The organism is Mesorhizobium sp. AD1-1 (assembly GCF_020164655.1).
GTDB lineage: Bacteria > Pseudomonadota > Alphaproteobacteria > Rhizobiales > Rhizobiaceae > Mesorhizobium > Mesorhizobium ciceri.
The window spans coordinates 170885-227637 of record NZ_JAIUGP010000004.1; the positions used below are offsets into that span (position 1 = coordinate 170885).

The following is a 56753-nucleotide window of genomic DNA, read 5'->3' on the forward strand; positions in this document are numbered from 1 at the left end:
GTCTGGCCATAGACGGTGACATGCCTGCCGCCGGTCAGTGCCTCGAGGTCGATGCGGTGCAGGCGTCCGTCGAAGGCGAGCGAGATGCCGGAATGCGGCAGTCCTTCCGCGTGCAGCCTTGCCGCCGCGCCGGCCTGTTCCAGCAATTCGACGGTGCCCTGTTCGAGCACCCCTGCCCGCACTCGGCCAAGCACGTGCTCGCGGCTCGCGCGTTCCAGAATGACCGTCTCGACGCCGATGCCGGCCAGAAGTTGCCCAAGCAGCAGGCCGGACGGTCCGGACCCGACGATGACGATTTGCGTGCGCATCAGTGGCCGAGACTTTCGACCTGTGCGGCCAGCTCAGCGGCAAGGCGGAGCGACGCGGCCGTCGCGATGACCATTTGCGGCAGCAATAGCCATTCCAGCGTCCAGGCAGCGCCCGAGCGCTCCTGCTCATGCACGAGCGCGTGATGCATGCCCGCAAGCTGCGTGGCGTTGAAGCGGGCAAGCGCCACCAGCGCTTCGGCCTTCACCGGGTTCTGCTTGTGCGGCATGGCCGAAGAGCCGCCGCCGCCGGAAAGCTCGATCTCGGTTCCACCTTGCGCCATCAGCGCGATGTCCTGGCCGAATTTGCCGAGGCTGCCTGATAGCAGCGACATCAGGCCGGCGAAATCGGCGAGTGCGTCACGCTGGTTCTGCCAATGCGGTGCGTCGCCAAGGCCGAGCTTTGCGGCCAGTGCTGCGCGCACCGCCGGACCTTTGTCGCCTAGCTTTTCCAGCGTGCCGGCGGCACCGCCGAACTGCACCACCAGCAGACGCCTCGACTGTTCCGACAATCTTTCCTGATGCCGTTGCAGTGGCGCCCGCCACGTCCTGACGCGATCGGCCGCTTTGATCGGAATGGCTGGCTGCATGCGCGTCATTCCCGTCAGCGCCCTGCCGCCAAACCGCTCTTCGAGCGAGACGAGCCGTATAATGGTCTCGGTCAGAAGCAGGCCGAGATGCTCGACGATGGACTTCAGCCGAAACACCAGGCCGGTATCGATGACATCCTGGCTGGTTGCGCCGAAATGCACTTTGTCGCCATGCGGTTCGCCGACCGCCGCCCTGATCTGGCGTACCAGTTCCGGCACAATGACGCCGTCTTTGGCGACGGCAGCCCGCAGCAAGGCGGTGTCGGGCCGGAATGTGGCAAGTGCGGCCACGATCGCGGCGGCATCATCCTTGGTGATAATCCCGTTTTCAGCTTCCGCTTGCGCCAGCGCCCGCTCGAAGGCAAGCACCGCCTCGATTTCCGCCTCGACGGAAAAATGCCGGTTCGCCTCCTCGTCGCCGAGAAGAGCGGAGAGCAGTGGATGGTCGAAGGGCGATACGGTCATATCCTGCTCCTCCTGACCATCAGCTGTCGAAGAAGACCGTTTCCTTCTCCCCCTGGAGATGGATGTCGAAAACATAAATATCGCCGTTGCGCTCAGCGATCAGCGTCGGCACGCGGACGCGGTGCTCGATGCGCGCCAGGATCGCATCCCCGGCATTGGCCTTTTCCTCATCGGAAAAATACAGCCGTGTGTGCAGGCCGAGATTGATGCCGCGCGCGACGATCCAGAGGGTGATGTGCGGGGCCATCAGGCTTCCGTCCCTGAACGGCACGCGGCCCGGCTTGATCGTCTCGAACGTGCACAGACCGGTGTCCATGTCGGTCGGGCAACGGCCCCAGCCGAAAAAGTTCGGATCGGCCGCGCCGCGCAGTTCAGCCGGCGAATTGTAGAGCCCATCCGCATCTGCCTGCCAGATCTCGATCAGCGCATCCTTGAGCGGCGTGCCGGTACCGTCGAGCACCCGGATGCGCAGGCCGATGCGCTCCCCCTTGGTCTTGTCGTTGACCATGGTCGCACCAAGGTCGGTCGCATAGACGCCGCCGATGCCGCAGAAATTGGGCGTCAGCCCGATATGGACATAAGGTCCGGCGGTCTGCGAGGGGCTTTCCCTGAGCCGGTCGAGCGACTGGGCCATCAATTGCCCTCCAGCCTGTTTTCGAACAGCGACGCGCGGCGCCCGCGCAGCACGATGTCGAACTTGTAGCCGCGCGCGTCGAAGGGGATCGTCGCCTGCATGTCGAGCGTGGCGATCAGCGTTTCGACGGCGGCCTTGTCGGGGATGCCGCGCACGATCGGGCAGTGCCAGATCAGCGGATCACCCTCGAAATACATCTGCGTGATCAGCCGCTGCGCAAAGCCGTGGCCGAAGACCGAGAAATGGATGTGAGAGGGCCGCCAGTCGTTCGGCCCGTTCGGCCAGGGATAGGGGCCGGGCTTGACGGTGCGAAAGGCGTAGCCGCCATCCTCGCCTGTTATGGCGCGCCCGCAGCCGCCAAAGTTCGGGTCGAGCGGCGCCAGATAGCCGTCCTTCTTGTGGCGGTAGCGGCCGCCGGCATTGGCCTGCCAGAATTCGAGCAGCGCGCCGGGTACGCCAACACCGCGTTCGTCGAGCACCCGGCCATGGACGATGATGCGCTCGCCGAGCGCGCTCTCGCCGGGCCTGGCGAAATTGTGGATCAGGTCGGCGTCGAGTTTGCCGAGCATGGCGTGACCGAAGACCGGGCCTGCAATCTCCGACAGCGTGTTGTCGAACGGCAGCGGCGCCTTCTGCGGCGAGCGCAGCACGGAGCTCTTGTAATTCGGTGTCAGAACAGGCGGATGCCAGGTCCGGTCGCGCTGGAAGAAGGCGCCGGTCTCGGGCCTCCGGTTCGAGCCGGACTCATCGGTCATTCTGGCTTCCGTCCATTTCCGAAAACACGTCCTTGGCAATTCTGAAGGCACGGTTGGCGGCCGGCACGCCGGCATAGATGGCGACATGCAGGAACGCCTCGCAGATATCGTCGCGCGAGGCGCCGGTGTTGACGGTGGCGCGCACATGCATAGCAACCTCCTCATCATGGCCGAGTGCGGCCAGCAGCGCCAGCGTGACGATCGAACGCTCACGCCTGGTCAAGCCCGGCCGCGCCCACACGGTTCCCCAGGCGGCCTCGGTGATCAGATCCTGGAAAGGCTGGTCGAAATCGGTGGCGGCGACCTCGGCGCGCTCGACATGGCGGTCGCCAAGCACCGAGCGCCGCACCGCGAGGCCGGTGCGATATCTGGCTGCATCGCCGGGGACTTCATCCATGGGTTTCTGCTCCAGGGGCAAGCGACGCGATAAAACCGCGGATCAGGGCGGTGAGCGCTTCAGGCTGTTCGACGCAAGGAATGTGTCCAGCGTCGCGGATGATTTCGAAGCGCGCGCCGGGGATCAGCGCGGCCAGCGAGCGGACGAGATCGGGAGGTGTCGAGCCATCCTGGTCGCCGGCGACGCAGAGCGTCGGCACCGCGATGCGGCGTGCAGCATCGGTGAAATCGGCATCGCGAACGGCCGCGCAAGTCCCGATGTAACCTGCAAGCGCTTGCCTCGTCATCATGTTCCAGTAACCGTCGAGCTCGGCCTGACGCGCCGCGTGGAAGGCGGGGGTGAACCACACTTTGAGCACGCCATCGGCAATCGCCTGGATGCCCTTGCTTTCGACGGTCGCGATGCGTGTGTTCCAGCTGTCTGTCGTGCCGATCTTGTGTGCCGTATCGCAAAGGATCAGGCCTTCGACGATTTCAGGCCGCCTGGCATAGAGCCCCTGCGCGATCATGCCGCCGACCGACAGGCCGCACAGCACGACCTTGCTCAAGCCGAAATGATCGATGAGCGCCGAGAGGTCATCGACGTGATCGTCGATCGACCTGATGTCGCCGATGTCGGACAGTCCGTGGCCGCGCTTGTCATACACCAGCAGCGGCATTTCACCATCGAACGTCGAGACAATTTCGTCCCAGATCCGGAAGTCGGTGCCGAGCGAATTGATGAATATGATTGGGCGCGCATTGCCGGTCGCCTTGATGTGGCGATGGTGCAGCGTGATGCCGCCGATGGTGACGAATGGCACGGTTTCGATCCTCCGCCCTCACATTGCACAAGGCGTTTGGTTCGGTAAAATGATATTTTTTGGCGTTTCATTAACTCAGGGGTTATCAAATCCATGTCCGAGAGCCGTATCCGGTTCCGTCACCTGCAGGCATTCCTTGAAGTTGCGCGGCAGGGAAGCGTGGCGCGGGCGGCCGACTTCCTGCATGTCAGCCCGCCGGCGGTGACCAAGACATTGCGCGAACTGGAAGAGGCGCTGGGGGTGGCGGTCGTCGAACGCGACGGCCGCGGCATCAGACTGACGCGCATCGGCGAAATCTTCCTTCGCCATGCCGGTACGGCGATCACGGCGCTCAAGCAGGGTGTCGATTCCGTCCGGCAGGACGGGGCGGTCAACCGGCACCCGATCCGCATCGGCGCGCTGCCGACGGTGTCGGCGCGGGTGATGCCGCTTGCCATGAGCCTGTTCCTCAAAGAGAGCACCGGTGCGGCGATCAAGATCGTCACCGGCGAGAACGCGGTGCTGCTCGAACAGTTGCGCACCGGCGCGCTCGATCTCGTCGTCGGACGGCTGGCGGCGCCGGAGAACATGACCGGCTTCTTCTTCGAGCATCTCTACTCCGAACAGGTGCTGTTCGTGGTGCGGGCGCGACATCCGCTGCTTGAGCCCGGACAGGACGTGTTCGCGCGGCTCGACGAGTTCCCGGCGCTGATGCCGACACGGGAATCGGTCATCCGCCCTTTCGTCGACCGCCTGTTCATCACCAACGGCATGACGGCGCCGGCAACCGAGATCGAAACCGTCTCGGACTCCTTCGGCCGCGCCTTCCTGCGGCAGAGCGATGCGGTCTGGATCATTTCGGCCGGCGTCGTCGCCAATGAGCTCGGCAGCGGCGCCTTCGTCGCCCTGCCGGTCGACACCGAGGAAACCAAGGGACCGGTCGGCCTGACGATGCGGACCGACACGGCGCCCTCGCCGGCCTTCTCCATCCTGCTGCAGACCATCCGCGAAGCGGCGAGGCAAAGCAGTTGATGCGGCTCAGACTGGCGATCAGATCTCCCGCGAAGGCGTGAAGCGAACGCTGGCGGACCGCATGTGCCCGGGCGCCAGTACGATGCAGCCGGTCTCGATGCCCGTGTCAGCCCTGCGGTTGAAGGCATCGGTGATGTTGCTGACCGGTTCGGCGCAAAAGAACGGCTCGCCGGGCGGCGTGTAGAGGACAAGGAAATCGAGTGGCGCCTCGGCCTCGATGTCCAGTTGCCGTCCATGCTCCGGCCAGGAGATCCGGGCGCGGCGCGACCATCCGGTGAAGACCGTGTCGAAGTCCGTCTCCGACACGTCGAAGCCCGTGGTCGGGTTGGAGCCTGCAGGCGGCAGGACGTGCCGGGTGGGCAGGATTTCCGCGTCGGTCTCCCACATGCCGGACACCCGCGCCTGGACATGTGTCCACGGCGTCGACGGAAAATAGGGATGTAGGCCAAAGCCTGCCGGCATCGGCGTGTCCGAAAGGTTGCGCAGCGAGAGGGCAATCGCCAGCCTGCCATCGATCAGCGAGATGGCCTGCCTTGCCTCATAGCTCCACGGCCAGGAATCGGCGGCATGGCGATAGGATAGGACCGTGCTGCTGGCTTCGTGCCGCACGACTGTCCATGATCGACGCCAGCCATGGCCGTGCTCATAGTGCGGATCGTCCGAGTTGGTCGGCAGTTCGACGGTGCGGCCGGCGAATGCGAAGCGGCCGCCCCTTATGCGATTGGAATAGGGAACCAGCGGGAAGCAGGCCATGGCGCCGGCATCGCGGCCGTCGATCGCCGCCTGATCCGCAGGGCGCAGCCAATCCACGACGGATCCGTTTTGCCGCCAGCGATACGACGCCAGCGCGCCGCCGGCGGCCGGCGCGATCTCCACGGTCGCAATGCCGTCGCTGATCGAGATCAGCCCTTGGTGCTGCTCGGCAACGGCAGCGGAATTCTTTGTCATCGGCACTCCCCCATCCCTTGACTCCAATCGCAATGCCGATAAGACATATCATATGAATAGTATGAAGAATAACAAATCTTTCAGTATGGCGCGTACGTCGAGAGTCGCGGTGGCGGTTTCCAGCGGCTCCACCGCTCTGCATGCGACCGTCGTCGAGCAAATCGGATTGCGCATCGTTCAAGGCGATTTCCTGCCCGGCGAGGCACTGCCCAATGCCGACGATTCAAGCGAGATGCTGGGGGTCAGCCGCACGGTGCTGCGCGAGGCGATCAAGGTGTTGGCGGGCAAGGGGCTGGTCGAATCGCGGCCGAAGACCGGCACAAGGGTGCGTCCTCGTGCCGACTGGAATTTCCTCGACCCGGACGTCCTGTCATGGCGCTATGCCAGCGGTGTCAGCGCCGACGATGTCCGGGCGCTGTTCGAATTGCGCAGGGCCATCGAGCCGATGTCGGCAGCGCTTGCGGCCCAGCGCGCCACGCCAGCGCAGATCGCCGAGATCAATGCAGCTCTGGTCGAAATGGAGGCGCTGGTCGACGACGGCGACCGCTTCGCCAAGCCTGACCTTTTGTTCCACCAGACCATACTGCGCATGACCGGCAATGAGCTGATCGGCTCGCTGGCGGCACTGGTCGAAACCGCATTGGTGACGAGCTTTCGTCTTTCCAACGACAATCCGGAAGGGCAGCGCCCCTCATTGCCGCTGCACCGGGAAGTCGCCGAAAAGATCGCCGCCGGCGACGCGACCGGCGCACAAAAGGCGCTGCTGGTCCTCATCGACAATGCCGAGGAGGACGTGCGCCGCAGCGTCGAAAACCGCAACAAGCGCCGCCAGGAACGGGAACAGACATCGTGACCGACACCAAACGCAAACTGCGGTCCGAGGCCTGGTTCGGCGGTGAGGGCAAGAACGCCTTCATGCACCGCAGCTGGATGAAGAACCAGGGCATTCCCGCCGACGCTTTCGACGGCCGCCCGGTGATCGGCATCTGCAACACCTGGTCGGAATTGACCCCATGCAACGCGCATCTGCGGGCGCTGGCCGATCACGTCAAGCGCGGCGTCTATGAAGCCGGCGGCCTGCCGCTCGAATTTCCAGTGATGTCGCTGGGCGAGAGCAACATGCGCCCCACCGCCATGCTGTTTCGCAATCTGGTCAGCATGGATGTCGAAGAGTCCATCCGCGGCAATCCGATCGATGGCGTCATCCTGCTGGTCGGTTGCGACAAGACCACACCGGCGCTGCTGATGGGTGCCGCATCGTGCAACCTGCCGACCATCGCCGTTTCCGGCGGGCCGATGCTCAACGGCAAGTTCCGCGGACAGGATATCGGCTCGGGCACCCACGTCTGGAAATTCGCCGAGGAGGTTAAAGCCGGCCGCATGCCGGTTGCCGACTTCCTCGCCGCCGAGCAGGGCCAGAGCCGATCGGCGGGCAGCTGCATGACGATGGGCACGGCCTCGACCATGGCCAGCATGGTCGAAGCGCTCGGCATCGGCATGCCGGACAACGCCGCGATCCCGGCGGTGGATTCGCGCCGTGGCGTGCTCGCCCAGATGGCCGGACGCCAGATCGTCGATCTGGTGCGCAGGGACGTGACGATCGCGGAGATCCTCACCAGGCAAGCGTTCGAGAACGCCATTCGCGTCAACGGCGCGATCGGTGGCTCGACCAATGCGGTGCTGCATCTGATCGCCATCGCCAACCGGATCGGTGTCGATCTCAGCCTCGAAGACTGGGACCGCCTAGGTCGTGACGTTCCAACTATTGTCGATTTGATGCCGTCGGGCCGGTTCCTGATGGAAGATTTCTACTACGCCGGGGGGCTAGCTGCGGTCATGGCGTCGCTTGATGAAGTGGGGCTTCTTCATCGCGACGCCATGACCGTCAGCGCCAAGACCATCGGTGAATTGATCGACGGCGCGCCCAACTACAACAGCGAAGTGATCCGCCCAATGAGCGAGCCGCTGACCAAGGAAGGGGGCATCTCCATCCTGCGCGGCAATCTGGCGCCTGACGGCGCGGTCATCAAGCCGTCCGCGGCAACGCCCGAGCTGATGCAGCATCGCGGCAAGGCGGTGGTGTTCGAAAACATCGAGCATTACTACGCCCGCATCGACGATCCGGAGTTGGACATCGACGCCACCTCGGTGATGGTGCTGAAGAACTGCGGGCCGCGCGGTTATCCCGGAATGGCCGAGGTCGGCAACATGCCGCTGCCGGCCAAACTGCTCAAGCTAGGCATCTCCGACATGGTGCGCATTTCGGACGCGCGCATGAGCGGCACCGCCTACGGCACCGTGGTTCTGCATGTGGCTCCAGAAGCTGCCGCAGGCGGCGCGCTGGCGCTGGTGCGCGACGGCGATCTTATCGAGCTCGATGTCGCCGGCCGCCGGTTGGAACTTTTGGTGTCGGAAGAGGAGCTCGCCATCCGCCGGCGTGACTGGAAGCCGCCGGCGTCGCCGGAGGGCGGCTACCAGAGCCTTTATGTCGAGCGCGTGCTGCAGGCCGACAAGGGCTGCGATTTCGACTTTCTCGTCGGCCGGCGCGATGCCGGCATTCCTCGGCATTCGCACTAGAGAGGCGCGCGATGACGGATGAAATCGGCTACGCGATCTATCCAAGCCTCAAGGGCCGCAGCGTCTTCATAACAGGCGGCGGCAGCGGCATCGGCGAAAGCCTGGTGCGCCATTTCTGCGCCCAGGGCAGCCGCGTCGCCTTCGTCGACATGGCCGAAGAACCATCCCAACGTCTGGTCGACGCGATTGCGGCCGAGGGACATGCCGCGCCGCTGTTCATTCCCTGCGACCTGCGCAACGTCGAAGAGTTGCAGGCGGCAGCCGTGCAGGCAATGCAGCACAATGGCCCCATCCAGGCGCTGTGCAACAATGCCGGCAATGACGACCGCCACCAGACCAAGGATGTGACGGTTGCCTATTGGGACGACCGCATGGCGGTCAATCTGCGCCACCAGTTTTTCGCGGCGCAGGCAGTGCGTCCGCAGATGAGCGCGCAGGGCGGCGGCTCGATCATCAACTTCGGCTCCATCACCTGGATGGTCGGCGATCCGGATTGCCCAGCCTATGTCACCGCGAAAGCGGGTATTTACGGCATGACGCGGGCGCTGGCCCGCGAGCTTGGCCCCGAGCGCATCCGCGTCAACTGCATGGTGCCGGGCTGGGTGATGACAGAGCGCCAGATGCGCCTGTGGCTGGACCCGGCCGGCGAACGCCAGATCGCGGAAAGGCAGTGCCTGCCCGACCGGCTGCAACCCTCCGATATCGCGCGCATGGCGCTGTTCCTCGCCGCCGACGACAGCCGCATGTGCACGAGCCAGCAGTTCATCGTCGATGCGGGCTGGGTGTGATCCGTACGGTTTCAAAGGAAGAAGGTTAGTTCATGCGTCTTGTTCAGTTCAGAATGGCCGACGGCAGCAGACGGGTGGGCCGCGTCTGCGATGACGGCAATCATCTGCACCCGCTCGAAAAGACCAGCAGCGTGCTGGAACTGGCCGAAGCGGCAATTGCCCAGGGCACGTCGATCGCAGCGCTGGTCGAGAAGCGGACCGGCACGGCGAAAATCGACTACGACCAACTGTTGCGCGATGGGCAGGTGCTCGCTCCGGTCGACCATCCCGAACCGGCGCGCTTCCTGGTCACCGGCACCGGCCTCACCCACACCGGAAGTGCCGCCGCGCGCAACCAGATGCATGTTATGACCCATGGCGAAGGTGCCGACGAATCCGATTCCTTGAAAATCTTCCGCATGGGGCTGGAGGGCGGCAAGCCTGGCTCCGGCAAGATCGGGATTCAGCCAGAGTGGTTCTTCAAGGGCGTCGGCACCTGCGTTGTCCCGCCCGGCGCGCCGCTGCCGATGCCGGCATTCGCGAAAGCCGGTGCCGAGGAAGCCGAGATCGTCGGGCTTTATGTCAATGGACCCGATGGCCATCCCTATCGCATCGGCTATGCGCTCGGAAACGAATATTCCGACCACGTGACGGAGGGCGAGAACTACCTTTATCTCGCCCATTCCAAGCTGCGCTCCTGCTCGATTGGTCCGGAACTGCTGATCGGTGACCTGCCCGAAGAAGTGCGCGGCCATTCGCGCATCCTGCGCGACGGCACTGTTATCTGGGAGCAGGAGTTCCTGTCGGGTGAAGCGCACATGTCGCACTCGATCGCCAATCTCGAACACTTCCATTTCCGCTACCCGATGCACCGCAGGGCGGGCGACCTGCACGCCTATTTCTTCGGCGCGGCGGTGATGAGCTACGCCTCCGGCGTCAAGACGGCTTCCGGCGACGAGTATGAAATCCAGGCACAGACGTTCGGCAAGCCACTGCGCAACCGGATGGTGTCGGTGCCGGACGAGGGACTGGTCGCTGTTACCCAGCTGTGACGGCGCAGGCCCGAAAATTACGGTCCACCAGAACGATAATGGGAGATTAAAATGGGACTGAAGAAAGCGTTTCTAAGACTAGCCACAATCGGGCTCGGCATCGGCCTGATGACATCGGCGGCGCTCGCCGCGAACCTTCGGGTACTGGCCTGGGACGGCTACGCCGATGCCGACTGGGTCAAGGACTTCACCGCCGCGACCGGCATCGGCGTCGATGTCGTCTTCATCGGCAGCGACGACGAGATCTGGGCCAAGATCAAGGGCAGCGAGGGCCAGGACTTCGACGTCTTTGCTGTCAACACCGCCCAGTTGCAGCGCTACATCAAGGCTGACCTGGTGTCGCCGATCGACGTCACCAAGCTCGCCAACCAGAAAGACGTGCTGCCGCGCTTCCGCGACCTGACGGCGGTCAGCGGCGTGACCAAGGACGGCAAGGTCTACGGCATTCCGTTCTGCTTCGACTCCATCGGCCTGATCTACGACACCGACAAGGTCAAGCCGGCGCCGACCTCGATGTCGGTTCTGTGGGACCCGGCCTACAAGGGCAAGGTGCTGGCGTATGATAATGGCGAGCACAATTTCTCGTTCACCGCACTGACGCTCGGCTACAAGGATCCGTTCAACCTCAATGAAGAGCAGATGGCTGCAGTCAAGGCCAAGCTGGTCGAACTCAAGCGCAACGTGCTCAGCTTCTACACCACCGCCGACGAGGCGCAGCAGATCTACCAAAACAATGATGTGGCCCTGATCTGGGCCAATTACGGCCAGCAGCAGGTCAAGGCGCTGCAGAAGATCGGCGCCCATGTCGCCTATGTCAATCCGAGCGAGGGCGCGCTTGCCTGGCTCGACAACTGGGTCATTTCCAAGGGTGTCCGTGATAATGCGGCAGCCGAGAAATGGATCGATTTCATGCTGAGCAAGAGGGTCGGCGGCGAGCTTTCCGAGCGCACCGGCTTCGGCAACACGGTGACGGAAACCGGCAGCGCCGGCGGCAACGACAAGCTGGTCTGGCTCAACAATGTCGAGGACCCGCTCAAGCGTTCGGACATGTGGAACGAGGTCAAGGCAACGCCCTGATCTTTCCGCACCATGCCTTCGAAGGACCCGGCGGTCCGGAGTTCCGGACCGCCGAAGCGTATGCGAGAGTATTTCATGAACCAGAACACCGACCTCTTGACGCTGCGGTCCGTCTCGAAATCCTACGGCACGGTCCCCGTGCTGCACGACATCGACCTGTCGATCAAGGACGGTGAGTTCCTCACCGTTCTTGGACCATCCGGCTCCGGCAAGACCACGGTGCTGCGGCTGATCGGCGGGCTGGAACCGCTGACGTCGGGGGAGATACGCCTGGATGGGCAAGACATCAGCCGCATGCCGATCAACCGGCGGCCGTTCAACACCGTGTTTCAGGACTATGCGCTGTTCCCGCACCTGACCGTTTCCGGCAATGTCGGCTACGGGCTTTCGGTTCGCCATGTCCAGCGCAAGGAAATCGCGCGCCGAGTCGCGGAGGCGCTGGAACTGGTCCAGCTCGGGCGTTTCGCCGACCGCTTTCCGGCGCAGCTCTCCGGCGGCCAGCGCCAGCGCGTCGCACTCGCCCGTGCGCTGATCTGCCAGCCGCGCCTGATCCTGCTCGATGAGCCGCTCGCCGCACTCGACCTCGAACTGCGCCGGCAGATGCAGGTGTTCCTAAAGTCCATCCAGCGCGAAATCAGGACCACCTTCCTGTTCGTCACCCATGACCAGGAAGAAGCCATCGGCATGGCCGATCGGATCTGCGTCATGGAGGCCGGCCATATCCGCCAGCTCGGCACGCCGCACGACCTTTACTACAGACCGAATTGCGAATTCGTCGCGCGTTTCTTCGGCGAGAACAATCTGGTGGCCGGGAAACTCGGACCGGTCCAGGGCGAGCTGCGATCGATCGAGACGGCGCTCGGGCGCCTCATCTGTTCGATCAGCGACCAGCCGCATTTGAAAGCCGCAGCGGAAGGCGCCAGCGCTTACGCCGCGTTCCGTCCAGAAGCCTTGCACCTTGCGGATGCAAAGGACACCGACAACCGTTTTTCCGGCACGATCTCCGATCTGGCCTTTGCCGGCTCGTCGACCGTCGCCACCATCGCGGCCGGCCCCGACAATGCCGCGCAACGCTTGCGGCTGCGCGTGCCAAGCCGGGTCGACGGCAGCGCGCTCAGATCCGGCGAGGCCGTATCGCTTTCCTTTGCGCCGCATGAAGGCCATCTGGTGCTGGCATGAGCGAAGCCGGATCGACACTGCCTGCGGAAAAACGGCTGTCGCTGCTGGTGACGGTGCTGGCGTTTGCCTTGCCAGTGGTCTTCGTCCTGGTGCCGCTGGCGATCTTCCTCGGCTACAGCTTCTTCAGCGTCGACCAGGGCACGATCGTCTACGGCTTTTCGCTGGGCAATTATGTCAGGTTCTTTACCGATCCGGTCTTTCTGCCGGTGTTCTGGAACACCATCGTGCTGTGCGTGTCGGTGGCCATCGTCTGCATCCTGCTCGCCTATCCCGCCGCCTATTTCCTGACGACGCTGAAAGGGCGCTGGCGCTATGCCTTGCTGATGCTGCTCTTGGTGCCGCTGCTGATGAGCTACGTCATCAAGATCTATGCCATCCGCAGCATCCTCGGCCTCAACGGTTTCCTCAACAAGGCACTGGTGGCGCTCGGCATTCTGCAGGAACCGTCGACGCTTTTCGTGTTCAATATGAACGCCATCCTTTTGACGCTGACCCTGCTCTTGATCCCCTTCGCCATCCTGCCGATCTTCCTGTCGCTGGAGCGGATTCCGCAAGTGCTGCCGCGCGCATCCGACGATCTCGGCGCGAGCGGCTTGCAGACCTTCCTGCGCATCACCTTGCCGCTCAGCCTGCCCGGCGTCGCTTCGGCGGCGAGCTTCGTCTTCGTGCTGGCGATCGGCGATTTCCTGACGCCGCAGATGGTCGGCGGGATCAGCGGCTTCACCTTCGGCCGCATCCTCTACAGCCAGTTCGGCACGGCCTATAACTGGCCGTTCGGCGCGGCGCTGTCGGTGGCGCTGGCCGTCGTGGTGATCGCCGCAATCCTCATCGGCGAACGCTTTGGCCGCAACCCGGGGACTTCGGCATGAGCGCCCTGCCCCGACTGTCCACGATCTTTCTGGCCGCGATCACGACACTGGTTGCGGTCCTGCTCTACAGCCCGCTGTTCGTGCCGATCGTGTCGTCGTTCTTCACCATTTCGCATGGCTCCGTCGACTGGTCGTCGCCGACGCTTGCGACCTATGTGGCGCTGGCTGAAAACCACGACATATTGGCCGCTCTGCGCACGACGCTGATCGTCGGCGTCTGCACCGTCATCCTGTCGGTGGTCAGCGGAACGCTGCTGGCGCTCTATTATCATGGGCGCCGTTCCGGACGCTCGCTGCTGCAGTTCATCATCTTCCTGCCGTTCCTGATGCCGCCGATCATCAGCGGCCTGGCTCTGCTGATCTTCTTCCGCGAGATCGGCCTCGAACGCTCGCTGCTGACGGTCGTCATCGGCCATACGGTTTTCGTGTTGGCGATAGTCTACCGCACGGTACTGACGCGGCTGCAGTCGATGAGCCGCACGCTGGTTGAAGCGTCCTACGATCTCGGTGCCACGGGCTGGCAGACCTTCTGGCGCATCATCCTGCCGAACCTGTCGAGCGCCATGGTCGGCGGCGCCATCCTGGCCTTCGCCCTGTCATTCGACGAGACCATGATCACCATCCTGGTCACTGGCACGCAAAGCACGCTGCCGGTCAGGCTGTGGGCGATGATGCGGCTTGGCTTCTCACCCGATATCAATGCGCTGGTGGCGCTGATCCTGATGTTCACCGTGCTGCTCTGCGTGCTCGCCGCCCGCTTTCTCATCCCCAGGCAAGTTGCGACGGAACGGACGTGAGTGCCGGGCAAGAGCGCCGCAATGAGGCAGCCATATTCTTGGCCCGGCATCGATGCTGACATAATCGATGCCGGACCAAACGGAATGATGCTTACTGAAGCTTGGCCTGCAAGGCGTTGACATCGTCGGTGGTCATTTCACCGTCCGTCGCTACCTTGCCGTCGACGATCTTCCACAGCCGGAACGGGCCTGTGATGTCGCCATATTTATCGAAGGCGACCGGGCCGATGACGCCTTCGTAGCGGATCGGCTTGCCGTCCTTGATCAGGCCGAGCGCCTTGGCGAACTCTTCCTTGCCAGCAAAGATCGGCGTGCCGGCCGGATCGACCGCCTTGTACATCGCGTCCTTGATCTTGGCCGGGTCCTCAGAGCCGGCAATGGCGATGGCGAGGCCAACAATCGCGCCGGCGTCATAGGAACGGTCGGCTGCCGGATTGGTCGGTTCGATGCCGGAGAATTCCTTATAGTTCTTGGTGAAATACTCCGTCGAGGCCGTCGGGCTGGTGCCGGACGACGTGCCGTAGGCTTCCTTCAGATAATCGGCGCCGACGGATTCGATGAAGTCCGGGCTGTTCATGCCGTCATTGAGCAGGAATTTCTGCACGCCGCCCTGCGAGATCCAGGTGCGGGCGACCGTGGCGCCGTCGACCGGTGTGCTGACGAGGTAGAGACCGTCCGGTTCACCGGCCATTGCCGCGGTGACTTCGGAGGCATAGCTCGACTGCTTTTCATTGTAAGGCGTGTCGGCGACGATGGTGCCGCCGAGCGCTTTGTAGGCACGCGAGAATTCGGCCACCATGTTGACGCCGAAATCGTTGTTGACGTGGATGATCGACAGCTTCTTGAAACCCTTGTCGATGGCATATTTGGCGGCGGCGACACCCTGCAGCGCATCCGAGGTGATGGTGCGGAAGAAGATGCCGTTGGTCTTGCCGTCGCGGCCGAGCGCCGTCAGCGTCGGCGAGGACGACGCCGGCGAGACCTGGACGATCTTGGCTGGCGCGGTCACCGAGGTCAGGATCGGGATCGACACCGACGAGATGATGCCGCCGATGATGACCGGCACCTTCTTGACCTGAACAAGTTGGGTGGCGGCGTCGACGGCGATGTTGCCCTGGCTCTGGCTATCGCGCGTGTCGGTGACGAGATCGCAGCCGCGCACCCCGCCGGCTCCGTTGATGTCGCGGAAGGCCATCTCGACCGACTTGGCGCCGGCCTGGCCGTATTCGCCGGCCGGGCCGGTCAGCTCCATGACGAGGCCGACGGTGATCTTGCAATCGGCGGCTTGCGCGGCACCCGCCATCGTGACGAGAGCGAGCGCTGTGGTGAGTTGGAGTATCGTCTTTGTCATTGTTGTTCCCCTTTCGTTACTCGACTGTATTTGAATTCTGTAGCCTGTTCAGCGTTCCGGCACCTGCAGCCAGGTTTCATGCAGATGTCGCCATTCGACGCCGTTGGGCGCCGATGAACTGGTGGTGAAGACGGCGCTCGATTGACGGCGGCTGTGCTTGCCTGCGCGCAGCTGCGCTTCGACATAGAGGACGACGATGGTATCCGCGTCCTGCCAGCCGGGCCGGATGTCCTCGATCGAAATGGCGAAACCATCGTCGCAGGAAGCACGGCTTGCGCGGACATGGTCGACGACCGCTTCGCGATCGAGGATATGTCCGTCCGGCGCCACCATGCTGAGGTCCTTGCCCATGGCGCGTTCGAAGCGGCCGAAGTCCACCGTGTTGGCTCGCGCGGCGACGAACCAGTCGACGAAGAAGCGGTGCAGGTCGATGATTTCGGCGCTGGCGCGTGAAAACAGGGAGGGTTCGCCGCTCATTTCTTCCCCGCATTGAGGTTGTAATGCATGATCGAACCGTGGCGGCCGCGGCGGTCGCGTTCCAGCGTGTAGACGTCACCTTCGAGGCCGGTGCCTTGCGCGATGACGGCCGCAATCCGCTCCCGGTCCTCGGCGTCGAGCGCAACGTCCATGATTTTCGCATTGGCAATGGCGTGGGCCTGGTTGCGGGCGCCGACGATGACCGCCGCCACTTGCGGCTGCTCCAGCACCCAGGCGCTAGCGATGGTGGCGACGTCAACGCCGTGGCGGTCGCCAACGGCCTTCAGCGCCTGCAGCAGGTGCTGGAACAGCTCCCAGCCGCCAAAATCGTCAATGATCAGCTTGTACTTGACCAGCGAGCGGTTTTCGAGCGGCGTGGCGGGCTCGGCCGCACCGAGCCATTTGTTGCTGAGGAAGCCGCCGGCGACTGAACCATAGCAGAGGAAGCTGACGCCGTTCTGTTTTGCGAGCGCGGCCAGGCTGCTGCCCGGGCGCTGGTCGAGCACGGAATATTGCAGTTGCTGGCTGACCAGCGGGATGCCGGCAGCGAGTATCTCGGCGAGCCTTGGCGTGTCGAAATTGGTGGTGCCGAGATTTCGCACCTTGCCCTCCAACCGAAGCTCGTTGAGCCAGCCCATGGCATCGACATAGCGCGGCTGTTCATAGTCCCACCAATGGAACTGCACGAGATCGAGCCGCTCGGTCTTCAGCCGCCGCAATGACTGGTCGATGATGCCCCTGATGTAGTCACGGCTGATACTGGCCAGCCGTTCGAGGTCGGGCACCAGCTTGGTGTGCACCTTCATCCGGGCCGCGACGTCGAGGCCGCGCTCGCTGGCCAGCCGCAGGCGCGCGGCACCGATCAACTCCTCGACGCCGGTGTAGATGTCGGCGCAGTCATAGGTCCAGATGCCGGCATCGAACGTGGCGATCAGATCGGCCACCGCCTGGCTGCGGTCAATGGCGCCGTGGCCGCCAGCCAGCTGCCAGCCGCCGCGAATGACGCGCGAGATGGTGTAGCCGGGGCCGAGTTCGAAGGTGTTTGCGGTCATCTCAGGTCATCCTCTTTCGGCAGCGGCACCGCCGTCGTCTCGGCGTGGCTGAACCGCCGCTTGGCGGCCCTGACGATCCGCAGCCGGCTGCCGCAATTGGGATCGGGACAAGCGATCTCGGCGTCCGAGGTCATCCAGTCGTTCGGGTGGGTTGGGCGCTGCTTGGCTGCCAGCAGCGGCAACACGGCGGCGATCGAATAGATCGAAAAACCCTGCCCTGCCGGCATCGACAGCATCTCGCCCTTGAGCTCGAAATAGTCGCCTTCCTTGGCGCCGCAATAGATAGGTTTGCCCTTGGGGATGACCGCCTCGACGCGAAGGTCGAACAGCTCGAAACTGTCGTCGGCCATGTCAGGCCTCCATCAGGCTGAAGGTGATATCGCAGGCGCCGTTGCGGCGGATGACACCGCACGCGGAGGCGAACCGGTCACGCTCTTCGACGCGCACCTGCGCCACCACACTGCCGGCCAGCCAGCCTATCGGGAACAAGAGCCGCGCGCCCTGCCCGTAGTAGAGGCCAATGTCGAAGATCGCATTGGGATTGCCGCCCCACATGCGTGGCGGCACGTAGGACAGTACGATGTCGCCCGGCTGCGGGTTCAGCGTCGCGTTCTCGGCCGGCAACGGTTTTGCATAGGCCTGGCCCTCGAGGTCGGTTGATGGAACCGGACAGGAAATCTCAGGCCCGGTCCACATCGCATGGATGCCCGGAACAACGCGTGGCGTGCCGAGGTAGGCCAAGAGGAAGGCAGCGTTTTCCGGCGCCTTCTCGGGCAGCAGCAATGCCGTTACGGAAAGCTGCGAGCGCGGCTCGGTGATCCTGATGGCGGTCATGTCTGGTCTTTCGCGGCGGCGGCCTGCAACTTGCTGCGCAGGAAGGTGAAGGGTCGGCTGATGTCGGCGACCAGCGACTCGCGCGCCGCCTGCGCATCCTGCGTGGACAGCGCCGTGACGATGCGGCGGTGATATTGGGCGGTGTCGACCTCGCCGGCTTCCGAGAAGGCGTAGATGGCGACACGAATGCAGGGACCCGATTGCAGCCACAGGCTCTCGATCATCGGGATCAGCACGGCCGAACCGCAGGAGCGGTAAATCTCGAAATGAAAGCTCTGGTTGAGCGTCACTTCGCGGTCGACGTCCTTCTTGTGTTTCAAAGCCCGCATCTCGTCCCATTCGGCGAGGATGGTTTCGATGGTGGCGATCTGGCGCGGACCCATGCGGGCGGCGGCCAGCGCGATCGCCTCGCCCTCGATCAGGATGCGAGCCCGCAGGAGATCGTCGAGGCGTTCCAGCGTGATCGGCGGCACGCGCACCGAACGGTTAGGCAGCGCCTCCAGCGCCTTTTCCGTGATCAGCCGGCCGAGCGCCTCGCGCACCGGCATGGTCGAGGTGACCAAGGCGTCAGCCAGGCCGCGGATGGTCAGCACCTGGCTCGGTTCGAACAGGCCGCCAATCAGGGCGCGGCGCAGCTCGGAATACACGCGGTCCTGCACGGTCTCGCGGCCGACCGGCGCAAGCTGGGCCGCGATCACCTCGTTGTTCTTTTCGATGGCAGCCTTTTGCATGGAATTCCGTTCGTGGCCGGTTTTCGGCTTGCGGAGGAAATTAAAGCCGAATAGCGTGATCAACGCAAGTGTGATCACAAATCATAATCAGGAGGCGGCAGCGATCGTCTTCGGCCAGAGGGTTTGATGAGCGAGGCAACCAAACGGCAAGGGGAAACCCGCGCGCCGGTTCTGACGGCAAGGAATGTCGTCAGGCGGTTCGGCGGCCTTGTCGCGGTCAACGACGTCTCGTTTAACGTCAAAGCGGGCGAAATCCTCGGCCTCATCGGCCCCAACGGCGCCGGCAAGACGACGATGTTCGACCTGCTTGCCGGCAGCATATTGCCGACCAGCGGCGAAATCCTTCTCAACGGCGCGCGCGTCTCGGGCGAAGCAGCACATCTGCGCATCGGACGCGGTCTCGGCCGCACGTTTCAGATACCGCGCCCGCTGCCCAACCTGACGCTGATCGAAAACATCATGCTGGCGGCACAGGGTCAGGCCGGCGAAAAGCTGCTTGCCAATTTCGTCACGCCATGGCGCGTCGCCGCGCAGGAAAGGGCCGCCAGGACAAAGGCGCTTGAACTGCTGGAACTGGTCGCCCTCGCCCATCTCGCGCATGAGCCGGCGCGCGTGCTTTCCGGCGGCCAGCGCAAGCTGCTCGAACTCGCCCGCGTGATGATGGCCGATCCGGCGATCATCTTGCTCGACGAACCGGCGGCCGGCGTCAACGCGACGCTGCTCGAAGTCATCATCGACCGCATCCGCGACATCAATGCGCGCGGTATCACCTTCCTGCTGATCGAGCATAATATCGACATGGTGACGCGGCTCTGCCATCGCGTCCTCGTCATGGCGAGCGGCCAGCTGCTCAGTGAAGGCACGGCCGAAGAGGTCGCTCGCGACCCGCGCGTCATCGAGGCCTATCTCGGAGGCGCGGCATGAGCGAGATCGTTCTCGATGTCCGCGACCTCGAAGCCGGCTACGAGCCCGGCGTGCCGATCGTGCGCGGCGCCTCGATCACCGTCGCCAAGGGCGAGATCGTCGTGGTGCTCGGCCCCAACGGCGCCGGCAAGTCTAGCTTCATCAAGGCCATCGCCGGCCTCGTCCCGATCACCGGCGGCACAGTGTTTCTGGACAGCAAGGACATCACTGCCGCGCCGGCCCACACCATGGTGCGGCTCGGGCTGGCCTTCGTGCCGCAGACCGAAAATATCTTCCCACTGATGTCGGTCGAGGACAATCTCAGAGTTGCTTGCGGCATCCTTGAGCGGCGCGAGATTCCTGCGCGCATCGAGGAGATGTATGCCGCCTTCCCCGATCTCGTCCGCCAGCGCCGCACCGCCGCCGGCAACCTCTCGGGCGGACAACGGCAGATGCTCGCCGTTGCGCGGGCGCTGATCGTCCACCCCAAGGTGCTGGTGCTAGACGAGCCGTCGGCCGGCCTGTCGCCGAAATTCGTCTCGATGGTGTTCGAGATGCTGGCAAACATCCGCAAGTCCGGCGTCACCATCCTGCTCGTCGAACAGAATGCCAAGGCAGCGCTCGCCATCGGCGACCGCGCCTATGTGCTGGTCGAAGGCAAAGACCGGCACGAGGGCATTGCTTCCGAGCTGTGGAACGATCCGGTAGTCGCCGAACTCTATCTCGGCCAGCGCCCCCGCAAGTCCGGCACAGGAGGTGGGGCATGAGCCTGCAATTTGTCGTCGACGGATTGCTGACGGGTTCGATGATCGGCTTGGGCGCCATCGGCGTGACGCTTACCTATTCGATCCTGCGCTTCTCGAACTTTGCCCATGGCGACTTCATGGCCTGGGGCACCTATGCGACGCTGGCCGTCGTCAGCGCCATCGGCGCGACAGTCGGCAAGGTGGCACCGATCGCACCGCTGTCCTTCGGCTGGCCGCTGATTGTCGCGCTGGTCGCCGGCATGGCGTTCACCGCTTTGCTGGCGCTGCTGCTCGACAAGGTGCTGTTTTCGCGGCTGCGCTCGCAAGGCCAGGCGATCATCGTGGTGATGGCGAGCTTCGGTGCCTCGATGGCGCTGAGAAGCCTGCTCGAATTCACCTTCACCTCGCGGCCGACCTATTTCAGCCGGGCGATCCAGATCGCCATGCCGGTCGGCTTCGGCATCCGCATCACATCAGACCAGATCGCGCTTTTGCTGCTGACCGCGGTGCTGGTGCTCGCCGTGCATCTGTTGATGACGCGCACGCAGACCGGCCGCTCGATGCAGGCCCTGAGCCAGAACGCGGCACTGGCCCGCATCGTCGGCATCGACGTCGCCAGCGTGGTGCGCGTCACCTGGGTCATCGGCGGGGCGCTGGCCTGCGTGGCCGGCGTGATGATCGGCATCCTGGTGCAGATCCGCCCGTTCATGGGCTTCGACATGCTGCTGCCGATGTTTGCCGCCGCCATTCTCGGCGGCATCGGCAGCATCCCCGGCGCCGTGCTCGGCGGCCTGATCATCGGGCTCGCCGAGGCCGGTGCCGTGCAGCTGATCGGCGCCGAATGGCGCGCCGCCGTCTCCTTCATCATCCTGATGGCGGTGCTGTTCGTGCGGCCGATCGGCCTGTTTGGTGTGAGGGAACGCTGATGGATCTGATCGGCTACGGCGCCTTCTTCCTGACCACCGCGCTGATCTTTTCGCTGGTCACGCTGGGGCTCAATTTGCAGTGGGGCCTGACCGGCCTGTTCAATGTCGGCCTTGCCGGCTTCGTCGCCATCGGCGCCTACACCTCGGCATTGCTGACCACTCCCGACGACGCCGCGCGGCTGGGTGGCCTTGGCCTGCCGATCGTTGTCGGCTGGGCGGGCGCCATGGTCGTCGGCGGCATTGCCGCGGCGTTAACTGGCATGGCGACGCTGCGGCTCAGGTCCGACTATCTGGCGATCACCACCTTCGGCGTCGCCGTCGTCGTGCAACTGGTCGCGCTCAACGCGCAGAAACTGACCGGCGGCCCGTTCGGCATCGGCTTCATCCCGCGCCCCTTCGGCAGCCTTGCCGAGACGCCGCTGCTGTTCAACCTGTCGAACCTTGCCGTGGTCGCGGCGGTGACTCTGGTCGCCTATTTCGCTCTGGAACATCTGTCGCGCAGCCCGTGGGGCCGCGTGCTGAAGGCGCTACGCGAGGATGAGCGGGCGGCGATCTCGCTTGGCAAGAGCGCGCGTTTCTACCGAGTCCAGGCCTTTGCCGTGGGCGGCGCCATCATGGCGCTGGCCGGTGCACTGCAGGCGCATTTCACCGGCTTCATCGCGCCGGACAATTATTTGCCGATCCTGACTTTCCAGGTCTGGGTGATGCTGATCGTCGGCGGTTCGGGCAGCAATCTCGGCGCCGTCGTCGGCAGCATCCTGGTCTGGGCGATATGGGCTGGGTCGGGCACGCTGACCAGCATCCTGTTCCCGCCGGAACAGCAGGCTCGTGCCGCCGCGCTGCAGATCGCCGCCATCGGCGTCATGCTCTGCGTTATCCTGCTGGTCCGGCCGAACGGGCTGTTCGGCGACAGGCCACGGCGGCCTTGGTTTGGCAAGCGGGCGAGGATCGCTGCAGACAGGAGCAGTTCCAGCTCATGAATGCCGTCATCCGGCAGGAAGCGCACGGCGTTTCGCTCTGGCATGCCGTCGGCCGCAATCGACGTGAGCGGCCGGCACTGCAAGGCGGGCTCGATGTCGACCTAGCAATCGTCGGCGGCGGCTTTTCGGGCCTTTCAACCGCGCTGCACGCCGCCGGCAAAGGCCTTTCCGTCGCCGTTCTCGAAGCCGAATTCATCGCCTGGGGCGCAACCGGCAGGAATGCTGGCTTCGTCGTGCCGAACTTCGCCAAGATGGACCCGGCCGACATACTGGCCCATCTCGGACCATCGCGTGGCGAAAGGCTGATCGATTTCGCCGCCGGCAGCGCCGACCTGGTTTTCCGCCTGATCCGGCAGCACGGCATCGACTGCGACGCCGTGCAGAACGGATGGATCCAGCCGGCGCATTCGCCTGCCGCCTTTGAAAAGGTCAAGTCACGTGCCGGTCAGTGGGCACAGCGTGGCCGGCCGGCAGTCACATTGGATCGGCAGGAAGTCGAAGCCCTGACAGGCGTGCCAGGCTATGTCGGCGGCTGGATGGACCGTTCCGGCGGCGTGCTCAATCCGGTCGCCTATGCGCGCGGATTGGCCGATGCGGCGGAGAAGGCCGGCGCAAAGATCTTCGAGCAGACGCGCGTCACCTCGGTTGATCGCATAGCCGATGGCTGGATGCTGAAAATGCCCTCTGGCTCGGTACGCGCGGGCAAGGTGCTGATCGCCACCAACGCCTATGGCTGGTCCCTCAATCCGTCGTTGCAGCGAACCTACTTCCCGCTGAAAGTCTTCCAGATCGCGACAGCGCCGCTGCCTCGTGAAGTGCGCAACCGATTGCTTCCCGGCGGGCAAGGTGTCGGTGACACCAGACGCAATCTGTTCACCTTCCGCTTCGACGCCGAAAACCGGCTGATCAGCGGCGGCATGCATATCCTTGGCGCCGGTGCGGATACGCGCGTACCGCAGACGATCTGGCGAAGGCTCGGCCGGCATCTCGGTCTGCCCGACCTGCCGCCGCTTGCCTACAGCTGGTCGGGAATGGCAGCGGTCGAACCGGATTTCCTGCCGCACCTGATCGACCTCGGTCCGGGACTGATCGCCGGTCGCGCCTGCAACGGGCGCGGCATGGCCATGACGACGGCGATGGGCAAGGTTCTGGCCGACTGGGCCGCCGGCACCGACGCCCGCGACCTGCCGCTGCCCTTCGCGCCGCCGGCGCCAATACCGTTCCACGCCGTGCTGCGGCACGCGCCCAACATGCTGCTCGGCTGGAGCATGCTGCGCGACCGGCTGGACGGGACGAGCTAGGCCGACGGCTACCTGGCAGCGTCAAGGTTTGCAGACAGCACAGCGGCCGCCACGGCGATGTCCTCTTCTATGAAAATCCGCACAGTGGGACCGCTGCGCTGCTCCAGTGCGGCGACGATCTTGCGATGCGCGTCGTTGGACTGCGGGATGTAGCGATCGGCCTGCATCAGCAGCTTGAGATAAGGCCCGACCCGCCCCCAGAGGTCGCGGATCATGTTCAAAAGGATCGGCGCGCCGGCATGCTGGTAGATGGCGAAGTGGAACGCCTCGTTCAATGAGAGATAGGCCCTGGCGTCGCCGGCCTCAATGGCACGCTGCATGCCGGCGAGCGTCGCCTGGATGTCAGCCAGCCCGCTTTCGCTCATCCTGGTCGCCGCCATCTCGCCCGCCAGTCCCTCGACGGCGATGCGGATGCGCGTCAGCTCCTCGAAGGCAGGCGCGGACAGCAACGGCACGATGACCGAGCGGTTGTTCTGCATCTCGAGCAGCCGCTCGGCGACAAGCCTCTGCAGCGCCTCGCGGATCGGTGTCGTCGAGATGCCGAACGTCTCGGCGAGCTTGCGGATGACCAGCGCCTGGCCCGGGCTGAAGCCGCCGGAAATCAACTCCTGCTTGAGCGCGCCATAGGCGCGGTCATTCAGGGTCTGATGTTCAAGCTTCAGCATACGCGGGCCGCTCCGATCACCAGTTCGACAGAGCGCGATCGAGCGTCTCGGCCAGTTGCTCGGCATTGTCCCTGGCAAAGGGCAGTGGCGGCCTGATCTTCAGCACATTGCCGCGCGGACCGCAGGACGAGATCAGCACGCCGTCCTCGCGCATGGCTTCGACGACCGCCGATGTCTTGGTGGCGGCCAGAGCCTCGTCGCCGTCCGCCGTCAGCTCGACGCCGAAATAGAGGCCGTTGTGCCTGACATCAGCGACCGCGCCGTGCCGGCCCTGCAGGGCGCGCAGCAGTTCACTCGTATAGGCGCCGACATTGCGCGCATTCTCGATCAGCCCCTCGCCTTCGATGACCTCCAGAACGGCGAGGCCGACGGCGGCCGCGACCGGATTGCCGCCGAAGGTGTTGAAGTAGCCGGTGTTCGAACCGAAGGAGGCGACAAGCTGCGGCCGCACGAGCACGGCACCCATCGGGTGCCCATCGCCGATCGGCTTGCCCATCGAGACGATGTCAGGCTCGATGCCATAGTTTGCGAAGCCCCACATGCCCTGGCCAAGCCGGCCGAAGCCGGACTGGACCTCATCGGCGATGACGATGCCGCCGGCCTTTTTGACGTGATCGGCTGCCTCGCGCATCACCTTCGCATCGGGAAAGAAAATGCCGTCGCTGGAAAAGGCCGAGTCGAGAAGCAGCGCCGCCGGCTTGATGCCTTTTGCTCGCATGTCCTCTATGGCAGCGGCGACATTTCCGGCGAAATCATGCGCGGCCCGGCCATGGTCGCGGAACGTGTCCGGCGCTGCCACCGTGCGGTGGTGCGCTGGCACCCCCTTTGCCCCGACCGCCGCCGGCGACAGTTGCGCCGTCGCTATGGTGGCGCCGTGATAGGCGAAATCGGTGATGATCACCCCGGTGCCGCCGCTGGAATGCTGGGCAATGCGGATGGCAAGGTCGTTCGCCTCGCTGCCGGTGCAGGTGAACATCGCGTGGCCGAGATGGGCCGGAACGGTGCCGAGAAGCTTTTCCGCGTAATCGAGGATGATCTCGCTGAGATAGCGTGTGTGGGTGTTGAGCGTTGCGGCCTGCCTCGAAAGCGCCTCGACGACGCGCGGATGGCAATGCCCGACCGAGGCGACGTTGTTGTAGGCGTCGAGGAACTTGCGGCCCTGGGCGTCGTAGAGCCACACACCGCTGCCGCGCACCAGATGGATCGGGTTGCGGTAGAAGGCGCGGTAGGTCGGCCCAAGCAGCCTGGCGCGGCGTTCGAGCAGCGCGCGCCCCGATGCAGCCGCGTCGGCATTTGCGGGGTATGGCGAGGACTGGGACACGGGAATCTACTCCGGATTGGAATGGTCGAGAAAATAGCGGCGGGCATCGGTGGACGACAGGCCGTTCAACCGTTCGAGTGAAGCCCAGACTTCGGTGGCGAGGCGCAGCACGTAGTCGCGCTTGGCCGGGAAACGCTCGGCCTGCCAGCTGGCGATGTTGACGATGAGCGCAAGTCGGGCACGGATCAGATCGAAGAGAATGCCAATCTCTTCCTGCTCCAGTGGTTGGAGCGACTGATAACCTGCGACAAAGCGCGCTGCCGGTGCCAGCGGATGGCCTTCCGCCGGCCAGCGGTAGACGGCGCCGATGGCGAGGTCGCAGATCAGCGGCGAATGGATCATGTCGCCGAAATCGAGAATGCCGCTCACGACCTCCGGCCGCGAAGCATCCATCACCACATTGTAGGAATTCATGTCGTTGTGGACGATCTGCGCGCGCAGGCTCGGGATGACCGGCGCAGCATGCTGCTCGAAGGAGTCGATCGCGCGCTCGACCATCGCCCGCCGACTCGGATCAGTGATGTGCGCCATCATCGGCCGTGTCTTGGCGAGCTTGCGGATGTCCCAGAGCAGGTCGTTGCCGGCGGCCGGATGGAAGAAGCCGCGCAGCGCCCGGCTGAGGCGGGCGAGGAAGATGCCCAGATTGCGATCCTGCGCCTCGGAAGTCGGCGAGCGCGACAGCAACTGACCGGACAGATAGGTCACCAGCCGGATAATGCGCGGCGCCGATCCAGCGACGCTGACCGCGAACTGCGCTTCATCCTCGAGGCTTTTGCGCACCGAGGGAACCGGCAAGGTGGGGTCGACCGCAAGGATGTGGTCGAGCGCCTTGTTCTGGAAATCGGTGAAGCCAGCTTCTTCCGCCGGATGGGAGATCTTCAGGACGAACTCGCCCTCGCCGTCGGTCTGAATATGGAAATTGTGGTCGCGTTCGCCAGGCAGCGGACGCGCGGTGCCGGTCAGCCCGTAGTGCCGGCGCAGGATGGCGAGCGCGTCGGCCGTGGAGACATCCGGTGCGTCCTCGGCGAGTGTTTCGCCGAACGCATCGGGCACCGCCGCATTCATGGCTTAGCCTCGATAGGTTCGAGGCCACACCAGTCGGCGATGAACAGCGCGATCGTCTGGGTGACCTTGCGCACCGAGTCGAGATCGACGGCCTCGTCATAGCCATGCGGCATGCGGCAGATCGGGCCGTAGACGATCGCCGGCGTGTCGGCATAGAGGCCGAAGAAACGTGCATCGGTGGTCGCCGAGGTGACGTGTTCCGTCAGCGGCTCGCCCCAGACGGCGGTATGGCTGCGGCGTAGCACCGCTTCCATCTCGTCGGCGCCCTCCAGCACATAGCCCTCGGCCATGAAGCCATTGTAGGTCATCTTGGGTGGTCGGTTGGCCAGGAACGGATCGGCGCGCGCCGCATCGGCAATGCAGGCCTCGAGCTCGGCCCTGGCGTCTTCGAGCCTCTGGCCGGGATAGGTGGCGACGCGAATCTCGAAGACACAGCGCGCCGGAACGCTCGATGTCCACTCGCCGCCTTCGATCTTGCCGAGGTTGAAGCGGATCGGATGCGGGTGATCATGGAAATGCGGATCATCGACCTTGCGCGCGTTCCAGACGATTTCGAGCTGCTTCAGCGCCTGGATGATGACGAAGGCTTTTTCAATGGCATTGGCGCCGGCCGAAAATGCACCCGACGCATGCTGCGGATCGCCGTCGACCTCGACCCGGAACCAGATCGGCCCGACCTGAGCCCTCATCAGCCTTGGTTCCAGCGGCTCGGGAATGAAGGCGGCGTCGGCGCGGTAGCCGCGCTGCAGGCATGCAAGCGCGCCATTGCCGGTGCATTCCTCCTCGACCACCGACTGGAGATACACGTTCGCGGCCGGCTGATAGCCAAGGCTACGCAAGGCGCTCAGTGCATAGAGGCAGGCGGACAGGCCGGCCTTCATGTCGCCGGCGCCGCGACCATGCATCCAGCCGTCCTCGATCACCGGGTCGTAGGGATCGCGCACCCAGCGGTCGAGCGGTCCGGTCGGAACGACATCGATATGGCCGTTGAGGATCAGCGAGCGGCCGGTCGCGTTTCGCGGCGTGTGGGTAGCAACGACGTTGAAGGCATCGTCGTAAGAGACCGCCACGGGTGAAAAACCCGGCAGGTCGCGAATCTCATCGACATCGACGCGCCACATGTCGACCGCGTAGCCATCCGCCTCGTAGGCGGCGGCCATAAACGACTGCGCGGGGTGTTCCTCGCCACGTTGGGAGGGAAAGCGCACGAGGTCTTGCAGAAACGCGACCTGTCGGGCGAAGCCATCATCGACTGCCCTCAGAATGGCCTCATCCGCAATCCGCTCAGGCATCATATTTCACTTTCACCTGGATGATGTATCATATCTCATATGCCATTCCTGTGAAATGCAAGAGGCATACGCGCCAAACTTTCAGTCCAGGACTTGCCGTTCGATACTGCCATGGTCTCGGGGGAGTTGGCATCGGATGCAGCAAGCCGATACTGCTATCTCTGGAAGACATGACGAGGAATGCGTTGATCACAGAAGACACGATGCCCGCCGAAATCACCGATCTCGCCATTGGCTACCATCGCCTGCCGGCTGGCAAGCTTGCCAATGCGGTGACCTGGATGGAAGCGCGTACGCCGCAGCCGGATCTCGCGTACCCCTTGGCCATGACACGGATCACGACGCCCGACTGCGTTTCCTACCGGGCGATCTTTCTCGAGATCGGCGCACCCTGGCTGTGGGACCGCGTTTCCGAAATGTCCGATGCCGAAATCACCGAGCATTTCGCCGACCCGCGCCAGCATCTCTACTACGGCCATGACGAAACCGGCGCGCATCTCGGCATGGTCGAGTTCTTCGTCGCCGACAGTAACGAGATCGAGATCACCTATTTCGGCCTGTTCCCGTCCCTGACCGGCCGCGGTTTCGGCAAACGGCTGATGGCCGGGGCACTGGAGCTCGCATGGCGTATCAACCCGAGCCGCATCTGGCTGCATACAAGCAGCTTCGATCATCACAGCGTCATCGGATTCTACAGCGCCTGCGGGTTCGTGCCCTTCGCTACCGGATTTGAGATCGTCGACGATCCCCGTATCAAGGGAACCTTGCCGCGCGATGCCGCACCGCAAATTCCGCTGATCGAAGCGGAGTGGAGCGGCTGCGGCGACTCTCCCCCAGAGAGCTACAGGCTGTGCGGACCTAGATGAGAACAGCTCCGCAATCCGTCAGCCAAGCGTCGCCGCACCATCGCCGATGGGTGCGCCGCGAGACCATTCTGTCGACGCTGGAGCGTCATATCGACACCCGCATCGTGCTGTTCGCCGCGCCCGCCGGCTTCGGCAAATCGACGACGATGGCGCAATGGGCTGCGGAAATCGCACGCCACGGCAGGCTGACGGCATGGCTGTCCTGCGAGGCGACGGACAATGATGAGGGCGCCTTCCTATCGCATCTGGTGGGCGCGCTGCGCCATCTGGTCCAGAGCCCGGCGGAACTCGACCTTGCCTTCCAGTCGAGCCCCATCCCGCAGCTCGATGTCGTGCTCGCGGCACTTGTGGCGGGTCTGGCGGCGCGCGAGGCCGACATCACCCTGTTCTTCGACGATTACCACGCCGTCGAGGCGCCGGCGGTGAAGCGGTTCATGGAGCGCCTGACCCGGCAGGCGCCGGAAAATGTTGCTTTCGTCATCGGCTCACGCAGCCTGCCCGACCTGCAGCTCGGCAAGCTCCGGGTGCTTGGCGACGTTTTCGAAATCGGCCCCGACGATCTGCGTTTCGCCTCATCCGAGGCCGAAGCTTTCTTCAACGACAAGCTGGGCCTGAGCGTCAGCAGCGGCACGGTGGAGACCTTGTGCTCGCGCACCGAAGGATGGGCCGCCGGCCTGCAACTGGCCTCTTTGTCACTGAGTGCCGCGCATGCACCGGAAACCGTCATCGGCAATTTTACCGGCGCCAACCGAAACGTCGCCGACTTCCTGATGGGCGAAGTGTTCCTGGAACTGCCGCCGGCGATCGCAAAATTCCTGCTCTACAGCTCGATCTTCGAACGCTTCAGCGCCGAGGCCTGCCGGGCGGTGATGCGCGCGGCCGACGCCGAAGCGGCGATCACCGAGATCGAGACGCGCAACCTGTTCCTGGTGCCGCTCGACGAAGAGCGGCGCTGGTTCCGCTTCCATCATCTGTTCCGCGATTTCCTCAGCCGCGAAATGGAACGGCGCGAACCGGAGATGATCGCGCCGCTGCATCTGGCGGCCGCCGAATGGTTCGGCGAGCGCAAGATGCTGACAGAGGCGATCGGGCACGCGCTGGCCGCCGGCGACCAGGCCCGCGCGGCGGTGTTCGTGGAGAACAATGCGCTCGACCTCATCGCCCAGTGCCAGCTTCTCTACGTGCGCCAACTGCTGGCACTGCTGCCGAGGAAGCTGATCGACCAGCGCATTCGGCTGCAACTGGTCGTGCTGTGGTTGGCGGTGCACAGCAGCCAGCCGGAGATTGCCCAACAGACGCTGAGCAATGCGCGCAAGTTGGTCGAGACCGGACCGACCGACAGCAACGACCCAGGCACGATGACCGGCACAACGATCGAGGCTGAGCTCGTGGTTCTCGCCGCCGCCGTTCACAGCACGCTGGAGCAGTTCGATCAGGCGCGCGACACAGCCCTTGCGGCCCTGCGCGTCATCGCGCCCGATGCCTGGTTCATGGAGGGCGCTACCGCCAATGTCATTGGCTACAACCTCTATGCGCTGGGTGACCTCGACGGCGCACGCGCCGCCATCGATGCGGCACGCCGGGCGCATGAGCGAAGCGGCAGCCTGCTCGGCGTCACCATTGCCAATTGCTACATGGCCGTGATCGAGCGTTCGGCGGGCCGCTTGCCCGCCGCCGAGCGGCTGCTGCGCAACGCGATCATCGAGGCTCGGGCGCGGATCGGTGCAAACTCCTATGCCGAGGCCCTGGCCGGCACGCTGGTTGCGGAACTTGCCTATGAGACCAATGCGTCGGGCGAAGCGCTGACCCTGGTCGAGAATCTCGGACCGCAGATCGAAGGCGCGGCAGTCATTGTCTATCCTCTGGCCAGCGTGCCGACCTATGCCCGCGTGCTGCAGCTGACCGGTCGCACCGAAGCGGCACTGGATATGCTTGAGCGCGTCTATCAACGCGTACATGGCACGGTGTATCGCCGCCTGGCATCGATGATCGTGCATGACCGCATACGTGTGCTGCTCGACCAGAACCGTATTGCCGAGGCGCGTGCGCTGCTGGCCGAGCATCGGGGCGAAGGGACCGAGGCTTCGGTGGTCATCACTACCGCCAACGAGTTCGAGTTCTTTGCCGAGGGCCGCCTGCTGACGGCCGAGAAATCCTATGCCGCTGCCGCGGGGGTTTTCGACGCGCTGCTCGAGCGCACGAAAGACAGCGGGCGCATGCGCCGCCATATATTGGCGCTGATCCTGCGCGCCAAAGCGGCCAGCGCTGCCCACGACCAACGCGAGGCAGACCGCAATCTCCTCAATGCGTTGCGTCTCGCCCAACCCTCCGGCTTCATCCGCTCTTTCGTCGACGAGGGAAGGCCTGTTGTCGAAGGGTTGATGCGGCTGCGCGCGGCCCAGGCGAAGACCGATCCCGCACTGTCAGCCTATGCGTCGCGCATCATCGATGCCGCGCAGGCGATGCCCGTGTCGACGCGCAAGCTGGCCGCACCAGCCGCCGAGAAGGAACAGCTCACCCAGCGCGAGGCCGAACTGCTGCGCTATCTCACCGAGGGCATGTCCAACCGCGATATCGCCTTGGCGTTGTCGGTGAGCGAGACCACGGTGAAATGGCATCTGAAGAACATTTTCGGCAAGCTCGCGGTGACCAACCGGGTGCAGGCGGTGCGCGCTGCGCAAGGATCTGCAGGCGCCCATACCCCTCCGAAAGGAGGGGCATAGATAAGAGGCGCGACCCCACTTTCGGGTCGGGCGATCTGATCGTTAGCCTGCTAGCGTCACCTGGTTTTCAGAGGACGCTGCGGATGGCGACAGGCTACGTTTTTCACGAACAGCTGATGTGGCATGACACCGGCTCCAGCGCCGACATGATGCCGCCCGGCCGTTTCGTGGAACCCGGCCGGCATCTGGAATCCCCTGGCTCCAAGCGCCGGCTGAACAACCTCATCCAGGTCAGCGGCCTGTCGCGGCATCTGGTGCCGATCATCCCCGAGCCGGTCTCGGTCGACGACCTGTTGCGCGTGCACACGCAACGCCATGTCGACGATATTCGCATGCTCAGCGAACGCGGCTCCGGTTTCGCCGGGCCGCAGGCGCCGATCGGCCTCAACAGTTTTGACATCGCGCTGCTGTCGGCCGGCACCACCTATGCCGCGATGCGCGCCGTGCTGACGGGCCGCGTCGACAATGCCTATGCGCTGGCGCGGCCGCCGGGACACCATGCCGAGCCCGACCAGGCGATGGGCAACTGCCTGTTCTCCAACATTGGCGTCGCTGTCCGCCGGCTGCAGCATGAAGGCCTGCTCGGGCGCGCGGCGATAGTCGACTGGGATGTGCATCACGGCAACGGCACCGAGACGGTGTTCTATTCCGACCCGTCGGTTCTGACCATTTCCGTGCACCAGGACAATCTCTATCCGACCGGGCGCGGTGCGCTGGCCGACAACGGGAAAGATGCCGGCGAGGGCTTTAACATCAACATCCCGCTGCCGGCCGGCAGCGGAACCGGTGCTTATGAAGCGACTTTCGACCGCGTTGTCGCGCCGGCACTGCGCGCCTACAGACCGGACCTCGTCATCGTCGCCTCCGGCTTCGATGCGTCCGGCTTCGATCCACTCGGCCGCATGATGCTCAACAGCGAATGCTTCAGGCGTCTTGCCGCGCGCATGGTTGCGCTGGCCGCCGAGACCTCGCAAGGGCGCCTGATGATGACCCATGAAGGCGGCTACTCCGAGGGCTATGTGCCGTTCTGCGGCCATGCCGTCATCGAGACGCTAGCCAATCACCGTACCGAAGTGGTCGACCCTTTGTCGGACCATATCGACGAATGGGCCGGGCAAGACCTGCAGCTTCATCAGGCCGCGGTGATCGATGCCGCCGAAGGCCTGCTCGCCGGCCTGCGCCAACGTCTCGCCAGTGCGGCCTGACGCGATGGATTTCGTCATCACCACGCTGCTCAATGCGCTGACGCTGATCAGTATCCTGATGCTGGTCGGGCTCGGGCTAGCGATTAGCTTCGGCCTGATGAACGTGACCAATTTGGCACATGGCGAGTTCGTCACCGTCGGCGCCTTCGCGGTCTATTTCGTCCAGAGCATGGGTGGCTCGTTCTGGCTAGGGCTGGCGGCTGCCCCCATCGCCGGCGCGGTGATCGGCTGCATCCTCGAATTCGCCATCATCCGCCATCTCTATTCCAGGCCGGTCTCAACTGTGCTTGCCACCTGGGGCGTCAGCCTGATCCTGCAGCAAGGGCTGGAACTGATCTTCGGTCTCGGCGCCAAGCCGGTGACGCCGCCTATCGAGGGCACGCTCGACCTCTTCTTCACCGTCTACCCGGCCTATCGGCTGATCCTGATCGGCATCGCCATGCTGACCTTGCTCGGCGTCATCCTGCTGATCAGCCGCACGTCCTTCGGTCTCGACATCCGCACCGTCATCCAGAACCGAGAAATGGCCGAGGGCGTCGGCATCAACACGCGGCGCACCTACGCCATCGCCTTCACCTTCGGCGCGGCCATCGCCGGGCTCGCCGGCGGACTGGTCGCGCCGCTGGCGATCGTGCTGCCGCAGATGGGGGTGAACTATCTCGCCAACGCCTTCTTCGTCGTCATTGTCGGCGGCGTCGGCTCGATCGGCGGCCTCGTCGCCGGCAGCGTCTTCGTCGGCGGGCTGACCAGCATCCTCAATTATCAGATCTCGCCGTCGCTGGCGCAGGCGGTCGTGCTGCTGGCGGCCATCGTCGCTGTCCGGCTTCGGCCCAACGGCCTGTTCAACGGAGCGTCGCGATGATCGCCCGCGACCGCAACTGGCTGCTGATCTTCGCCGCCTGCGTGGCGCTCGCGATCATCTATCCGTTCTTTGTCGGCGGGTATCAGCTGACCGTGATCCGCGATGCGCTGATCTTCGGCCTGTTCGCCGCGAGCCTCGACTTCTTCTGGGGCCGCACTGGAATCCTGTGTTTCGGCCACGCTGCGTTTTTCGGCATCGGCGGCTACATCATGGCGCTGATCACGCTCAACGATGCGATCTCCTTCGCCAGCCTGCTTGGCATCATCGGTGCGGTGGCCGGTGCGGCCTTGGTCTCCGCCATCATCGGCTACTTCCTGTTTTTCGGCGGCATCCGTGGCAGCTATTTCACCATCGTCACGCTGGCCATGGGCGTCATCTGCCAGCAGGCGGCGGTCTCCTGGAGCTCGGTCACCGGCGGCGACAGCGGGCTGATCGGCATTCCGCCGATTGCCTTCGATGTCGGCGGGCTGCACGTCGATCTCAGCCAGGACCTGCCCAGCTACATCTTCGTCTCGGCCATCGTCGCGGTGACCGTGCTGGCGCTGTGGTCGATCAGCCGCGGGCGCTGGGGTACGGTGCTGACCGCCATACAGGACAATGAAGTCCGGGCAGCAGCGCTCGGCCACAATGCGCCGTTGCGGCTGCTCGTCACCTTCGTCCTGTCGGCGGCGATCGCCGGCCTTGCCGGCGCGCTCTATGTCTGCATGGCGGGGTTGGTGGCACCGGATCTGTCCGGACTGCTTCTGTCGACGGAAGTCATCGTCTGGGTGGCGGTCGGCGGGCGCGGCACGCTGCTGGGGCCGGTGCTCGGCGCCATCTTCATCCAGCGTGCGCAGCAGACGATCAGCAGTTTCAACCCGAGCCTGTGGCCGCTATTGCTCGGCTGTGTCTTCGTCATCATCGTCTTCGTCCTGCCGGACGGCATCCTGTCGATCTACGCGCGACTGAAAGCCCTGTTCAAAGGCGGGAGGCGCGCACAATGAGCGACATCCTGCTCCAGGCCGAAAATGTCGGCATCCGCTTTGGCGGGCTGCAGGCGCTGGAGGCCCTGAACCTCACTGTACGCGACAAGGAACTCTGCTGCATCATCGGCCCGAACGGCGCCGGCAAAAGCACCTTCCTCAATGTGTTGACCGGTACGCTGCGCCCGACCAGCGGCAGCGTGCGCTTCCTCGGCCACGACATAGCCGGCCTGCCGCTGCATCGCATCGCCCGGCTCGGCATCGCGCGCAAGTTCCAGATCCCGTCCGTCTTCCCGAGCCTCTCGGTGGAAGACAATGTGAAGGTCGCCCGCTGGGGGGCGCCCTCGCCTGTGCGCCCGGTTGACGAATTGCTGGAATTGGTCGCGCTGAGCAATCGCGCCGCCACACCGGCCGGCGAACTCGCGCATGGCCAGAAGCAATGGCTGGAGATCGGCATGGCGCTGGCAATCGAGCCGCGGTTGCTTTTGCTCGACGAACCCACCGCCGGCATGACGCCGCAGGAGACGCTGGCGACGGCCGATATGCTGCTGCGCCTAAAGGGCGAGTTCTCGATCGTCGCCGTCGAACACGATATCCGCTTCGTACGGGCGCTGAACTGCGAGACGCTGGTGCTGCATCAGGGACGCCGCCTGCGCAGCGGTCCTTTCCACGACATCGAGACCGACGAGATGGTCCGCGACGTCTATCTGGGGAGGCGCTGACTATGCTGCGGACAATGGCGGTCTCGGCCGGCTACGGCCCGCTCCCGGTGCTGAACGGCATCGACCTCAGTGTCGCGCCGGGCGAAGTCGTCGGCCTGCTCGGCCGTAACGGCGCTGGCAAGACGACGCTGCTGCGCGTCATCGCCGGCGGCTTGCGGGCGAGTGGTGGCGCGGTCGTTCTCGGTGACAAGGACCTCACCAACGCGCCGGCCTTCCGCCGCGCGCGGGCAGGCATTGCGCATGTGCCGCAGGGGCGCGGGATCTTCAACCAGCTGACGGTGCGGCAAAACCTGGAGGTCGGCACCCGCGCTGCCAAGGACCGTGGCGACGGCGGCATTCCGGCCGACATCTTCGGCTATTTTCCAATCCTGCGCGAACGCGAAGCACAGATCGCAGGCACGCTTTCAGGCGGCCAGCAGCAGATGCTGGCGATCGGCCGCGCGCTGTGCGGCTTGCCCTCGGTGCTGCTGCTCGACGAGCCTTCGGAAGGCATACAGCCGAACATCGTGCAGTCGATCGCCGAGCTGGTGCCGCGCATCGCGCGCGAACGCGGCATCGCGATCGTGCTGGTCGAGCAGAATCTCGATCTCGTTCTCAAGTCATCGGACCGCTGCCTGGTGATGGAGAAGGGCAGGATCGTCCATGAAGGCGCGCCGGAGGCGTTCGCCGACGAGACCCTGCTGAAGGATCTGTTGGCCCTATAGGGCGCGCCTGAAGCGCGCCTGGGAGCTTGTTGACTTGTAAGGCGTGCATGGGGCGCGCCTGGGACTGGAAGGGAACACAACAATGATAAGCAGAAGAACTGTCTTGAAATCCGGCGGCGCCGCGGCCGCTTTCGCCATAATCGGTGCGCCGTCGATCCTGCGCGCCGCCGACACCGTCAAGGTCGGCCTGTCGATCCCGATCACCGGGCTGCAGGCGATCCTCGGCGAGACGCTGCTCAATTGCTACAAGCTCGCCGCCGCCGAACTGAACGCCGCCAATGGCATTGGCGGGCGCCAGGTCGAGTTGTTCATCGAGGACAACCAGACCACGACCAAGGGTTCCATCGACAAGGCGCGCAAGCTCATCAACGAAGACAAGGTCGACGTGGTCATGGGCACGATCATTTCGCCGGAGCGAAGTGCTACGCTGTCGGTGACCTCGAAGGCCAAGAAGCTGTTCTTCTACCCGACCAATTTCGAAGGCGGCGAATGCAACCGCTACTTCGTCGCCACCGGCCCGATCCCGATGCAGCAAGTCGACCCGATGATGCCATGGGTGGCCGAGACGCTCGGCAAGACCATCTACGTCATGGCCTCCGACTATGCCTGGCCGCAGAAGATGACCGAGGCGATCACGGCAGCCTATGAGAAGGCCGGCGGCAAGATCATCGGCGCCGACTATTATCCGTTCGGCACAACGGATTTCGGCCCTGCATTCCAGAAGATCAAGTCGCTGAAGCCCGACGTCGTGTGGTCGATGGTGGTCGGCAATGACGCGGTCACGCAGCTCAAGCAGTATCGCTCTTTCGACATCAAGCAGCCGCTGATCGCGCCGCTCGACGAGGTGTTCAACAAGGACGCGCTGCCGCCCGGCGTTGCGGCCGGCACCTACGCACCGCAGCCTTACTGGATGGCGCTCGACAATCCGGTCAACAAGAAGTTCATCGCGAGCTTCCGCGAGAAGTTCGGCCAGGAGAAGATGGTCAACGGCATCGGCGAGGCCGGCTACAACGGCCTGCATCTCTACGCCCTGGCCGCCGAGAAGGCCGGATCGCTGAATGACGATGATGTGCTCAAGGCGCTGCCGACGATCGAGTTCGACGCGCCGCAAGGCAAGATCCGGGTCGATGCCAGCAACAACCACACGCTCTGCCATTCCTATGTCGGCAAGGCGGCCGCAGACGGCATCAGCTATGAGATCGCCAAGGATTTCGGGACGATCGCGCCGGTCACCCCTTACTGCAAGCTGTAGGAGCTCCGGCAACGGCTCCAGGCAATCCTGACGGCGGCTTTGCCGCCGTCAGGGCGTCTGCGGCGCCGGCAGCCGCTCGCGCAGTTCGTCGACGAGCACCCTGGTGTTTTCGGAATAGTCGATGGGCACGACGACGAGGTGCACGCCGCCGCCGGTGAAGGCCTGTTCCAGCGCCGGCCGCAAGTCGGCGATCTCCGTAACCCTGGTCCCCCTGGCGCCATAGGCCTCGGCATATCTGACGAAATCGGGATTGCCGAAGGTCATGCCGAAATCCGGGAATTCGTCGACCGCCTGCTTCCAGCGGATCATGCCATAGGCATGGTCTTCGAGCAGCAGAACGACGAGGTTGAGCTTGAGCCTGACGGCGGTCTCCAGTTCCTGGCTGTTCATCATGAAGCCGCCGTCGCCACAGATGGCCATGACACGGCGCTGCGGATAGAGCAGTGCTGCCATCATCGCCGACGGCAGGCCCGCGCCCATGGTGGCCAGCGCATTGTCGAGCAGGATCGTGTTTGCCATGCGGGTGCGGTAGTTGCGCGCGAACCAGATCTTGTACATGCCATTGTCGAGGGCGAGGATCCCATCCGCCGGCATCACGGCGCGGACATCGTGCACGATGCGCTGCGGTGTGAAGCGATCTTCGGTGGCGCGCGCGGCGATTCGGCTCAGAATGCCTTCCCGCAGCGGCAACAAGGCCTGTGCATTGGGGATCTTGCCCTCGATGCGGTCGGCCAGCAGCGCCAGCGAAGGACCGAGGTCGCCGACGATTTCGGCTTGCGGGAAATAGACCTGCTCGACATCGGCTGAATGATAGCCGACATGAATGACCTTCGGCCCCTTCGCCCCCATGATGAAGGGCGGCTTCTCCACCGTGTCGTGACCGACGGTGATGATCAGATCGGCCTGTTCGATGGCCTCGTGCACATAGTCGCGCTCCGAAAGGGCTGCCGTTCCCATATAGAGCTCCGTGCCGCCAGGCACGGTGCCCTTGCCCATCTGCGTGGTGAAATAGGGAATTTGCGTCCGCAGCACGAACTGGGCGACATCGGGAGTCACGCGCGGTCGCGACGCCGCCGCACCAAACATCAGCAGCGGACGCCTGGCTTCCATGATCATACGGGCGGCGCGATCAAGCGCGCCCGGGCTGGCCAGCGGCAGTTCGACCGGATGCGTTGGCACGAGTGCTACCGGTTCACACTCGGCCGCCGCAATGTCTTCCGGCAATTCAAGATGTACGGGGCCGGGACGCTCTTCCTGGGCGACACGGAAAGCTTCGCGAACCAACGAGGGGATCATCTTCGGCGAGACGATCTGACGCGACAGCTTGGTCAGCGGCTTCATCGCCGCGACGATGTCGACGATCTGGAAGCGCGCCTGCCGGGATGACAGGATGCCTTTCTGGCCGGTGATCATGATCATCGGCATCGCGCCGAGCAGCGCATAGGCCGAACCGGTCGAAAGGTTGAGCGCGCCCGGGCCAAGCGTGGTGATGCACACACCCGGCTTGCCGGTAAGCCTGCCATAGGTGGCGGCCATGAAAGCGGCTGCCTGCTCGTGGCGGGTCAGGATCAGCTGGATCGAGGAGCGGCGGATGGATTCGACGATGTCGAGATTTTCTTCGCCCGGAATGCCGAAAATCCGCTCGACCCCTTCGTTCTCGAGGGCCGCGACGAACAGATCCGAACCTTTGGTCATGACCACCTCTCCCGCAACATTCCGTCGGCCACCTTCATATGGCATCGGAATGCGACGCCTCAAAGAGGCATCTTCGGCTGCGGGTCAGCGGCGCGTGTTGCAGCTCGCCGCTTTCGGCGAGGCGAAAAGTTCCTTCGGTGCAGACCACTGGCTGAGCGGTGCGCCGCGCGTGCCGGTGATCAGCGAACGCAGTTCTGACAGATAGGTCTGCACGAAGAACGAGGTCTGGCTTTCCAGCGGCGTATAGGGACCAGGCCGGTAGGCGCGCGACATGATGCCGTCGGCATTGTCCTCGGTGATCTTCTTGTCCTGCACCGTGGTGACGTCCCACATCCAGCTGATCGCATCGGCGTCGACGTCGTTATCGGCATCCTTGTCGACGAGCCATGTCAGGATGACGTCTGTTTCCATGGCGTTGCGCGGTATCATCTGGAACAGCGTGACATAATCATTGGCAGCACTTGCAAACGACAGGCGTCCGAGGCGGAAGCCGCTTTCGCCACCATCATAGGCGTGACGGCCGCCCATCAGGCATGAGACCCCCTCGCCCGTATTGGACAGCGTGTTGCGGCCAGATCCGATCGGCTTGCGGTGCATGGCAAACGGCATCGTGTCGAGGTCGCCAGCCTGCCACGCGCCCTTGTGGAACTCGGCATCGCCGATGACGCTGTGCCAGGCCTCGATTTCATTCTGCCACTCGACCGCCTTGTCGGCGTCGCGGGTCGCGGTCACTTTGACATGGCCGTTGACGCGGTAATATTCGGGGTGGGCCGGCCGGCAGTGATAGCATTCGAGGAAGTTCTCGAGCACCAGCTTCCAGTTCGCCTTGGTGAGATAGTTCTTGCGCGCGACGATGCGTGCGCGGTCAAGGCCGTTTTCGCGCAAGCCGCCGGTCAGCCCGTCCGCGACAGGCTGGATGTCGGGCAGCGAATTGGCATCGAGGCCGCAGAACACGAGGCCGCCGAAATGCTTGCAGGGCACGCGGTGCAGTCCCAGCGCTTCCGGATCGACGCTTTCCGGTAGATCCTGCCGTGACTGCAACTCGCCGGTCAGCCTGAACGACCAGGCATGGTAGGGGCAGACCAGAAGCTTGCCGCGACCATCCTTGGCGCAGAGCCGCGAGCCGCGATGGGTGCAGACATTGTAGTAGGCCGCGATGTCCTCCTCGCCGTCGTCGAAGCGCACGACGATGATCTCCTCGTCGAAAAGCTGGCGCACGATGAAGCGGCCCTTTTCTGGGACCTCGCTGGCATGGGCGACAAGCATCCATTGACGCGGAAACCACAAGTCCCGTTCCAGCGCGAAGATGGCAGGGGCCGCGTAGAAGGCCTGTTCCAGCGACCAGTCCGGACGTTGCCGGTCGATCAGCCTGACGGTCTCGCTTCTGTCGATAGGCTGGCTGTTCGATGTGTAGGCCTGCACGGCAAACACCTTTCTGCTCGCTGGCGTTCGAATGACGTTTCGATAGAGTGTGCGATGCGGAAAGGCTTGCAGCAAATACAGAAATGATAGACCTTCATATCGAAAAGGCATGAAAGCAGGTTTGGATCGTGAAAACCCTCAAGACATCGCTTCCCCTGCTGAACGCCATGGTCGTCTTCGAGGCTGCCGCCAGGCATGGCGGGCTGACGCTGGCCGCACAGGAGCTCAACATCGCACAATCGGCGGTCAGCAGGCATGTCGCCAATCTCGAGCGCCAGCTGTCGGTCGAGCTGTTCACGCGCAGAGGCAACCGCGTCGCCGTCACCGGGGCCGGCAACACGCTGGCCGAAGCGATCCGCGAGGGTCTCGGCACCATCAGGCAAGCGGTCGAGGATTTGACCGCGCACGACAGCGATACATTCGTGGTCGGCTGCAGCCACGACTTCGCGCAGGCATGGCTGATGCCGCGCTTCGGCCTCATCACATCGCAGGTTGCCGATGGCCGGGTGCTGCTGCAGACATCCACCGACTACAGGGATTTCGACCAGCCTGAAGTGGCATTGTCGATCCGTTTCGGCGAAGCCGGGCAATGGCCCGACTTCGTGACCGAAAAACTGCTCGAGGGTGAGTGGTTCCCGGTTTGCGCGCCCGCGTTCCTGGCGCGTTATCCGGCGCTCGCCTCGGAAGAGCCTGAGGCTTTCCTGGCAGTGCCGCTGCTGCATCAGGTGACGCCGCCGGGCGCGATCGACAGTTGGCAATCGTGGGTCGGAACCGACCGGAAACTCGACGGACCTCGGTTCACCGGCTACATGTCGATGATACACGAAACCATCGCCGGGCGCGGCGCGGCGCTCGCCTGGGCGGGATTTGCCGACGAGCATCTGCGCCGCGGCCAGCTCGTCCGGCTGACCAAGACCTCGCGGCGCCACGCCGGCTCCTTCCACATCGTCATGAGGAAGAACGCCGGCCCGGTTGTCAGGGCGGTGGCGCAGGCGCTGCTCGGCAGCGTCGGCGACAGCTTGCAGGCAAGCGCCGGGGGCAGCTGACGATCAGGCCTCGCGACCAAACCGCGACGCCTCGTGACGCGCGCCCCAGACCGGCATGGCGGCTTCGATTTCAGCTTCCGACTTGAAAGCATCGGATGCGTAGCGGTCGACACGGAACCGCTCGGCGGAAACGAACGGGGTCTGCCCGAGAACCAGTTCGCAAGAGAGCCGGCCAAGACCCGGCCCATGGGTGACGCCGCTCTCATTGTCGCCACCGACGACCACGATATTGTCGCTGCCGGGGACTTTGCCGACGATAAGGTTGTTGTCGGGCGTGTAGCACGGCACGCCTTGCGCCCAGCTCGCGATCCTCGAACCGCGCAGCGGCGGGAACACCGTCTGCAACTCGGCAAGCTCCTGCTCGGAGGTTTCCTGCATCAGCCCGATATTGTGCGGCTGGCCGGGTTCGATTTCGCTGTCGTTCGTCTTGTAGAGAGGTTTGTAGTGCCGGCCGGTTCCCCACATGACGGCGCCGAATGTCTCGCGCAGCCACAGCCGCAATTCGCGGCACTGGACGGTGGGAATGGTCGATGGCAGCCCACGGTCGTCGGTGACGATGCGCGTTGCAACGACGCGCAGCAGCGGCAACTGCCAGCCAAGGCCTGACAGGACCTGGTTGTTCCAGGCGCCGGCGGCAACAATCACGCCATCAGCCTCAAGACCGCCCTGGTCGGTCTCGATCGTCACCCGGTCGCCGGCATCATGGACGGCAGTCACGCGTGTGTTGCTGCGGAAGACGCCGCCGAGCTCGCTGGTCTGGCCGGTCAGCACCCCCATCGCCAGCTTGGTGTCGAGCTGGATGCCATGCGGATTGTAGGCCGCCGAATGGACCCGGGCCGGATCGATGAGACCCTGCATCTTCTGCCCGATCTGCACGGCATCCAGGTCCTGCATTTCCGGCGGCGCATAGGGAGAATCCAGCACCGGGCGGACGAAGCGTTCGCGCCCGTCCTCGGTCAGCGCCATGATCAAGGTGCCGTTTGGCCGATAACCAATCTCGACGCGGACCTCGTGTAGCCTGCGATAGAAATCGAGGCCATATTGCTGCAGCTGAAAGCCCTCTTCACCGAGCGGGATCATGCCGGCGGACCAATGGGAGACGAAGCCAGCACCGGCGCTTGTGGTTGCGGCACCCGGCTGGCCGGCATCGATGACCGTCACCCGGCGCACGCCGGACCGCAGCAGATGGAAAGCCGCGCTGCAGCCGATGATGCCGCCGCCAATCACCGCGATATGCCTGCTATCGCTGCCGCCATGGCTTCCGTTTGAACTCATCTTTGTTCTCCCTTTTGCCGATGTTCCGGTCGGAGCGACATACAGCGACGGCGACCATACAGGCTCGTCCCGGACTGTCTAGACACATGTGTCTGTGGCCTGATACTTGATGCGCACTGCATCTGGATCACACGTCCGGAACGCCGCTTGATCCGGCTTTCCGTTGTGTTGTGTCGCCGAGAGAGCGAGGAAAAAGTGAGCGTTTCGACAGCCGCCCAGGCCATTTTCGACAGTGAAATCATATGGGACGCGCATTCCGGCTTCATGCCGGACCCGGCGGCGGACCTGAACAACCTGCAGATCTGGCGCGACGCCGGCATCGACTATCTGTCGATCGATGTCGGCTTCGACCTGTTGCCCTGGGAGCAGACCGTGCGGACGCTCGCAAATTTCCGCCACTGGATTCTTGCCAATCCCGAGCACTACACGCTGGTCTCCTCCGTCGCGGAAATCCGCAAGGCCAAGCTTGAAGGCAAACTGGCGATCACCTTCGACATCGAGGGCATGAACGCGCTCGACGGCCGCGTCGAGATGGTCGAGTTCTATCACCATCTGGGCGTCCGCCAGATCCTGTTTGCGTACAACAGGAACAATCTGGCCGGCGGCGGTTGCCACGATGTCGAGACCAGCCTGACGGCGTTCGGCCGCGAGGTCATCGACGAGATGAACCGTCTCGGCATGTTCGTCGACGTCACCCACACCGGCTATCGCACCTCGATGGAGGTGATGGAATACTCCAACCGGCCGGTCATCTTCTCGCACTCCAACGCCAAGGCCTTGTGCGGCCATGGCCGCAATATCACCGACGAGCAGATCAAGGCCTGCGCGCGCACCGGCGGCATCGTCGCGATCGTCGGGCTCAATCGTTTCCTGGGAGAGGGACGCACGGACTCGGACAGGCTGGCTGACCACATCGAATATCTCGTCGACCTGGCTGGCCCAAATCATGTCGGCATCGGACTGGACTACGCCTTTCCGGTTGATGTCAAAGGTATCGACCGCATCATTTCCGACAATCCGCAATTCTGGCCCAAGAGCGAATATCCGGAGGGGGCGACGACCTACGCGGCTCCAGGTCAGATGCGCGAACTGACCGAGGTTCTTCTGCGCCGCGGCCAGTCCGAGCAGACCGTGCGCGATGTCCTGGGCGGCAATTTCATGCGCCTGGCGGCTGAAATCTGGAAGTGAGCGGCGGCCGAGAGGCCTATCTCCGCTACAGCTCTTGATCCAGGCCCCACCGAATGGCGGGCCAGGCCATATCGTCTGCGCGATCACATTCCGCCCGTGACTTGCCCAAGTCGACGCGCCGGCGGCGGTCGGAACAGATGTCGAGATTTTCCGCAAGATCGTCCGTATCCAAGATTCGGACGTGCCGGCAAAATTTTCGCTAGACATAGATGTCTATTATTAGCAGTTTTAGCGGACCGACACATTCGGCCCGGCTTGGAGAATGGCCTGCGGCCTGAAAACAAGACAACGAAAACAGCTGAGGGGTAGAGCATGTCCATTCTAGCCGACACCAGGGTTTCGCGCCGCAGCCTGCTCGCCGGAGCCGGCGCTTTCGGCCTCGCCTCAATGGTCAATCCAAAAGTTTCCTGGTCGAGCGACGGGCCGATCCTCAAGGTGCGCTCCTACGCCGACATCCAGACGCTCGACCCTTGCTTCCGGCTGGCGGCGCCTGAAGGCGACATCACCAGCGTCATCTTCGCCGGCCTCGTCGTCACCACGCCGGGCGACAGCTGGGGCTGGCGGCCGATGGCGGCGGAAACGATCAAGCAGCTCGATCCGCTGACCGTCGCCTTCCAGCTGCGCGACAATATCGGCTTCACCGATGGCTACGGCCAGATGACGGCCGAAGACGTCAAGTTTTCGATCGAACGCATCGCCGACCCAGCCAACAAGAGCCCCTATTCCGGCGACTGGGCAACGCTCAAGGAAGTCGAGGTCAAGGACAAGCTGTCGGGGCTGATCCACCTGAAACAAGCCTTCGCGCCGCTGTGGACGTCGACCTTGCCGACGCCGTCCGGCACCATCCTGTCAAAGCGCGCCATCACCGAGCTCGGTGGCAAGATGGGCGTCAGGCCGGTGGCTCAGTCAGGCCCCTACATCCTGAAGGAATGGCTGCCCAAGCAGCGCACGGTGCTGGTCCGCAATCCCGACTGGAAGTACGAGCAAGGTGCCTTCGCGGAAATCCACATTCATCCGATCGAGGACGAGAAGACCGCCGAACTCGGCTACGAGGCCGGCGACCTCGACTACACCTGGACCGCGGTCTCCTCGATCTCGCGCCTGAAGCAGACGCCGCCGCCGAAGACGACAGTGGTGGAGAAGCCTTCGCTGGCCTTTGTCTGGCTTGGCATGAACCAGGATGTCGCTCCCTTCAACAATCCCAACATGCGCCGCGCGGTTCAGTACGCCGTGGACCGCAAGGCGGTGGTCGACGCTGCCTATTTCGGCGCCGCCGCCACCGCCACCGGCATCATCGCGCCCGGCCTGCCCGGCCATCGTGAGAAGAACCTCTTCGATTTCGACCCGGACCGCGCCCGCGACATGATCGCCAAGGAGGGGCTGGCCGGCACGACCATCACGCTCGATATCCTCAACAAGACCGAGCGCCTGACCGCGGCGCAGGTCGTGCAGTCGAACCTGCAGGATGTCGGCCTCACCGTGGAGATCAAGCAGAACGACAGCGGCACCTTCTGGACGCTTGGCGCTAAGGAAGGCGACTACTGGAAGAAGCTGCAGATGATCATCAGCCGCTTCTCCATGCAGCCGGATCCGAGCTGGGCGACTGCCTGGTTCACCCGCGACCAGATCGGCGTCTGGAACTGGGAGCGGTTTTCCAGCGAGGAATTCGACAAGCTCAATGCCGAAGGCATGGTCGAGCTCGACCCGGCGAAACGCGATGTCATCTACAAGAAGCTGCAGGACCTGATGGAGGAGAACGGCAACTACGTTTTCCTGACGCATGAGGTCACCGGCATCATGAATCGAGACACGCTTGTGGCCGGCCTGAAGCCGAACGGCGAACCCGTGTTCACCGACTTCAAACCGGCATGATGTCGGCGGGCGGGGCTCGCCCCCACCAAAGACCGTCCGACAGGTACCGAAAATGATCCGCTACGCCCTCAAGCGTCTGTGGCTTGGCGCCATCATCATCAGCGTCGCTATGATGATGATGTTCGCCATGGTCTACCTCATTCCCGGCGACCCGGCCTCCGTCGCGCTGGGGCCACGCGCGACGCCGGAGATGATGGAGGCGCTGCGCGTACGCATGGGCCTCGACCAGCCGGTGTGGCGGCAGTTCCTGCACTTCTACGGATCGGTCCTGCGCGGTGACCTGGGCACCGAGGTTCTGTCGAACCGGCCGGTGCTGGACGTGGTGATCGAGCAGCTTCCGTTCACGCTGGCGCTGGTGGTCGGCGGCATCACCTGGTCGGTGGCGCTTGGCATCCCGCTTGGCTGTATCGCCGCGGTGCGCCGAGGCGGCTTTGTCGATCAGGTGATCGGGGTTCTTTCGGTGGCGATGATCGCCGTGCCGTCCTTCGTCGTCGCCATCTATTCGCTGCTGGTGTTCGCGGTCGCACTGCAATGGCTGCCGGCGATCGGCGCCGGCGAACCGGGCGACCTCGCCAGCCGGCTCCAGCATCTCATCCTGCCGTCGCTGGCGGTCGGACTTGGCTGGATCGGCTACATCTCGCGCATGGTGCGCGCCTCGATGCTGGAGACGCTGGAGGCCAGCCATATCCGCACGGCGCGCGCCTTCGGCCTGACCGAAAACAGGATCGTCTACACCTATGCGCTGCGCATTGCCGTGCTGCCAACGATCACCCTGCTCGGCGTCGGTATCGGCCACATGCTGTCGTCTTCCGTTTTCGCCGAAATCGTCTTCGCCCGCCCCGGCATCGGCAAGCTGGTCTATGAGGCGATCTCGGTGCGCAACTATCCCATCGTCTCCGGAGCCGTGCTGGTCACCACGGTCTTCTTCGTCCTCGTCAACGTAGCAGCCGACATCCTCGTCGGTATCTTGGATCCCCGTGTCAGATCAAGTTTCAACTGAGCTGTCTTCCGGCGCCAGCCGGTTGTCCGGATTGTGGCGCACCGTGCGCGGCATCATGCGCGAGCCGCTCGGCGCCGTCGGCCTGACGCTGGTGACGCTGGTGGTGCTGTCGGCGGTGTTTGCCAGCGCGCTGACCAGCTTTGCGCCGAGCAAGATATCGCCGGCCGAACGCTTCGCTTCGCCGAGCCTGCTGCATCTGCTCGGCACCGACCACCTCGGCCGTGATCTTCTGACCCGGGTGCTCTATGGCGGGCGCGTCGCGCTCTTGATCGCGCTGGGCGCGACAGCGGTGTCGCTGGTCGTCGGCGTGGTGCTCGGGCTGATCGCCGGCTATGGGCCGCGCTGGCTCGACAATGTGCTGCTGCTGATCTTCGACGCCGTGAAGAGCTTTCCCACCGTCATGCTGGCGCTGACGCTGGTCACCCTGTTCGGCCCCTCGCTCTATGCGGTGGTGCTGGTGGTGATGCTGGTCAATGTGCCGGGCTATGCCCGCATCATCAGGACGCAGACGCTGGTGCTGAAGTCGGCCGAACATGTCATGGCGGCGCGCTCGATGGGCGCCAGTGCCGGCCGTATCCTGCGCGTCCATATCCTGCCCAACATCATCGGCCCGATCCTGATCCTGATATCGATGGACATTCCCGTGGTGGTGGCGATCGAGGCCGGCATGAGCTTCCTCGGGCTCGGCGTGCGGCCGCCAACGCCGAGCTGGGGCGCGATCCTCAATGACGGCTTTGCCAACATCCGCGATTCCTACTGGATCGTGATTGCCGGCGGCCTGCCCATCGTGCTGACCACACTCGGCTTCACCTTCTTCGGCGAGACGCTGCGCGACCTCTTCGATCCCCGGCTGAAGGGGCGGTCATGACGGTTCTCGCGATCAAGGATCTGAGCGTCGCCTTCCACACCGAGAGTGGGCGACTGGAGGCGCTGAAGCAGGTGAGTTTTTCCGTGCCGGCCAACCGCAGCGTTGGCGTGGTCGGCGAATCCGGCTGCGGGAAGTCGACGCTCATCAACGCCATTCTCGGCCTGCTCGCCGACAATGGCGAGATATTATCGGGCGAGATCATCTTCGAGGGCGACAAGAACCTTGCCCGGCTCGACCCCACCGCGATGCGCGGCCTGCGCGGGCAAAGGATCGCCACCGTTTTCCAGGACCCGATGGGTGCGCTCAACCCGGTGCTGTCGGTGGGGCGGCAGATGCGCGACATCCAGTATCGCTCGGGTCTGTCGAAGCGGGACAAGGATGCGCGCTCGGTCGCCATGCTGCGCAAGGTTCGCATTCCCGATCCGGAAAGCCGGCTGACGCAGTTTCCGCACGAATTCTCCGGCGGCATGAAGCAGCGCATCGCCATCGCCATGGCGCTGATGATGGAGCCAGCGCTGCTGATCGCCGACGAGCCGACCACGGCGCTCGATGCGACGCTGGAGGTGGCCACCATCGAACTGCTCAAGGATCTGCAGCGCGACATCGGCTGCTCGGTGCTGTTCATCTCGCATCATCTGGGCGTGATCGCCGAACTCTGCGACGAGATGATCGTGATGTATGCCGGCGAGGTGGTGGAAAGCGGCACGACCCGCGAGATCTTCCACGACGCCCGCCATCCCTACACGCAGAAGCTGCTGGCCTGCGATCCCGCCCGGCTGTCGCAGCGTGTGTCCCGGCTGCCGACGATTGCCGGGACCTTGCCGGACCTGCGCCGCCGACCAAGCGGCTGCGTCTTCCAGCCGCGCTGCGATCGCGCCGACGCCCAATGCCTGACGACGCCTCCCAGCGCCCCTGTCGGCGGATCTCATATCGCCCATTGCTGGCACTCGGACGTTCCACTGGGGGCCATGAGCGCATGAACGAAGACCTGCTCCGTGTCAGCGACCTGCGCGTCTCGTTCCGGGTTGGCGGCCTGTCCGCCAGGCTCGCGGGGCGGGCCACCGAAATCGAAGCGGTCTCCGGCGTCAGCTTCACGCTTCAACGAGGCAGCACCTTCGCGCTGGTCGGCGAATCCGGCTCGGGCAAGACGACGCTGGCGCGCACCCTCAACGGTCTTCAGCCGGTGAAAGCAGGCACGATCGTGTTCGAAGGACAGGAACTGCAAGGCCTGTCCAACGCCGCGATGAAACCGGTGCGGCGGCGCATGCCGATGATGTTCCAGGATCCGGTCGGATCGCTGTCGCCGCGGCTCAGCGTGCGCTCGCTGCTGTCGGAGCCTTTCGTCATCCACGGTTTGTCGGATCGCGATCTCAACGCTGAAGTCACACGGCTTCTTGCGCTGGTCGGGCTGCCGCGCGATTTCGCCGACCGCTACCCGCACCAGCTATCTGGCGGCCAGGCGCGCCGCGTCGGCGTAGCGCGGGCGATTGCGCTGGACCCGGTGCTGGTCGTCGCCGACGAGCCGACCGCCGGCCTCGACGTCTCCGTGCAGGGAGAGGTGCTGAACCTGCTCAACGACCTGCGCGACCGCATGGGCCTGTCGATGCTGATCATCACCCACAACCTGCATGTCGTGCGCCAGATCGCCGACCGCATGGCGGTGATGTATCTCGGGCGCTTCGTCGAGCAGGGCGAAACCGAAGCGATCTTCCGCGCCCCGCATCATCCCTATACGGCGGCCCTTCTCTCCGCCAATCCCGAGCCTGATCCCGACAGGGTGCATCAGCGCATCACGCTGCCGGCTGACGTTCCGTCCTTGCTGGCGCGCCCCTCAGGCTGCGAGTTTCACACACGCTGCCCGCAGGCCGAGGGCCGTTGCGCGCTGGATGTCCCCGTCCCGGCCTCGGTCGGCGACAGCCGTCTGACCTGCCATTTCCCGCTGAACACATAAGGATCGCCACCGGCGCAAGTGTCGGCCGGGGCGTTGAGAGGAGCCGCCATGCAAGATATCCGCATCGTCACCGATTTCCCGCGCAAAATCCGCGAGATCGAGAATTTGTGGATTCCGATGCCGGATGGCGTCAAGCTGGCGGCGCGTGTCTGGCTGCCGGAAGACGCGGAGAGCGATCCCGTGCCGGCGATCCTCGAATATTTGCCCTATCGCAAGCGTGACGGAACGGTGGAGCGCGATGCGCTGACGCATCCCTATTTCGCCGGTCACGGCTATGCCGGCGTGCGGGTCGATATGCGCGGCTCGGGCGACAGCGAAGGGCTGTGCAAGGGTGAGTATCTGAAGCAGGAGCAGGATGACTGCCTGGTGGTCATCGAATGGCTGGCGAGGCAATCCTGGTGCTCGGGAAGCGTCGGCATGATCGGCATCAGCTGGGGCGGCTTCAACGGGCTGCAGGTCGCGGCCCGCCGGCCGCCGGCGCTGAAAGCCGTCGTTTCGCTGTGCTCGACCGACGACCGCTATAACGACGACGTGCATTATCTCGGCGGCGCGATGATGTGCGACAATCTGATGTGGGGAACCACCGCCTGGGCCATCGCCATGACCCCGCCCGACCCGCTCATTGTCGGCGACCGCTGGCGCGATCTTTGGAAACAACGGCTGAATGGCAATGGCATCTGGATGCAGGACTGGTTTGAACACCAGCGCCGCGACGATTTCTACAAGCACGGTTCGATCTGCGAGGAATATTCCGATGTCGAAATCCCGGTCTACGCCGTCGGCGGCTGGGCCGACGGTTATCCCAATCCGATCTTCCGGATGCTGGAAAAGCTAAGCGGTCCCCGTAAAGGGCTGATTGGACCCTGGGGCCATAAATATCCGCACTTCGCCATGCCGGGACCGCGCATCGGCTTCCTGCAGGAGTGCCTGCGCTGGTGGGATCAATATCTCAAGGGCATAAACACCGGCATTGCCGACGAGCCGATGCTGCGCGCCTGGATTCAAGATCCCGCACGGCCGGCAGCGATCTATGACGAGCGACCCGGCCGCTGGGTCGCGGAGCCGGCATGGCCGGGGCCGGGAATCGGCGAAAAGGTGCTGAACCTTGCGCCGCATGTGCTGAGCGAGGCCAGGGGCGAAGACACGATCCTGGAGATTTCATCGCCGCAGACGGCCGGCCTGTCGTCCGGCGCCTGGTGCGGTTATGGCGTCATGCCGACCTTGCCGGTCGACCAACGCACGGAAGAAGGCAATGCCCTGATCTTCGAGACGGCGCCGTTGACCGAAGCGGTCGAGATCCTCGGTTTTCCCGAATTCGAGGTCAAGCTCTCCTCCGACAAGCCGGTTGCGCTTCTGTCCGCCACGCTGTCGCAAGTGTTCCCGGAAGGTGCTGCCTCGCGCGTCAGCTACGGCATCCTCAATCTGAGCCATCGCAACGATGATCTGGACATCGTACCCATGGTGCCGGGCCGGGCGGAGACCGTCCGCATCAAGCTGCGCTGTTGCGGGCAGCGTTTCGAGGCTGGCGAGCGTATCCGGCTGGCACTGGCGACATCGCATTGGCCGATCGTCTTTCCGACCGCCGAGCAGGCGACGCTGTCGATCCATTGCGGGGACAGCCGGCTGATCCTGCCGGTGCGCGCGCCGCAGAAGCTGGACGACACGCTGGGGGCCTTCCTGACTCCGGAAAGCGCCGCGCCGATGGAGCAGGAGGTTCTGGCCAAGGGCGACGGTTTTCAGCGCTCGGTTTCGACAGACCAGGTCACCAGCGAGACCGTCTACCAAGTCGTCAATGATGGCGGCACGGTGCGGCATCCGCATACGGGAATCGTCCTTTCAGCGAAGCATGTCGACCGGTTCTCCATTCACCCCGACGACCCGACCTCGGCGGTCGGCACCTGCACCTGGGAAAAATCCTATGGCCGCGGCGACTGGCAGGCGCGCCTTTCAGTGACGGCGACGGTGCGCGCGCTGCGCGACGTCTGGCGGATCGAGACCCACATCACTGCCCATGACGGAGACGAGCGGATCGTCGACCGCAGCGAGGTCAAGGAGTATCGGCGCGATCTCAACTGAGCGGCGGCGATTGGCAATCAGGCCATCGATTTCGGCAAGGCGACGGCCAGCGCATCGACGGCCAGCCGCACCTTCAGCGGCAGATGCGGTGTCTGCAGCCAAAGCGCGTGGCAGTCGTAGAGATATCGCGGCTGGTCCGGCAACAGCGCCATCAGCGCGCCGGCCTGAATGCGGTCGCGTACCAGCCACCAGGGCAGCCAGGCCAGCCCCATGCCGTCGGCGGCCGCGTCGGCGATGGCATCGAGATCGTCGAGCCGCAGCCGTCCGGTTGGCGTGATCTCGAGCGTGGGTTGCCCCTCGCGCACAAACAACCACGGCTGAACGACCTGGCCGAGCCGGCGGTAGACAATCGCCTGATGGTCGGCGAGATCCTCGATCCGCTGCGGCTCGCCATGAATTCTGAGATAAGAGGGTGCCGCGCAGACGACCATGCCCTGACGCGCGACGCGACGCGCAATCACCCCCACCTTGTCGTCAAGAGTGCCGGTGCGGATTGCGAGATCGTAGCCGTCCTCGGCAAGATCCGCGAAGCGGTCGGTGAGCGACAGGTCGAGTTCCAGCATCGGATATTGATGGGCCAGCTTCAGCAACACGGGGGTCACGCAATGGCGCCCGAAATGCGCCGGCATGGTGACCCGCAGTTTTCCACGTGGCTCCGAAAACTGTTCGGCGGCGAGCGCATCGGCGGCTTCGGCCTCGGCGAGCACCACCCGACAGCGTTCATAGTAAGCGCGGCCGAAGTCGGTCAGGCTCTGCCGTCGCGTGGTCCGGTTGAGCAGCCGCACGCCCAGCCGCTCCTCGATAAACCGGACATGCTTGCCTACCATCGGTCCGGAGAGGTCGAGCGCGACCGCCGCGGCCGCGAACGAGCCGAGATCGACCGCCTTGACGAACACGGCCATGCTCTCAAGCCGATCCATATTCGGAACTCCTGGTTTCTACTGTTCTTCTCTTACAGCCATTTATCCCCAGCAAGACCGGCTGCATAGCTCATTCGGTTCTGATGATTTGGAGTATCCCGAATGACACGCGTAGTTCGCTTTCACCAGCATGGTGGTCCCGAGGTTCTGCGCATCGAGGATGTCGCGCTTTCCCCACCGGGTTCGGGCGAAGTTCAAATCCGGGTCAAGGCACTCGGCCTCAATCGCGCCGAAGCGCTGCTGCGCGCGGCTTCCTATATCGAGACGCCGACGCTCCCCTCGGGGCTTGGTCTTGAAGCGGCGGGCGTCATCGAGGCTATTGGTGTCGGCGTGAAGGATTTCGCGCCGGGCGACAGCGTCAGTGTCATCCCGCCGCAATCGATGATCCGCTGGCCGGCCTATGGCGAGTTTGCCACCTACCCCGCCGGACTTGTCGTCAAGCATCCGCCGTCGCTCGACTGGCAGACGGCAGCGGCCGTCTGGATGCAGTATCTCACCGCCTATGGCGCGCTGATCGATATCGCCGGGCTGCACAGCGGAGACCACGTGGTGATCACCGCAGCCTCGAGCAGCGTCGGGCTTGCGGCAATCCAGATCGCCAACAGGGTCGGTGCAACAGCGATTGCGGTGACGCGGACATCGGCGAAGAGGCAGGCCCTGCTCGATGCCGGCGCGGCTGAAGTCGTCACCTTGGCCGAGGAGGATTTGGCGGCACGGCTGAATGAGATCGCAGGGCCTGAAGGCGTGCGCGTCGTGTTCGATGCGGTCGGCGGCCCGATCTTCGAGCCACTCACAGCGGCCATGTCGCGTGGCGGCATCCTCATCGAATATGGCGGTCTCAGCCGCGAGCCGACGCCATTCCCGCTGCCAGCGGTGCTGAGCAAGACGCTGACACTGCGCGGCTACCTCGTCCACGAGATCACCGGCAACCCTGTGAAACTCGAGGCCGCCAAGGCGTTTATCGTCGAAGGTCTGGAGGACGGGACGCTGAGGCCGATCATCGACAGGACCTTCGCGTTCGACCAAATCGTCGAGGCGCATCGCTATCTGGAATCGAACGAGCAGTTCGGCAAGATCGTAGTGACGATCTGAGATCGTGGTGACGATTTGAATCGTGGTGACTGCCTGAGCAACGGTGGCGAACAAATCATTCTTGCAGGGCAATATCGGCCTTGAAGCCGCGGCTTTGCATCCCTAACTGTTCGGTGCGGGCCGGGCCCCTCTGACTGTCGCTTTTGGCGATTGTGATGTCGGACCGCTTTAACGGGCCCGTTTCCATTCTTTCGGTCAAGCGGGCTCATTCCTTTCGGTTTGGAGCCCCGTATGACATCTACTTCCCTCCTCGGTATGGTTTGCCCCTCCTGCCGCGTCGCGCTCGTGATGAGCGAACGCCAGGGTATCGAAATCGACTACTGTCCGCAGTGCCGCGGCGTCTGGCTTGATCGAGGAGAACTCGACAAGATCATCGAGCGTTCCGGCAGGGAAGCGGCGCCCGCGCCGCAGCCACAGCCGGCAGCATTCTCCCAGCCACAACATGGCCAGAGCCGCGATGACGATTATTCCCGCTCGCACGGTCACCGCTATCCAAAGCGGAAGAAATCATTCTTCGAAGAGTTGTTCGACTGACCGCATGATGCCCGACATCCAGGCCGGCACTTGCTGAAACTTCCGAAACCACATCGACAAAGGTTCATCTCCGATGATTTCCCGCACCAGCCGATTTGCAGCCCTCTTTGCAGGACTGTTCCTTGCATTCTCCATGGTTGCGATGGACCATGCCGAGGCCCGTCGTGGCGGCAGTTTCGGCAGTCGTGGCATGCGTACGTTCCAATCGGCACCGCCGACCAGGACGGCCCCAGCACCGACCGCTCCGGTCGAGCGGTCGATGACGCCCAACACCGGTGTGAACAACGCGGCCCGGCAGCCGCAGGCCGGCCTGCAGAGGCCCGGCTTCATGAGCGGTTTCGGTGGAACGATGATGCGCGGCCTGTTGCTCGGCGGCCTGTTCGGCCTGCTTTTGGGTCAGGGCTTCGGCGGCCTGGCCGGCATGTTCGGTTTCCTGCTTCAGGCCTTGCTGATCGGTGGCGCGATCATGCTGGCCATCAGGTTCTTCCGCTCGCAATCCGCGCGCGGCCCCGCGCCGGCGCTCGCAGGTGCCGGCAATGCCCAGGCTTCGCGATTTGAGAACCGCTCAACGGCAGGGCAGCCGACTGCAGGCTCCTTCACAATTCCCGGTTTCGGCGGCGGTTCAGGTGGAGGCTCTCCGGCCGCCGCCTCCGAGGAGATCACGCTGGCCCAGACGGATCTCGACGCATTCCAGCAGCTGCTGACCGATGTCCAGGAAGCATTCGGGCGCGAAGACCATGCCGCTCTGCGCCGGGCGGTTACACCCGAAATGGTATCCTATCTGTCGGAAGAGTTGGCCGACAATGCCCAGAAAGGTCTCAGGAACGAGGTGACTGATATCACCTTGCTGCAGGCCGACATCGCGGAAAGCTGGCGCGAGGATGAGCGCGACTACGCCACGGCCGCCTTGCGCTACGAATCTCGTGACGTGACGCGCGAACGGGCCAGCGGCAAAATCGTCGCGGGCGACGATGATCATCCGACAGAGACGACCGAGCTGTGGACTTTCGTGCGTGAGAATGGATCGAACTGGAAGCTCTCGGCAATACAACAGGCTTGAGCCTCGGGCGATTTTTTCCGAGGCTTCGCAGTTGTGGGCGTTCAGCGTACGATCTTGACGCACATCGGCGTGCCGATCTCGATGGCGCGCCCGGTGTCGGTCAGTATGCCGCTGTCGGCGTCGCGGGCGAAGATCGAAATGCGGTCGCCATTCTGGTTGGCGGAAAACAGATGGCCGCCTGACGGCGTCAGCGCCAGGTTACGCGGGGTCGCGCCGCCGCAAGGGATATAGCTGACGAGGCTGAGCGACCCTGTCTGCTGGTCGACCGCCATGATGACGACGCTGTCATGGCCGCGGTTGGAGCCGTAGACAAAACGGCCATCCGGTGAGATCTGGATATCGGCGCAGTGGTTGCTGTCGCGTGCCTCGGCCGGCACCGCCGGCTTTGCGTCGATGATCGAGAGCTTGCCGGTGGCTTCGTCCAGCGTCATCGACACGATGGTCGAATCCAGTTCGTTCATGACGAAGACGAAGCGTCCGTTCGGATGCAGTGCGAGGTGGCGTGGACCGGCGCCGGATGGCAAAGCGGATTCGGTTAGCTTGGCCAGATTGCCCTCGCGCTCGATCCGGTAAGACACCAGCCGGTCGATGCCGAGGTCGGCGACGATGGCTGTTCCCCCGCCGATGGTTTCGGTGACGCTGTGCGCATGCGAGCGTTCCTGCCGCGCCACATTCGGGCCGCTGCCCTCATGCGAAACGCTGGCAAGCGGCGCCGACAAGGCGCCGTTCTCTTCGAAGCCATAGACAGCCACCGCGCGATCCGGGCCGCCCTCGCCCATGCCGTAATTGGCGACCAGCAGTTTTGTCCCGTCGCGGGTGATGGTGTTGTGGGCGGCTATGCTGCCGAGCGACGGTTGCTTGTTCAGATAAATGAGCGTCCCCGAAGCTCGATCGAAGCTGTAAGCTGAGACGGTGCCCTCGCGCCAGGTGAACACTTCCGAGTTGGCGTAGATCCGCGAGCCGTCCGGTGTCACCGAGAGGAAGGTCGGATTGTCGACGTCGTTGGTCTCGGCCAGTTTTCGTGTTTCCAGCGTCGTCTCGTCAAAGCTGTAGACGCTGAGGCCGACGCCCCGAGCGCCCTGAAAATACGGCGCCTCGCGGTTCAGGCTGCCGACAAAGACCAGACAATTCTCGCGCATGATTTCCTCCCCTACCCGCCTGCGCTTTGGCGCGCGGGAGCAGCCAAAATTTCGCCTGTTCACGCTTGCAACACAACCCCATATGTGAAAATACTATTTACAAAAGAAGATTGACGGGAGGAGACGTCTTGTATTTCGACGCCTTGATGCGTTTTCCGATAGCTGTGACGTGCCCCATGCAGGTCTGGCGGTGCCGACCATGAACGATTTCGCACCTACCGTCGGCGTCGCCTCGACGCATCCCAAGAACATGCCCGCGGACCATGCCGCGCTGCCGGTGTGGAACGCCGAAAACTGGTTCTACGAGGATTGGCCGGTCGGCCAGAAAATCCGCTCGTTGCGGCGCACCATGGCCGAAGGCGACAGCCATTTGTTCAACACGCTGGTGCTCGACATCCACCCCTATGTGCAGGACCAGATGTTTGCCGAGAGCGAAGGCATTTTCGGCAA

56 protein-coding genes (2 of these 56 running past the window's edge) are annotated in these 56753 nt (G+C 64.1%); 34 read left to right on the forward strand and 22 right to left on the reverse strand.

The features are described from left to right. The 6 genes in view from pobA to pcaD are tightly spaced (at most 19 nt apart) and all read right to left on the reverse strand, a layout consistent with a single transcriptional unit that may run on beyond the window. Window positions 1–308 carry the 5' portion of a 4-hydroxybenzoate 3-monooxygenase gene (pobA, locus tag LB519_RS10485; protein WP_224619799.1) on the reverse strand. The gene continues 865 nt to the left of window position 1, outside the view, so the window shows 308 of its 1173 coding nt (coding positions 1–308); the start codon lies at window positions 306–308; the stop codon falls past the left edge of the window. Next, window positions 308–1360, reverse strand: coding sequence for a 3-carboxy-cis,cis-muconate cycloisomerase (locus LB519_RS10490; RefSeq protein ID WP_224619800.1), 1053 nt, complete (start codon window positions 1358–1360; stop codon window positions 308–310). The genes pobA and LB519_RS10490 overlap by 1 nt, the downstream gene beginning before the upstream one ends. 19 nt (window positions 1361–1379) lie before the next feature. Further along, entirely contained in the window at window positions 1380–1994 is a 615-nt protein-coding gene (gene pcaG / locus LB519_RS10495) for a protocatechuate 3,4-dioxygenase subunit alpha (protein WP_013532961.1), read from the reverse strand. Next, window positions 1994–2749 (reverse strand): protocatechuate 3,4-dioxygenase subunit beta, encoded by a 756-nt coding sequence (pcaH, locus tag LB519_RS10500; RefSeq protein WP_224619802.1) that lies wholly within the window; start codon window positions 2747–2749, stop codon window positions 1994–1996. Before pcaH ends, pcaG begins: the two co-directional genes overlap by 1 nt. Then, window positions 2739–3146, reverse strand: coding sequence for a 4-carboxymuconolactone decarboxylase (pcaC, locus tag LB519_RS10505; protein ID WP_224619804.1), 408 nt, complete (start codon window positions 3144–3146; stop codon window positions 2739–2741). The genes pcaH and pcaC overlap by 11 nt, the downstream gene beginning before the upstream one ends. After that, entirely contained in the window at window positions 3139–3948 is an 810-nt protein-coding gene (gene pcaD / locus LB519_RS10510) for a 3-oxoadipate enol-lactonase (protein WP_224619805.1), read from the reverse strand. The genes pcaC and pcaD overlap by 8 nt, the downstream gene beginning before the upstream one ends. Window positions 3949–4041: 93 nt before the next feature. Here pcaD and pcaQ point away from each other — a divergent pair, with 93 nt between their 5' ends. Then, window positions 4042–4959, forward strand: coding sequence for a pca operon transcription factor PcaQ (pcaQ, locus tag LB519_RS10515; RefSeq protein WP_027163885.1), 918 nt, complete (start codon window positions 4042–4044; stop codon window positions 4957–4959). Between the two features lie 18 nt (window positions 4960–4977). Here pcaQ and LB519_RS10520 read toward each other — a convergent pair whose 3' ends face one another. Then, a complete protein-coding gene (locus LB519_RS10520) occupies window positions 4978–5907 on the reverse strand; it encodes an aldose 1-epimerase (protein ID WP_224619807.1) in 930 nt (309 codons plus the stop codon). Window positions 5908–6016: 109 nt separating this feature from the next. Here LB519_RS10520 and LB519_RS10525 point away from each other — a divergent pair, with 109 nt between their 5' ends. From LB519_RS10525 to LB519_RS10560, 8 genes are all read left to right on the forward strand, one after another. Beyond that, window positions 6017–6760 (forward strand): FadR/GntR family transcriptional regulator, encoded by a 744-nt coding sequence (locus tag LB519_RS10525; RefSeq protein ID WP_224619809.1) that lies wholly within the window; start codon window positions 6017–6019, stop codon window positions 6758–6760. Continuing rightward, entirely contained in the window at window positions 6757–8484 is a 1728-nt protein-coding gene (locus tag LB519_RS10530; protein ID WP_224619811.1) for an IlvD/Edd family dehydratase, read from the forward strand. The genes LB519_RS10525 and LB519_RS10530 overlap by 4 nt, the downstream gene beginning before the upstream one ends. A gap of 11 nt (window positions 8485–8495) precedes the next feature. Beyond that, a complete protein-coding gene (locus LB519_RS10535; RefSeq protein ID WP_263484665.1) occupies window positions 8496–9272 on the forward strand; it encodes an SDR family NAD(P)-dependent oxidoreductase in 777 nt (258 codons plus the stop codon). Between the two features lie 32 nt (window positions 9273–9304). Further along, a complete protein-coding gene (gene araD1, locus LB519_RS10540; protein WP_224619813.1) occupies window positions 9305–10303 on the forward strand; it encodes an AraD1 family protein in 999 nt (332 codons plus the stop codon). Between the two features lie 51 nt (window positions 10304–10354). Then, complete coding sequence (locus LB519_RS10545; RefSeq protein ID WP_063171582.1) at window positions 10355–11380, forward strand: ABC transporter substrate-binding protein; 1026 nt, start codon at window positions 10355–10357, stop codon at window positions 11378–11380. A gap of 75 nt (window positions 11381–11455) precedes the next feature. Next, a complete protein-coding gene (locus LB519_RS10550; protein WP_013532972.1) occupies window positions 11456–12559 on the forward strand; it encodes an ABC transporter ATP-binding protein in 1104 nt (367 codons plus the stop codon). Beyond that, window positions 12556–13428, forward strand: a complete 873-nt coding sequence (locus LB519_RS10555) for an ABC transporter permease (RefSeq protein ID WP_224619815.1) — start codon at window positions 12556–12558, stop codon at window positions 13426–13428. The genes LB519_RS10550 and LB519_RS10555 overlap by 4 nt, the downstream gene beginning before the upstream one ends. Beyond that, window positions 13425–14225 (forward strand): ABC transporter permease, encoded by an 801-nt coding sequence (locus LB519_RS10560; RefSeq protein ID WP_127366329.1) that lies wholly within the window; start codon window positions 13425–13427, stop codon window positions 14223–14225. Before LB519_RS10555 ends, LB519_RS10560 begins: the two co-directional genes overlap by 4 nt. Before the next feature lie 91 nt (window positions 14226–14316). Here the strand turns inward: LB519_RS10560 and LB519_RS10565 are convergent, their stop codons facing one another. The 6 genes from LB519_RS10565 to LB519_RS10590 are packed head-to-tail and all read right to left on the reverse strand — an operon-like array spanning window position 14317 to window position 18670. After that, window positions 14317–15576, reverse strand: a complete 1260-nt coding sequence (locus LB519_RS10565; protein WP_224619817.1) for an ABC transporter substrate-binding protein — start codon at window positions 15574–15576, stop codon at window positions 14317–14319. Between the two features lie 48 nt (window positions 15577–15624). After that, window positions 15625–16053 (reverse strand): hypothetical protein, encoded by a 429-nt coding sequence (locus LB519_RS10570; RefSeq protein ID WP_013532976.1) that lies wholly within the window; start codon window positions 16051–16053, stop codon window positions 15625–15627. Continuing rightward, the gene (locus LB519_RS10575) at window positions 16050–17105 is read right to left on the reverse strand and encodes an aldo/keto reductase (RefSeq protein ID WP_013532977.1); all 1056 of its coding nucleotides are present in this window, start codon (window positions 17103–17105) and stop codon (window positions 16050–16052) included. Before LB519_RS10575 ends, LB519_RS10570 begins: the two co-directional genes overlap by 4 nt. Continuing rightward, window positions 17102–17455, reverse strand: a complete 354-nt coding sequence (locus tag LB519_RS10580; RefSeq protein ID WP_064995058.1) for a TIGR04076 family protein — start codon at window positions 17453–17455, stop codon at window positions 17102–17104. Before LB519_RS10580 ends, LB519_RS10575 begins: the two co-directional genes overlap by 4 nt. A gap of 1 nt (window position 17456) precedes the next feature. Continuing rightward, window positions 17457–17939, reverse strand: coding sequence for a DUF3830 family protein (locus LB519_RS10585; RefSeq protein WP_027163896.1), 483 nt, complete (start codon window positions 17937–17939; stop codon window positions 17457–17459). After that, window positions 17936–18670, reverse strand: a complete 735-nt coding sequence (locus LB519_RS10590) for a GntR family transcriptional regulator (protein WP_024502532.1) — start codon at window positions 18668–18670, stop codon at window positions 17936–17938. Before LB519_RS10590 ends, LB519_RS10585 begins: the two co-directional genes overlap by 4 nt. A 126-nt stretch (window positions 18671–18796) precedes the next feature. Here LB519_RS10590 and LB519_RS10595 point away from each other — a divergent pair, with 126 nt between their 5' ends. From LB519_RS10595 to LB519_RS10615, 5 genes are read left to right on the forward strand one after another with little or no spacing between them, the layout of a single operon-like run. After that, complete coding sequence (locus LB519_RS10595; protein ID WP_013532981.1) at window positions 18797–19594, forward strand: ABC transporter ATP-binding protein; 798 nt, start codon at window positions 18797–18799, stop codon at window positions 19592–19594. Continuing rightward, a complete protein-coding gene (locus LB519_RS10600) occupies window positions 19591–20340 on the forward strand; it encodes an ABC transporter ATP-binding protein (protein WP_027163898.1) in 750 nt (249 codons plus the stop codon). Before LB519_RS10595 ends, LB519_RS10600 begins: the two co-directional genes overlap by 4 nt. Beyond that, window positions 20337–21245: a branched-chain amino acid ABC transporter permease gene (locus LB519_RS10605; protein ID WP_224619819.1), complete on the forward strand. Its 909-nt coding sequence runs from the start codon at window positions 20337–20339 to the stop codon at window positions 21243–21245. Before LB519_RS10600 ends, LB519_RS10605 begins: the two co-directional genes overlap by 4 nt. Beyond that, window positions 21242–22225, forward strand: a complete 984-nt coding sequence (locus LB519_RS10610) for a branched-chain amino acid ABC transporter permease (protein WP_224620044.1) — start codon at window positions 21242–21244, stop codon at window positions 22223–22225. The genes LB519_RS10605 and LB519_RS10610 overlap by 4 nt, the downstream gene beginning before the upstream one ends. Continuing rightward, window positions 22222–23526 (forward strand): NAD(P)/FAD-dependent oxidoreductase, encoded by a 1305-nt coding sequence (locus LB519_RS10615; protein WP_224619821.1) that lies wholly within the window; start codon window positions 22222–22224, stop codon window positions 23524–23526. The genes LB519_RS10610 and LB519_RS10615 overlap by 4 nt, the downstream gene beginning before the upstream one ends. A gap of 8 nt (window positions 23527–23534) precedes the next feature. On the opposite strand, the gene LB519_RS10620 is transcribed toward LB519_RS10615, so the two are convergent. From LB519_RS10620 to LB519_RS10635, 4 genes are read right to left on the reverse strand one after another with little or no spacing between them, the layout of a single operon-like run. Continuing rightward, entirely contained in the window at window positions 23535–24191 is a 657-nt protein-coding gene (locus tag LB519_RS10620) for a GntR family transcriptional regulator (RefSeq protein ID WP_224619822.1), read from the reverse strand. Between the two features lie 16 nt (window positions 24192–24207). Continuing rightward, window positions 24208–25512, reverse strand: a complete 1305-nt coding sequence (locus LB519_RS10625; RefSeq protein WP_224619824.1) for an aspartate aminotransferase family protein — start codon at window positions 25510–25512, stop codon at window positions 24208–24210. A 6-nt stretch (window positions 25513–25518) separates the two neighbouring features. Further along, entirely contained in the window at window positions 25519–26577 is a 1059-nt protein-coding gene (locus LB519_RS10630) for a phosphotransferase (RefSeq protein ID WP_224619826.1), read from the reverse strand. After that, on the reverse strand, window positions 26574–27869 hold the full coding sequence (locus LB519_RS10635) for an ArgE/DapE family deacylase (RefSeq protein WP_224619828.1): 1296 nt from the start codon (window positions 27867–27869) through the stop codon (window positions 26574–26576). Before LB519_RS10635 ends, LB519_RS10630 begins: the two co-directional genes overlap by 4 nt. Before the next feature lie 203 nt (window positions 27870–28072). On the opposite strand from LB519_RS10635, the gene LB519_RS10640 reads away from it, so the two are divergent. The 8 genes from LB519_RS10640 to LB519_RS10675 all read left to right on the forward strand — a co-directional run bounded on the left by LB519_RS10640 (window position 28073) and on the right by LB519_RS10675 (window position 37165). Further along, window positions 28073–28735 carry a GNAT family N-acetyltransferase gene (locus LB519_RS10640; RefSeq protein ID WP_224619830.1) on the forward strand — a complete coding sequence of 221 codons (663 nt, stop codon included), beginning with the start codon at window positions 28073–28075 and terminating at the stop codon, window positions 28733–28735. Further along, window positions 28732–31458 carry a LuxR C-terminal-related transcriptional regulator gene (locus LB519_RS10645; RefSeq protein ID WP_224619832.1) on the forward strand — a complete coding sequence of 909 codons (2727 nt, stop codon included), beginning with the start codon at window positions 28732–28734 and terminating at the stop codon, window positions 31456–31458. The genes LB519_RS10640 and LB519_RS10645 overlap by 4 nt, the downstream gene beginning before the upstream one ends. A gap of 83 nt (window positions 31459–31541) precedes the next feature. Continuing rightward, on the forward strand, window positions 31542–32663 hold the full coding sequence (locus tag LB519_RS10650; RefSeq protein ID WP_013532992.1) for a class II histone deacetylase: 1122 nt from the start codon (window positions 31542–31544) through the stop codon (window positions 32661–32663). After that, window positions 32608–33525, forward strand: a complete 918-nt coding sequence (urtB, locus tag LB519_RS10655; protein WP_224619834.1) for an urea ABC transporter permease subunit UrtB — start codon at window positions 32608–32610, stop codon at window positions 33523–33525. Before LB519_RS10650 ends, urtB begins: the two co-directional genes overlap by 56 nt. Beyond that, window positions 33522–34508, forward strand: a complete 987-nt coding sequence (locus tag LB519_RS10660) for a branched-chain amino acid ABC transporter permease (RefSeq protein ID WP_024502520.1) — start codon at window positions 33522–33524, stop codon at window positions 34506–34508. The genes urtB and LB519_RS10660 overlap by 4 nt, the downstream gene beginning before the upstream one ends. Then, the gene (locus LB519_RS10665) at window positions 34505–35209 is read left to right on the forward strand and encodes an ATP-binding cassette domain-containing protein (RefSeq protein ID WP_224619843.1); all 705 of its coding nucleotides are present in this window, start codon (window positions 34505–34507) and stop codon (window positions 35207–35209) included. The genes LB519_RS10660 and LB519_RS10665 overlap by 4 nt, the downstream gene beginning before the upstream one ends. Before the next feature lie 2 nt (window positions 35210–35211). Next, window positions 35212–35913 carry an ABC transporter ATP-binding protein gene (locus LB519_RS10670; RefSeq protein ID WP_224619844.1) on the forward strand — a complete coding sequence of 234 codons (702 nt, stop codon included), beginning with the start codon at window positions 35212–35214 and terminating at the stop codon, window positions 35911–35913. A 103-nt stretch (window positions 35914–36016) separates the two neighbouring features. After that, the gene (locus LB519_RS10675; RefSeq protein ID WP_411909240.1) at window positions 36017–37165 is read left to right on the forward strand and encodes a substrate-binding protein; all 1149 of its coding nucleotides are present in this window, start codon (window positions 36017–36019) and stop codon (window positions 37163–37165) included. 48 nt (window positions 37166–37213) lie between these two features. On the opposite strand, the gene LB519_RS10680 is transcribed toward LB519_RS10675, so the two are convergent. Together LB519_RS10680 and LB519_RS10685 are read right to left on the reverse strand one after the other, a co-directional pair. After that, window positions 37214–38860 carry an acetolactate synthase large subunit gene (locus LB519_RS10680; protein WP_224619847.1) on the reverse strand — a complete coding sequence of 549 codons (1647 nt, stop codon included), beginning with the start codon at window positions 38858–38860 and terminating at the stop codon, window positions 37214–37216. Window positions 38861–38944: 84 nt separating this feature from the next. Further along, the gene (locus LB519_RS10685; protein WP_224619849.1) at window positions 38945–40282 is read right to left on the reverse strand and encodes an aromatic ring-hydroxylating oxygenase subunit alpha; all 1338 of its coding nucleotides are present in this window, start codon (window positions 40280–40282) and stop codon (window positions 38945–38947) included. A 128-nt stretch (window positions 40283–40410) separates the two neighbouring features. Between LB519_RS10685 and LB519_RS10690 the strand changes: the two genes are divergently transcribed. Next, complete coding sequence (locus LB519_RS10690) at window positions 40411–41328, forward strand: LysR family transcriptional regulator (RefSeq protein WP_063167557.1); 918 nt, start codon at window positions 40411–40413, stop codon at window positions 41326–41328. A 3-nt stretch (window positions 41329–41331) separates the two neighbouring features. On the opposite strand, the gene LB519_RS10695 is transcribed toward LB519_RS10690, so the two are convergent. After that, window positions 41332–42603 (reverse strand): NAD(P)/FAD-dependent oxidoreductase, encoded by a 1272-nt coding sequence (locus tag LB519_RS10695; protein ID WP_224619850.1) that lies wholly within the window; start codon window positions 42601–42603, stop codon window positions 41332–41334. Window positions 42604–42798: 195 nt separating this feature from the next. On the opposite strand from LB519_RS10695, the gene LB519_RS10700 reads away from it, so the two are divergent. The 7 genes from LB519_RS10700 (at window position 42799) to LB519_RS10730 (ending at window position 51558) form a co-directional block, all read left to right on the forward strand. Then, complete coding sequence (locus tag LB519_RS10700; protein WP_082826414.1) at window positions 42799–43791, forward strand: dipeptidase; 993 nt, start codon at window positions 42799–42801, stop codon at window positions 43789–43791. A gap of 312 nt (window positions 43792–44103) precedes the next feature. Next, a complete protein-coding gene (locus tag LB519_RS10705) occupies window positions 44104–45663 on the forward strand; it encodes an ABC transporter substrate-binding protein (protein WP_224619859.1) in 1560 nt (519 codons plus the stop codon). Between the two features lie 52 nt (window positions 45664–45715). Beyond that, window positions 45716–46663, forward strand: coding sequence for an ABC transporter permease (locus tag LB519_RS10710; protein ID WP_224619869.1), 948 nt, complete (start codon window positions 45716–45718; stop codon window positions 46661–46663). A 22-nt stretch (window positions 46664–46685) separates the two neighbouring features. Next, entirely contained in the window at window positions 46686–47531 is an 846-nt protein-coding gene (locus tag LB519_RS10715) for an ABC transporter permease (protein ID WP_224619870.1), read from the forward strand. After that, entirely contained in the window at window positions 47528–48511 is a 984-nt protein-coding gene (locus LB519_RS10720; RefSeq protein WP_032809696.1) for an ABC transporter ATP-binding protein, read from the forward strand. Before LB519_RS10715 ends, LB519_RS10720 begins: the two co-directional genes overlap by 4 nt. Then, window positions 48508–49482: an ABC transporter ATP-binding protein gene (locus LB519_RS10725; protein ID WP_013533007.1), complete on the forward strand. Its 975-nt coding sequence runs from the start codon at window positions 48508–48510 to the stop codon at window positions 49480–49482. Before LB519_RS10720 ends, LB519_RS10725 begins: the two co-directional genes overlap by 4 nt. A gap of 48 nt (window positions 49483–49530) precedes the next feature. After that, complete coding sequence (locus tag LB519_RS10730; protein WP_224619872.1) at window positions 49531–51558, forward strand: CocE/NonD family hydrolase; 2028 nt, start codon at window positions 49531–49533, stop codon at window positions 51556–51558. Window positions 51559–51575: 17 nt separating this feature from the next. Here LB519_RS10730 and LB519_RS10735 read toward each other — a convergent pair whose 3' ends face one another. Then, window positions 51576–52478: a LysR family transcriptional regulator gene (locus LB519_RS10735; protein WP_063171561.1), complete on the reverse strand. Its 903-nt coding sequence runs from the start codon at window positions 52476–52478 to the stop codon at window positions 51576–51578. A gap of 102 nt (window positions 52479–52580) precedes the next feature. Here LB519_RS10735 and LB519_RS10740 point away from each other — a divergent pair, with 102 nt between their 5' ends. The 3 genes from LB519_RS10740 to LB519_RS10750 all read left to right on the forward strand — a co-directional run bounded on the left by LB519_RS10740 (window position 52581) and on the right by LB519_RS10750 (window position 55164). After that, the gene (locus tag LB519_RS10740) at window positions 52581–53570 is read left to right on the forward strand and encodes a zinc-dependent alcohol dehydrogenase family protein (protein ID WP_224619873.1); all 990 of its coding nucleotides are present in this window, start codon (window positions 52581–52583) and stop codon (window positions 53568–53570) included. A gap of 231 nt (window positions 53571–53801) precedes the next feature. After that, a complete protein-coding gene (locus LB519_RS10745; protein ID WP_024502504.1) occupies window positions 53802–54104 on the forward strand; it encodes a zf-TFIIB domain-containing protein in 303 nt (100 codons plus the stop codon). Between the two features lie 73 nt (window positions 54105–54177). Continuing rightward, window positions 54178–55164 (forward strand): Tim44 domain-containing protein, encoded by a 987-nt coding sequence (locus LB519_RS10750; RefSeq protein ID WP_224619876.1) that lies wholly within the window; start codon window positions 54178–54180, stop codon window positions 55162–55164. Between the two features lie 41 nt (window positions 55165–55205). Here the strand turns inward: LB519_RS10750 and LB519_RS10755 are convergent, their stop codons facing one another. Then, entirely contained in the window at window positions 55206–56303 is a 1098-nt protein-coding gene (locus tag LB519_RS10755) for a lactonase family protein (protein WP_127368787.1), read from the reverse strand. A gap of 199 nt (window positions 56304–56502) precedes the next feature. On the opposite strand from LB519_RS10755, the gene LB519_RS10760 reads away from it, so the two are divergent. Next, window positions 56503–56753: the 5' portion of a MaoC family dehydratase gene (locus tag LB519_RS10760; protein WP_224619888.1), read on the forward strand. Its footprint extends 301 nt past the window's final position; 251 of the gene's 552 nt are visible here — the first part of the coding sequence; it begins with the start codon at window positions 56503–56505; its stop codon lies off the right edge, out of view.

Coding starts and splice junctions, on each gene's coding strand:
- LB519_RS10710 (WP_224619869.1), top strand. CDS start 45,716: ATGATCCGCTACGCCCTCAAGCGTCTGTGGCTTGGCGCCATCATCATC.
- LB519_RS10680 (WP_224619847.1), bottom strand. CDS start 38,860: ATGACCAAAGGTTCGGATCTGTTCGTCGCGGCCCTCGAGAACGAAGGG.
- LB519_RS10565 (WP_224619817.1), bottom strand. CDS start 15,576: ATGACAAAGACGATACTCCAACTCACCACAGCGCTCGCTCTCGTCACG.
- pcaQ (WP_027163885.1), top strand. CDS start 4,042: ATGTCCGAGAGCCGTATCCGGTTCCGTCACCTGCAGGCATTCCTTGAA.
- LB519_RS10595 (WP_013532981.1), top strand. CDS start 18,797: ATGAGCGAGGCAACCAAACGGCAAGGGGAAACCCGCGCGCCGGTTCTG.
- LB519_RS10630 (WP_224619826.1), bottom strand. CDS start 26,577: ATGAATGCGGCGGTGCCCGATGCGTTCGGCGAAACACTCGCCGAGGAC.
- LB519_RS10605 (WP_224619819.1), top strand. CDS start 20,337: ATGAGCCTGCAATTTGTCGTCGACGGATTGCTGACGGGTTCGATGATC.
- LB519_RS10660 (WP_024502520.1), top strand. CDS start 33,522: ATGATCGCCCGCGACCGCAACTGGCTGCTGATCTTCGCCGCCTGCGTG.
- LB519_RS10585 (WP_027163896.1), bottom strand. CDS start 17,939: ATGACCGCCATCAGGATCACCGAGCCGCGCTCGCAGCTTTCCGTAACG.
- LB519_RS10665 (WP_224619843.1), top strand. CDS start 34,505: ATGAGCGACATCCTGCTCCAGGCCGAAAATGTCGGCATCCGCTTTGGC.
- LB519_RS10645 (WP_224619832.1), top strand. CDS start 28,732: ATGAGAACAGCTCCGCAATCCGTCAGCCAAGCGTCGCCGCACCATCGC.
- LB519_RS10550 (WP_013532972.1), top strand. CDS start 11,456: ATGAACCAGAACACCGACCTCTTGACGCTGCGGTCCGTCTCGAAATCC.
- pcaH (WP_224619802.1), bottom strand. CDS start 2,749: ATGACCGATGAGTCCGGCTCGAACCGGAGGCCCGAGACCGGCGCCTTC.
- LB519_RS10670 (WP_224619844.1), top strand. CDS start 35,212: ATGCTGCGGACAATGGCGGTCTCGGCCGGCTACGGCCCGCTCCCGGTG.
- LB519_RS10620 (WP_224619822.1), bottom strand. CDS start 24,191: ATGCTGAAGCTTGAACATCAGACCCTGAATGACCGCGCCTATGGCGCG.
- LB519_RS10555 (WP_224619815.1), top strand. CDS start 12,556: ATGAGCGAAGCCGGATCGACACTGCCTGCGGAAAAACGGCTGTCGCTG.
- LB519_RS10635 (WP_224619828.1), bottom strand. CDS start 27,869: ATGCCTGAGCGGATTGCGGATGAGGCCATTCTGAGGGCAGTCGATGAT.
- LB519_RS10735 (WP_063171561.1), bottom strand. CDS start 52,478: ATGGATCGGCTTGAGAGCATGGCCGTGTTCGTCAAGGCGGTCGATCTC.
- LB519_RS10750 (WP_224619876.1), top strand. CDS start 54,178: ATGATTTCCCGCACCAGCCGATTTGCAGCCCTCTTTGCAGGACTGTTC.
- LB519_RS10725 (WP_013533007.1), top strand. CDS start 48,508: ATGAACGAAGACCTGCTCCGTGTCAGCGACCTGCGCGTCTCGTTCCGG.
- LB519_RS10580 (WP_064995058.1), bottom strand. CDS start 17,455: ATGGCCGACGACAGTTTCGAGCTGTTCGACCTTCGCGTCGAGGCGGTC.
- pcaG (WP_013532961.1), bottom strand. CDS start 1,994: ATGGCCCAGTCGCTCGACCGGCTCAGGGAAAGCCCCTCGCAGACCGCC.
- LB519_RS10535 (WP_263484665.1), top strand. CDS start 8,496: ATGACGGATGAAATCGGCTACGCGATCTATCCAAGCCTCAAGGGCCGC.
- LB519_RS10695 (WP_224619850.1), bottom strand. CDS start 42,603: ATGAGTTCAAACGGAAGCCATGGCGGCAGCGATAGCAGGCATATCGCG.
- LB519_RS10720 (WP_032809696.1), top strand. CDS start 47,528: ATGACGGTTCTCGCGATCAAGGATCTGAGCGTCGCCTTCCACACCGAG.
- LB519_RS10575 (WP_013532977.1), bottom strand. CDS start 17,105: ATGACCGCAAACACCTTCGAACTCGGCCCCGGCTACACCATCTCGCGC.
- LB519_RS10745 (WP_024502504.1), top strand. CDS start 53,802: ATGACATCTACTTCCCTCCTCGGTATGGTTTGCCCCTCCTGCCGCGTC.
- LB519_RS10590 (WP_024502532.1), bottom strand. CDS start 18,670: ATGCAAAAGGCTGCCATCGAAAAGAACAACGAGGTGATCGCGGCCCAG.
- LB519_RS10705 (WP_224619859.1), top strand. CDS start 44,104: ATGTCCATTCTAGCCGACACCAGGGTTTCGCGCCGCAGCCTGCTCGCC.
- LB519_RS10615 (WP_224619821.1), top strand. CDS start 22,222: ATGAATGCCGTCATCCGGCAGGAAGCGCACGGCGTTTCGCTCTGGCAT.
- LB519_RS10640 (WP_224619830.1), top strand. CDS start 28,073: ATGCCCGCCGAAATCACCGATCTCGCCATTGGCTACCATCGCCTGCCG.
- pcaC (WP_224619804.1), bottom strand. CDS start 3,146: ATGGATGAAGTCCCCGGCGATGCAGCCAGATATCGCACCGGCCTCGCG.
- araD1 (WP_224619813.1), top strand. CDS start 9,305: ATGCGTCTTGTTCAGTTCAGAATGGCCGACGGCAGCAGACGGGTGGGC.
- LB519_RS10650 (WP_013532992.1), top strand. CDS start 31,542: ATGGCGACAGGCTACGTTTTTCACGAACAGCTGATGTGGCATGACACC.
- LB519_RS10545 (WP_063171582.1), top strand. CDS start 10,355: ATGGGACTGAAGAAAGCGTTTCTAAGACTAGCCACAATCGGGCTCGGC.
- LB519_RS10520 (WP_224619807.1), bottom strand. CDS start 5,907: ATGACAAAGAATTCCGCTGCCGTTGCCGAGCAGCACCAAGGGCTGATC.
- LB519_RS10490 (WP_224619800.1), bottom strand. CDS start 1,360: ATGACCGTATCGCCCTTCGACCATCCACTGCTCTCCGCTCTTCTCGGC.
- LB519_RS10755 (WP_127368787.1), bottom strand. CDS start 56,303: ATGCGCGAGAATTGTCTGGTCTTTGTCGGCAGCCTGAACCGCGAGGCG.
- urtB (WP_224619834.1), top strand. CDS start 32,608: ATGCCGCCGAAGGCCTGCTCGCCGGCCTGCGCCAACGTCTCGCCAGTG.
- LB519_RS10570 (WP_013532976.1), bottom strand. CDS start 16,053: ATGAGCGGCGAACCCTCCCTGTTTTCACGCGCCAGCGCCGAAATCATC.
- LB519_RS10730 (WP_224619872.1), top strand. CDS start 49,531: ATGCAAGATATCCGCATCGTCACCGATTTCCCGCGCAAAATCCGCGAG.
- LB519_RS10740 (WP_224619873.1), top strand. CDS start 52,581: ATGACACGCGTAGTTCGCTTTCACCAGCATGGTGGTCCCGAGGTTCTG.
- LB519_RS10600 (WP_027163898.1), top strand. CDS start 19,591: ATGAGCGAGATCGTTCTCGATGTCCGCGACCTCGAAGCCGGCTACGAG.
- LB519_RS10560 (WP_127366329.1), top strand. CDS start 13,425: ATGAGCGCCCTGCCCCGACTGTCCACGATCTTTCTGGCCGCGATCACG.